Source organism: Plantactinospora soyae, assembly GCF_014874095.1.
Lineage (GTDB): Bacteria > Actinomycetota > Actinomycetes > Mycobacteriales > Micromonosporaceae > Plantactinospora > Plantactinospora soyae.
Map to the genome: position 1 here is coordinate 7346045 of NZ_JADBEB010000001.1, position 54969 is coordinate 7401013.

Consider the following 54969-nt stretch of genomic DNA (forward strand, 5'->3'; position numbering starts at 1 on the left):
CGCTCGCCAAGATCACGATCGACGACTACGTCGAACGCGTCGTGGACACGGTGCGCCGGGCCCGCCGCCACGGGCCCGTGATCCTGGCCGGCGCCAGCCAGGGCGGCGTCACCGTGAGCAGGGTCGGCAACGCCATCCCCGAGCTCCTGGATCGGGTCGTCTACATGGCGGCGTACTGCTGCGTCGACCTGCCGAACGTGGCCGCCTACCTCGCCACGCCGGAGAACAGCGACAGCCTGCTCCCCCTGGTGACCCAGGCGGTGGTCGCCGATCCGGCGGTCCTCGGGGTGGCCCGGATCAACTGGCGCTCGGCCGACCCCGCGGTGTTCGACGGCATCAGGCAGTGCCTCGCCGGCGACTTCACCGACGAGGCGGTGAGTCGGCTGCTCAACACGCTCGAACCCGACGAGCCCGCCAGCATCCCCTTGGCCGACGCGCGCGGCAAGGCGCACACCTGGGGCCGGATCCCCCGGACATACGTACGCTTCACCCAGGACCGGCTGATCCCACCCGCGCTACAGGACCGCTTCATCACCGAGGCCGACCGCCTCACCCCGGGTAACCCGACCGACGTACGAAGCGTCGCCGCCCCCCACGTCGGCCCGTTCGACCGGCCCGAGCTTGTGGAAATCTTCGCCGAACTCGCCGGCCGCTGACCGGCGCACCATGGCCGCCCCGCTGGGCCTCGACAGCCGGCCCGCGCCTGCGGGCTCGTGGGCGAAGTCCCAGCGGGTGCCGCCCATCACGTCGGCGGTGAAGACGCCGTCGTCGGATTCCACGACCGTCAGGCAGCCGGGTGTGGCTCGACGGAGCCACCCCGACCGCCCGGTGCGGCGTGAGCTGGGCATGGCGCGGCGCGGACTCCGGCGTCGCGACGAAGACGGATCAATCCCGGTGCCGATCACCGCGCACAGTGGCCTGTCCGCCGAGCAACGGCTGTTGACTTAAACAGAGCTTCAACTTCTAACGTCACCGGCAAGCGGGCCATTCGCCTGCGGCCACGAGACAGGGGAAGTTCTTGACTACGATCGCCGGGCCCCGCGCGGGCCGGAAAGAGTGGATCGGACTGGCCGTGCTGGCCATGCCCACGCTGCTCATCGCAATGGACATGACCGTTCTGCACCTGGCGGTTCCCTCGCTGACCACGGACTTACGGCCGAGTACCGGGCAACTGCTGTGGATCATGGACATCTACGGGTTCCTGGTCGCCGGCCTGCTCATCACCATGGGAACGCTCGGCGACCGGATCGGGCGGCGCAAGCTGTTGCTGACCGGTGCCGCCGCCTTCGGCGTCGCCTCGGTGCTCGCCGCGCTGTCCACCAGCGCCGAGATGCTGATCGTGACCCGCGCACTGCTCGGCGTCGCGGGTGCGACGCTGATGCCCTCCACGCTGTCCCTGATCCGCAACATGTTCCACGACGCGGCCCAGCGCACCGTCGCCATCAGTGTCTGGATGACCTGCTTCGCGGTCGGCGGCGCCCTCGGCCCGCTGCTCGGCGGGTTCCTGCTCAACTACTTCTGGTGGGGCTCGGCGTTCCTGATCGGCGTCCCCGTCATGCTGGTCCTGCTCGTGCTCGGCCCGGTGCTGCTGCCCGAGCACCGGAACACGAAGGCGGGCAAGCTGGATCTGGGCAGTGCCGTCCTGTCCCTGATCGCCGTACTGTCCGTGGTCTACGGCCTCAAGCTGGTCGCCGAGGACGGCTTCGGGCTGCCGCCGGTCACCTTCATGGCGCTGGGTCTGGCCGTCGGGGTCGCCTTCGTCCACCGGCAACGAACGCTCGCCGACCCGCTGCTCGACCTCAAGCTGTTCCGCGAGCGCACCTTCAGCGCCTCGGTGGCTCTGCTCACCCTCGGCATCCTGGTGATGGCCGGCTCGCAACTGTTCACCCTTCAGTACCTCCAACTCGTACACGGACTCTCCCCGCTGGTCGCCGGCCTCTGGTCGTTGCCCAACGCGGCCGGTCTGATGGTCGGTGCCATGACGGCCCCGGCCCTCGCCGCGAAGATCCGCCCCGGCTTCGTCATCGCGGGCGGCCTGGTCGTCGCGGCCATCGGGCTGGGAATGCTCACACTGGTCAGCGCCACAGCGGGCCTGGGCATCCTGGTGACGGCGTCCGCGATCATGGGTGCGGGTCTCGGGCCGATGGCGGCCCTCGGCACCGACCTGATCGTCGGCGCGGCTCCGCCCGAGCGGGCCGGTGCGGCGTCGGCCATCTCCGAGACGGGCACCGAACTGGGCGCCGGTCTGGGCATCGCGGTCCTCGGGAGCATCGGCTTCGGTGTCTACCGCAGCCAGATCGAGGACACCATGCCGGCGGGCGTCGACTCCGAGGCGGCGCACGAGTCGCTCGGCGGCGCGGTGGCGGTGGCCCAAGACCTCTCCGGCAAGGCCGGGGACGAACTGCTCACCGTCGCCCGTGAGGCGTTCACCCACGGGCTGCATGTCACGGCCGTCGTCGGCGTCGGCGTCGTGCTCGTCCTGGCCCTGCTGGCAACCGTGCTGCTGCGCGGCGTCACCCCGGGCGCCAACGGTCACGACGAGCCAGCGGAGGACGCCGCGCAGGCCGGGATCCCGGACAGCGCGGCCACCACGCAGACCCCGACGACCGCCGAAGCGGTCAGGACAGCGGCCACGCTCGGAAGCAACGTCTGAACCACCCGGAGCGGTGGCTGACCGCCCGACCACACGGGCCCGAGCACGGAGCGGGTGCGGGCAGCGGACTCCCCGCACCCTCGGCCAAACCACCTCGGCCACAAGAGACTGGAGGCACGCACCATGAAAGAGACGGAAGACAGCACCACCAGAGTCGAGATCGTGCTGGACGTCATCTGCGCGGCGTCCTACCTCGCGTACGTCCGGCTGGCGCGCGCGATCGAACGGGTACGGGCCGACGGAGGCAAGGTCGAGGTGACCTTCCGGCCCTTCCAGCTCGCCCCGAACGCCTCCTTCGACGGTGAACCCCTGCTGGAGGTGCTCACCAGGATGTTCGGCACGCACGTGGTGGCGGAGACCGAGCAGGCCGCCGCCGACGCGCTGCACGACGGCGTGACGCTGGACTACGGCCGGGCGGTAGCCGCTGACACCTTCGAAGCGCACCGTCTGATCGCCTCGGCGGCGGCACAGGGACTCGGCGAGGCCATGGTCGAGCGGCTGTTCCGGGCGCACTTCACCGACGGCCTGAACATCGCCAACCCGACGACGCTGGCGCAACTGGCGGACGAGGTCGGGATCGGGGCGAACGACGTCCCGGCCGACCGACTCCGCCGCGACCTCGCCCGTGTCCGCGCCCGCGGCATCCGCTCGGTGCCGCAGATCTCCTTCGACGGCGGGCCGGCCCTGGCCGGAACGCAGCCCGAGCAGACCTACGCCAGAGCACTCCGGAGGGCCGACGCCATGCGCTGATCCCCCCGCCCGAGAGGCCGGCTCGCGCGTTTCAGGTCAGTGATCTCGCCGCTCAGCCGGCGCTGCCGGGCCGGCCAGCTGAAGTGGCGTACGACGCGCGACGATCTTCGGCCACCTGGTTGCGGTGACCTGTCACCGAGGGAGCCAGCTCCCGCACCGCCGCAGTGGCGAAGGCGGGAACTGCGGGTCAGGTTCGACCGGCTGGCGGGGTGGGCGTGCCGGAGAAACTCAGACATGCAGGGTGGGTCGGTAGATGATCTCCTGGGTACGACCGTCGAGTGTCCGGCTCTCGATCAGCTCCAGGTCGAAGTCGGCCGCCCCCTGGAAGATCGGCTCCGTCCCGGTCCGACCGGTGATCACAGGAAAGAGCGTCACCTGGACGAGGTCGACCAGACCGGCGGCCATCAGCGCCCGGTTCAACGACAGGCTGCCGTGCGATCGCAGGGGCACCTCGGACTCCTTCTTGAGCCGGGCGACGATGTCGACGGCGTCACCGCTCACGACGGTCGCGTCCGGCCAGTCGAGGGGTCCCGCCAGCGTGCTCGACACCACCGTCGCCGGGAGGTTCCTCATCCGGGTGACCCAGGCGTCCCGGACCTCGGACTCCTCGGTGCTCGTGGCCAGCATCCGCGCGAACACCCGGTACGTCTCGGCCCCGAAGACCATCCGCTGCTCCTCGCTGTACGAGGCGAGGCGGTGCTCGAGCAACTCGGGACCCTGCTTACCCCAGTAGCCGCCCCAGTTGCCGCTGGTCGTGCCGAAGCCATCGAGGCTGGAGAAGACGTCGACGGTGTAGGTAACGGTCATGATGATCTCCTTGTGCGGGTGAGTTCGGTACGACGGGTCTGCAGGAAGGCACGCTCGGTCTCGTTGGTGGCCAGGGCCATGGCCTGGTCGTAGGCGGTTCGGGCCTCTGCGTCGCGTCCGAGTCGGGCCAGCAGTTCGGCCCGGGTGGCGGGCAGCCGGTGGTAGCCCGGGAGTTCGACGGCCTCCAACGCGGCGAGGGCCACCGCCGGTCCGTGCACCTCGGCGACGGCGACCGCACGGTTGAGCGCGATGACCGGGGTCGGCGCGAGCGCGAGAAGCTGGTCGTAGAGTGCCAGGACCTGCGGCCAGTCGGTGGCGGCGCCGTCGGTGTGCACCGCGCTGATCGCGGCCTGGATCTGGTACGGGCCGGGCCGGTTGCGCCGTAGGCAACGGCGGACCAGGTCGTGGCCCTCGGCGATGAGTGTCCGGTTCCACAACGACCGGTCCTGATCAGCCAGCAGCACCAGTTCGCCGCTCCGGTCGAGCCGGGCCGGGCGGCGCGCCTCGGTCAGCAGCAGCAGGGCGAGCAGACCGAGGACCTCGGGCTCGTCGGGCATCAACGCGGCGAGTTCGCGGGCGAGCCGGATCGCCTCGCTGCACAGGTCCGCATCGATCAGCGGTCCGGCGGTGGACGTGTAGCCCTCGTTGAACATCAGGTAGAGCACGGTGAGCACGGGCGGCAGCCGGTCTGGCAGCTCGTGTTCGGCGGGTACCCGGTACGGGATGCCGGCGTCGCGGATCTTCTTCTTGGCGCGCACGATCCGCTGGGCGACGGTCGCCTCCTGGATCAGGTACGCCCGGGCGATCTCCGGTACTTCGAGGCCGCCGAGCAGGCGGAGCGTGAGGGCGGTCCGCGCGTCAGGAGCGAGCGCCGGGTGGCAGCAGGTGAAGATGAGTCGCAGTTGGTCGTCTTTCACCGGTCCCACCTCCTGGGGGTCGTCCTGTTGGTGCAGCAGCAGCAGGGCCTGGGCGTGCCGGGCCTCGCGGGTCGACTCCCGGCGGAGCCGGTCGACGGCCCGGTTGCGTGCTGTGGTCACGATCCAGGCGCCCGGGTTCGGCGGCGGGGTCTGCCACTTCTGCAACGCCGTGGTGAAGGCGTCCTGGACCGCCTCCTCGGCGAGGTGGATGTCGCCGAGGAGTCGGGCCAGGGTGGCGACGCAGCGGCCGTACTCCGCGCGGTAGATGCTCGCCAGGTCCATTCGGATGACCGGCTTTCGTTCAGGCCTGGGACAGGTCGTCGAAGGGGCGCACCTCGACCGGGCCGCAGGCCGCCGCGCACTTCTCGGCCCAGGCCAGCGCCTGGTCCAGGTCCGCGCACTTGATGATCCAGAAGCCGGCGATGTGCTCCTTCGTCTCGGCGAACGGTCCATCGCTCATGGTGGTGGTGCCGTTCTCGATCCGGACGACGGTGGCGCTGTCCGGCGACACGAGTCCTCCGGCGAAGACCCAGGCGCCCGCGGCCTGCAGTTCGTCGTTGATCCGATCGGTCTCCCTGAACATGGTCTGCATCTCCTCGTCGGTCGGCGTCGGCGCGCCCTCGACGAAATGCACGGAGAGTAGGTACTGCTTCATGACGGTCCTCCGGTAGCTCGATGGTGAGATGACGAAAGGTCAGGCGGCCAGGCGGCGCGCGACAGCGGGGATCACGATCGCGGCCGCGACCAGGTGGGTGAGCATAAGCAGCGCCCTGGTGGCCGCCCCGGCGTCGGCGATCACGTCCGGTACCAGCGACAGGACGGTCAGCACCACCGTCGTGCGGACGAACGTGCGCCGTGGACGCTCGGCGAAGCGGGCAAGCAGCGCGGCGATGACCACGCCGATCAGCGAAAAGGCAGCGGTCAGCACGCCGAACCCGGTGACCGGAATCGGAGCGCCGCTCATATCGAGGCTGATCCCTGCCGCATGGCCGACGGCGGCGACGGCCATGGTGGCGGCGCTCGCGGCGACCGTGGCGATGGCACCGGTCCGGACCAGCGCACCGGTGGTCGAAGTGGTGGCGCGGACCGGGTTCACAGTAGTGGTCATCATGCGCTCCAGTAGATGTATGGACCGGCTCGGTGCCGGGCTCTCACCAGGGCTACGAAAAGGACCGACCCCGATCGACACGTCGGCCCAGATATTTTCGAAAGCATTCGACCCCGGTGTACGCCGAGGCAGATCCCGGACATAGCGGGCAGACCCGACGATACGGTGGTGACGCGGTGACCGGCCCCGATCGGACGAGGATTCCGCCAGCTCCGGACCGCGACCACCCGAGTCGTCCTCGGGCGGTCGCGACCGGGTCGGATCGCGAGATTCGGTGCCAATTCGACCCCGGTCTCCCACCTGGGGCGTCAGGCCCGCTGGTACGCCCACGCCGTCCGGTAGCGGACGAGGAAGCCGAGCAGGACGAGGGCGACGATCCCGCCACCGCCATCGGTCAGGATCGAGCCGGCGTTGCCGAGGTCACGCAGCCCCGCCTCGTGCCGGTCGACGGTCAGAAACCCGATGCCCTGAATGACGTTGAGGACGAGCATGAAGTAGAAGATCCAGGCCCGGTCCCACAAGGCCAGGATGCCGACCGCATTGGCGATGAGGAAGATGATGCCGACGGCCCGCCAGCCCAGCAGGAAGCCGTCGATGTCGGCAGGGCTCTTGTCCGGCCAGGCCGGCTGGATCGTCTCCGAAGTCACATAGCCGAGCACGATCGCGGTCCCGACCGTGGTGAGCACGGACGCGACTGCGGTGAACAGTTGGAGTCGTCGGGTCCAGACGGTGGGGGTCCGGCTGGGGACGGCGATGGTGGCGGTGGACAGTTTTTCGGACATGGCAAGGCTCCAGGGTGAGTACGGACGGGTACGACCGGAGTCGAGCGGCGTACGCCAGCTCGGCCGGGCTCAGTTCGGGTGGCGTCGGCCGGTGTCAGCTCGACCGCGCCGGCCGTGGCACGCTGGACCGGAACTCGACCACCGCCACGATCGCCAGCGCCTCGGCGACGGCGGCGACGGCCCAGAAGGTCAACGCGATCGCGGTTGGCAGGATCGGCTGGTGGGCCAGGTTGACGGGCCCCTGCACCTCGAAGAAGGCGCCGGGCAGCCAGACGATCGGGGCGAGTCGGGCCACCCGCTTCGCCGTTCCCGGCGGCCAGCCCTCCGCGACGAAGCGATAGACGAAGGCGTACGCGACCGCGAACCCGAGGTAGCTGGCGATGATGATGGCGGGGCTGCTCGTCAGCAGCGGAAGCCGCTCGATCTGCTTCCAGATCGCGATGAGTTTCGCGCTCTGCGTGGAGGGGTCGAAGAGCAGACCCGTCTTGCCGCGCTCCGAGCCGCCCCAGAGCGCGAAGGTGGCGTAGAGCGCGACGCATACCGCCGCCCCGCCGGCCAGGCCACTGGCCAGGGTACGTAGCAGTGTGGGTCTGATGGATTGTCCGGGCATGGCGGAACTCCGAATCCGTGGGAAGAGGGGATCACGGTCTGGCCGCCCCCTGGACGGCCGCTACCGACGGAATTCCGGCCTGGTTACCCTGGTACGCGCGCGAACGATTCAGAAGAACGCGTACCCGGGGTGCCCAGCACCGCTTCGCGGGAGGGAACTCGGGTTGGGGCCCCGGTGGCGGCGTGCGCCAACACCCGCTTCCGGGGCCTCGTTCGGCTACGTCATCGGACCACCCTCCGGCACTGGGCCGGGTGGCGCCGCCGTACCCGACCGGATGGCCTCCGCATCCCAGTTCAGGGTGCCGTCGGCGATGTCGGAACGCAGCGCGCGTACCCACTCCAGTTCGGTTCGGCGCAGCGCCAGCAGATACTCCAGCTCGACCAGGAGGACCCGGTGCAGGATGGGGCCCAGCCCGGCCAACTGTGCTGCCATCTCCGCGATCTGGCCGGAGAGCAGCACCGCGCGACTCTCCAGGGCCCGGATCGCCGACTCCGACGACAGGTGGGCCAGCAATGCCACCGCCGTGGTGAAGGTCGGCTGATCGGTGTCGGGCACCGCCAGCAGGTCGTCGAGCTGGTGCTGGAACTGCTCGAAGCCTTCGGCGGTGATCCGGTAGGTCGTACGCTCCGGCCGGTTGCCTGCCCTGCCGACCTCAGCCGACTCGATCAGGCCGCCGCGCTCCAGCCGCTGCACCGCACGGTAGAGCCCGCGGGGCGATCCGACCGCCTGCTCCTTGCGCCGCTGTCGGATCAACCGCTGCATTTCGTACGGATGGCAGGGACGCTCCGCCAACAGCGCCAGAACCGTCAACCCGACCAGATCCGCCACGACCGTCGCCACGCTCCACTATCGCCATCCGCACTAGTGTCATCCGCACTATAACGCGAAACAGGAGCGTCGTCGCGCCACATCAGGCTCGGCCGGACGGTCGAAGGGTCGATCGACGGATGCTGCTACGTCACGGCAAGCTAGGCTGACCGTCCGTGGCGACGATCGACGACCTGGTCCGACTTGTCCCACCGCCGCCGACGCCGGTGCACGGGCACGGCGACTGGTCGGCGGTGGAGAGAACGCTCGGCTTCACCCTGCCCGCCGACTACCGCGCACTGGTCGTCGCCTACGGCTTGGGCCAGTTCGGTGACATCAGCCTGCTCACGCCCTTCGCCGCGGCGGCGTCACAATACTCTGACCTGGTGTGGCAGGCCGGCGACCTCCTCGACAGATTTCGGGACGCGCGTACGGACTTTCCCGAGGACTTTCCCTACCCGCTGCATCCAGAGCCCGGCGGCCTGCTCCAATGGGCCGGTACCGGGAACGGCGTAATGCTGTGCTGGCTGACCGAGGGTGCCCCGGACACCTGGCCGGTCGTCGTGTTCGACTTCGGCTATCACCGCGACCGCTACGACACGAGCGCCGTCGACCTGCTCCACGGCCACCTGAGCGGGCGTCGCCCGGTCCCGGGACTCGATGGCACACACCCCATCCCCTGGTTCGACGCTTCCTGCGAACGCGACCAGGTCTACGTGCGTCTGTCCGACAGCAACCGTCCGTACCCGGAACGCCTGCACATCCTCCGCGCGATCCTGGCGCCCACGGCGGACCGCGGCGGTTCCACCAGCGAACACGGGCGCCAGGATCACTTCAAGGTCATCGACCGCGACTGGCTGCTGACCTACGAAACCGTATACGGCCACCAGATCCGCGTCGCGTTCCCGCCGGACGACGCTCGCACGGCCCGCTCCGTCATCACCGCCGCGGCACGCGAGATGGGCTGCACGGTTCTGGCGACAACCACCCGCAACGGCGTACCAACCTGGACCAGCCCCTGATCCTCAGTGGACACGCTCGCCGCGATCCGGGTGTCCCTCCGTCGACGACCGACAGGATCTCGATCGCGGTGGGCCCGGCCGGGTGATCCTGGTCCTGCCCCTGCTAGAGGCTGCGGGCGGTGATGTCGCCGTGCGAGGTGGTGGCACGGATGTCGAGTTCGGGGGTCCCATCGTTCTTCAGGGCGTTGTTGACGCGGCCGTAGCCGGTGCCGGCGTCCAGCGCGGCCGAGGCACCCGCAGCGGCGGTGACCGAGATGTCGCCGGACTCGGTGCGGAGCACCACCGTGCCGCGCACCGCCTCGGCGATCCGGATGTCACCCCGGGTGGTACTGATCTCCGCCGAACCGCCCAGCCGACCGACCTCAACGTCGCCGTCGATCGCGGTCAGCCGGACACTCGCGGCCTCGTCGAACCTGATCTCGCGGTACGCGCCCTCGAACGCGACATCACCGAGACGACCGACCCCACTGACCTCACAGCAGGCGGTCTTCGCCTCGACACCGGAGCCGGCCGGCAGACCGATGGTCACCTCGATCGAGCCCGAGGAACCCAGAAGCTGGTTCTTACCCCCCGGGGTCTCGATCCGCAGAACACCGTCGCCGTACGCCACCGTGGTCCGCGCCGCCGCCTTCACATCACGGCCCTTCGCCGCGTCCACGGGCAGAACCCGCACGGTCGTGTCGGACCGCTCGGCGGCGATGAACCGGACCCGTCCGGCCGGGATGTTCAGAACGGCGAAGATCGGGCTGGGGGTGTCGAACGTCCGCATGATGTTCTCCTGTGCCTGGCTGTTGTTCGTCATGCGACAACTATCGGCACCCGGCCTGCCACGCCCCTGCCACGCCACTGACACGACCACTGACACGCGTTCCACCCCCGTGGCCGCGCTCACCCAGGCAGGCCGAATCCGTCCCGATCACGACGAAGGCGTTCAACCAGATCAGCCCGGCCACTCCCCCGGACGGTGGGCCGGCGGGCGCGCCCCCGGATGAGAGTCACACCGCGATGCCGTGGACAGCCGCAGATATCCTCTGGCAATGACTTTCGCCGGGCGCGCATTGAGTCCTGCCGTCGTCGAGGCGTTGAGGTACCGGCCCGGCGTCGTCCACGCGGTCACGCCGGCACCCGTGGACCTCGCGGTACTGCCGTCCTTCTTCAACGAACTGCTTGGCGAGCTGCCGTGGTGGAACCGCGCGTGGCGAGTCACTCAAGTGGAGCCCGCCCACCCACGCGAGACTCCGTGGAACAGGGGCAGGAGCGGGGCTGTCGAGGTGTCCGTGCCTGGGACGGCAAGCTGCGGCGCCGGAGACGTCCTGCCGTTCTCGGGGCAGGTCCGGTTCAAGCGTGATCGGTTGATCCGATTTCAGGCGAAGCTCGGAGACGTGGTCATCGGTCCGGGCGCCGCACCTGCCGGAACACCGGAACCGCATCCCTTCGGAACTGTCTTCAGCAGGCTGATGGACCTGCGCGGGATCTCTGTCAGGGAGATGGCCATGGGAAGCGGCCGGTCAATGTCGACAATCAACGGGCTCCGCAGTGGATATCTCATTCCGCACCGGAAGGTACTCGCTCATGTCCCCGAGGTCTTGAAGATGTCCGCAGAAGACCTGGCCGCTATCGCCGGGCTCGATCCGGAAGACAACCGGTGAGGACGAGCAAAGCTGGGCCGGCACGCCGAGGCGCGGGCGGAGTTCGCGCGGACGACGCCGCTGACCCGCAACAAGCGGGAGCAGACCCTGCTGCTGGACCGCGCCGCCTCCTGCGATCAGCCGGTGCGAACGAACCGTTCCTAAACTCCGAGTCCAGTAACCTCCTCTGGCCGTCTTGGTATCTGGATCTACCGCTGACATCGCGGTCGAACGCCGCTCGAAAACCAGCTTCTCAGGTAGCCGGATGAGGCCCACACTGAATCCGGGCCGGTGGCAGAGCCGGGCTATTGCAGCACTCAGAGTCATAGGCCGGGCACGCACGGGCAACTCGACGGTGTGTGGGGCCGCTGGCGTGCCATGCCCCACCGGGGGTTCAAATCCCCTCCGGCCCGCCGGCATCCGGGGCGGTGGAGCGTACCCCCGCCTGCGGCAGGCCCCGCTCATAGCGCGCCGCCACCAGAACGAAACCGTCACCGAGCGCGTCGACGCTGTCCAGCCTTTCACCCGCTTCGGTCATCCGCACGATCACCGGTTACGCCGTCATGATTCTGGTGGCTTGGGTCCGAGCGTGGTGATGGCGACTACTGCCAAGGGCGCGCCCCGGGGCCTGTTCTCCTACAGGACCCAGCGCATGGCGGAGCTGGTTCGGCTGCGCACTGCCACCGAAACTCGGCGCCGCTGACGACACCGCCGCGACGTCACCACTGCTGCGACGGAAGCTTCTTTAGCAACTCGGGAAGCGCGGCGAGCTGCTCGATCACCACGTCGGCGTCAGCGAGCGCGTCGGGGTGGTGCGTGCTCACAAGGCCGACCACAAAAGCACCAGCGGCCCTACCGGCTGCCACGCCAGCGGGAGAATCCTCGACCACCACGCACGACAGCACGTCCACACCAAGCCGTCGAGCGGCAAGCAGATACCCTTCCGGATCCGGCTTGCCGACACTCACATCCTCCGCAGCCACCAGGATCGCGGGCACCGGTAACCCGGCCCCTTGCAATCGGGCCGTCATCAACGACCGCGACCCCGACGTCACGGCAGCCCAACGCCGCCCATCCAACCGATCCAGTACACCCACCGCACCGGGGATCGGCTCAACGAGATCCGCACAGCCCAGTTCCAGCTCGGCAATCTGCCCCACCACCGTGGCCACCGACTCATCGGGAAAGAACTCAGGCACGACATCCTCGTCACGCCTCCCATGACACACCCGCAGGATCGCGTCCGCATCGACCCCATGACGCAGCGCCGCCTCACGCCACACCGTCGTCACCGCCTCGGTGGAGTCGACCAACGTGCCGTCGATATCGAAGAGAACCGGCCGCTCCATACCCGAGTCACCAGACCCCGTTCGTCGTGTCACCACTACAGGAAACCGAGCCGACCAGGATCCGGCTCCCTACCTCCAGAGCGTCGAACCTGGCGCTGGCATGCTCGGCATACGCTTCTACCGGCACCCGTGCACGCCAGCCAGCCGGGAACCGTCACGCCCTGTCCCGACCTTCCGTACCGGCTGATGTCCAACATTGCCGAAGAGCGAGTGCCTGCCGCGTCGGACGGTCAGCCTCCGAAGCGGACCCGGTACTGGCCACCGGTGATCGCATGGACCGCGACGGGTAAATCGTGCCCCGGTACGACAGTCTCAAACTCGTACGCAAGCCCAAGCTTCTCCATCACCCGTGCGGATCTGGCGTTCTCGACCTGGCGAATGCTGATGATGCGGTCCAGGCCGCAGTCGAGGAACCCGAACCGCATGGCCGCCCTGGCCGCCTCAGTGGCGTATCCACAACCCCAGGACGCGCGATCGAGCCGCCAGCCGATCTCCACAGCCGGCATCACCTCCGGCAGGAAGTCGGGCACCGTGAGACCAGCCCACCCGATCAGTACGCCGGAATCGCGGATCTCGACAGCGAACAGACCGTATCCCCGTTCCTCCCACGTCGCGACCATCTTTCGCAAGCCTTCGGCGCTCTGCCGGCGATCGCGCACCGAGCCATCCATGATGTAGCGCATCACTTCCGGATCAGCATTCATGACCGCGAGGGCGTCGAGGTCGTCGTCTCGCCAGCCGCGCAGGGTCAGCCGGTCGGTCTTCAAAATGATCACCGGAGCATTCTCGATCCCGCACCTCCCCGCTCCAAGGCGGGCACGCCGGCACGAGACCACTCCCACCATCGGTGTCCCCAACAGGCGCCCGCGGTGCCGGATCGTGTGTGAGAGAGTGGTTCATGCCCTTGAGCACATATCACCTCAGAACCTCCATCGCCGTCTCCGACATACAGAAGGCGGTCGCGTTCTACGAAGGCAAACTGGGTCTACAGGTGCTGGAGTCCGGCCCCAGCGCCGACATCGCCGAGGGCAGCCGCGTCTATGGTTCTGGTGGCGGACCGGCGCTGAATGTGTACCAGTCGGTCACTGCCGGGAAGAGCCAGGCCACCCTGGCGACGTGGTACGTCGACGACATCGACCAGATCGTTGACGAACTCGTTTCAGCCGGCGTCACGTTCATCCGTTACGACCAGTTTGAACACGACGCCAAGGGGATCTGTGCTCGGGCCGGCGGTGGACGTATCGCGTGGTTCCAGGACCCGGATGGCAACACCTTCGCTCTCGAAGCCGACGTCTGACTCCCGGTCGGGGATGCGGTGCTTCAGGACCACGACCCCGCGTGCTTCCGGTTGCCTCGTAGGGCGTCTCAGCTTGACGTAGCGGATCGCGACGGCCCGAACGGCTCGAGCCGGTTGACGGCGCGCTCGACCTGATCGAAGTCCCTGTACCGCTTCGGCGCGGAGCTCGGGGCCGACCGCCCCGGGAGCGGCCCTGCAGCACGTCGAGCGGCACGCCAACAAACCGAAAGCCGACCAGAGCATGTTTCATCAGCGGTGCCATGCGACTCATACCTCGGGGAGGGATGGATCGGGTGTCCAGGGGTTGGGTGCGGTGATGGCCCAGCGTTCGTGATCCCGCCAGCCCCCGTCGATATAGAGGTAGGCGGGCGAGAGCCCTTCATATCGAAAGCCCAGCCGCTGGACCAAGGCCAGGGATGCTTTGTTCGCCGGCTGAATGTTGGCCTCCAGCCGGTGGAGCCGCAGGTCGGTGAAAGCGTGCTGCAGGGTGGCGACGAGCCCTTCGGTCATGTACCCGAACCCTGCGGACGGGGCGAAGGCCGCATAGCCGAGGGACGCGCCCTGGTAGCGGCCCCGGATGATCGAGTTGATGTTGACCATGCCGGCGGCTGCGCCAGTCTCCCGGACACGGACCAGAAAGCCCCGGGCGTCGCCGTCGTCGAAGCGGCGCATCCAGACCTGGAACTCCTCCCCGGTAGCGGGTAGCTGCATCCAAGGCAGGTGCAGCTCGGAGCTGGCCTGCACGAGCGCGCAGAACTCGTCCTGGTCGGCGAGGGTGAGCGGGCGTAGTTCGACGCGTGACGGCACCGTGAGCATGGGCCAACGTTAGCTTGATCTTCAACCTGCGGTCGGCTGCCCTCGGCCCGGCTGATGACCAGGACCGCCTTTGATCGACCGGCGCATTCTCGCCACCCAGAGGCGCGGTCCGGCACCCGGGAGTCCGGCATGGCCCGTCGACAGCCTAGCGACGAAGCGTCGTCACTCACATGCGTTCAGTAGTTTGGCCCATGGCGCGGCACTCCGCTGTCTCGTTTCGCCCTTCGCGTGGCGTGGATCCAGGTTCCGCGCACCGGCACCTGCTTGAGCTGAACCCGGGGAAGCGATGGGATCTGTCCGGCGACGACTGTCCGTGCGCCGTCGCCTACTCACCCGCACACGGATGCGCACACTCGGAAGCGGTCACCGCGCGTGATCGCTTGCAGTGAGTTATCGAGGCTGGAGCAGCCCACGTTCGGCCATATAGGCGCGCAATGTCTCGGCGTCCTCGGCGGACATCAAGCGGCGTGGGATCACGGTCGCCGGCATCCGGCCGACGTACACGATCCAGAACTCAGGGGTGTCCCGCACCTGGGATACCCCGTCCCAGGCGATGCCGCCGGACTCCGAGCCGCTGCGCATCATGATGTTGTCGTCGGTGATGTCGTAGGCGCCCTCGACCGCGTAGCGACTGGAGCGGCGTCGGGCGCGCAACCGCACCCACGGCGAGTACAGCATCGACAGCAGGCCACTCACGATCATCGCTACAAACAGCGGCGAGATCCGGTCGCCCCCCGCGAAGCCCTGCGAGACGGCGAGACCGATCGCCCCGACCGCCGCCAGAACCGCGCCGATATAGCCGTACCTGCGCAGCCGGGCACCGCTGAGCACACCGGCCACGCGGCCGGGGTAGGCGGGATCGGCTGGGACGTCGAAACGGATGTGCACGCCAGAACGATAGTGCCCCCACCCCGCGCCGGGCAGCGACTGACTCGCACCCCGCTCGCCGGATCGTCAGGGACGCCCGTTGTCAGCGGCAAGACCCTGCGCCACACGGACAGCGGTACAGGCGCGCGTGCGGCAGGTATCGAACCCGCTACAGGATCTTCCACGCCGTGCGGTACCTGCCGGTGGCGGGGATGCGGGACCATCGAACTATGGAGGTATTCCGATGAAGTGGGTACTCGCACCGACCGTCGTCACCGCCGTCCTCATGGCGCTCGTGCCTGCCACTGCCGGACAAGCCCAGCCCGAACGATCTGAGCCCAATCTCCGTTGGGGGGCGTGCGCCGACATCCCCGACTCCCGCCTGGAGTGCGCCGACCTGCCCGTGCCGCGTGACTACCGGGCCCCGCGAGGCGAGAAGATCACCATCGCCGTCTCCCGACTCAAGGCGGCCGATCCCGGTAAGCGTCGGGGAATCATGCTGCTCAATCCGGGCGGTCCGGGCGGCAGCGGCCTGGATCTGCCGCTGTACCTGGCCGAGACCTTGCCCGCCGAGGTCCTCGACCGCTACGACCTGATCGGGTTCGACCCACGGGGCGTCGGCCGCAGCACGCCGATCAGTTGCGGCATTCCGGAGACCACGCCGATCGACCTGGTCCTGCCGTACCCGGCGCCGGACGGCTCGATCGACCGGAACATCGCCTATGCCCGCGCCACCGCGCGCAGCTGCGTCGCGACCGCCGGTGACCTGCTGCCGCACATCACCACCGCCAACACCGCACGCGACATGGACCGGGTCCGCGCCGCCCTGGAGGAGTCGAAGATCTCCTATCTCGGGTACTCCTACGGCTCGTACCTGGGTGCGGTCTACATCTCGCTGTTCCCGGAGCGTACCGACCGGATCGTGCTGGACAGCGCGGTCGACCCGGCCCGGGTGTGGTACGGCGTCTGGAGCAGTTGGGGTGAGGCGGTCGCGCTGCGGTTGCCCGACTTCACCACGTGGGCCGCGGCCCGCGACGACATCTACCACCTCGGCGCCACGCCGGGCGAGGTCGAACGCACCTACTACCGAATCGCCGAACGGCTGGACCGCTCACCGGTTGAGCTGCCCGGGTTCACCTTCAACGGCAACGTCTTCCGCGAACAGACCCGCAGCGGGCTCTACGACGACCGGTCATTCGGTGACCTCGCGGAATTCTGGCAGGCGTTCTCCGACCCGGCCAACCCGCCGACCGCCGCGACCGTCAAGCCGACCGGGCTCGCCCAGCCGGCGGCGGACAACGGCCTCGCCGTGCTGTACGGCATCGCCTGCGGTGACGTGAGCTGGTCGCGCGACACGGGCAGGTACGCGCGCGACTCAGCCGCCAGCCGCCGCGCCTTTCCGGCGACGGCGGGCATGCCTGCCAACCTCTGGCCGTGTGCCTTCTGGACGCACCGGCCGGTCGAGCCGCCCGTCACGGTGACCGACCGGGGCCCGCGCAACGTGCTGATCCTGCAGAACCTGCGTGATCCAGCAACATCGTGGCGCAACGGGTACGGCCTGCGTCGGGCCCTCGGCGACCGGGCCGCGTTCATCACCGTCGACGCCGGCGGCCACGGAATCTACGGCATCCGGTCCGGCCCGTGCACCGATGCCATCACCACCGAGTTCCTGGTCGGCGGCCGACTTCCGGCCCGGGACCGGTTCTGTGCGGGCCCGTCGCCGGAGGACGTGCCGGCCGCCGGAGCCCGGTCCGCCACCCCCGGCTGGCGCCCCGGCCCCTGGCTGCAACACCCGCTTCTTACGACGGTGGATGATGGCGGCCAGACCGTCCCACCGGCGACATCATCGAGCCCAACAGACGCGGGCCGCGCGGGTCAGGTCCGCGTCGACGACGGTGGAGCCTCCGCCGGCCCTGCGACGTCGACGGGTTCCACCACGAAGACGGGGATCACCCGGTCGGTCTTCTCCTGGTACTGAGCGTAGGGCGGATACGCGGCGACGGCGCGCTCCCACCACTCGGCCTTCTCCTCCCCGGTGATCTCACGTGCCGTCATGTCCCGGCGCACGGACCCGTCCTGAAGCTCCACCTGAGGGTCGGACTTGATGTTGAAGTACCAGACCGGGTGACGCGGGGAGCCGCCCTGCGAGGCCACGACCGCATACCTCCCCTCGTGCTCCACCCGCATCAGCGGGATCTTGCGGATCTTGCCGCTCTTCGCGCCACGGGTCGTGAGAATGACGACGGGCAGGCCCGTGTCCCGTAGCGTCCCCCCTTGGGTGCCGCCCGAGCTCTCGTACAGCTCGACCTGTTCACGTACCCACTGCGCCGGACTCGGCTCGTACTCGCCCTCAAGAGGCACTGCGCCATCCCATCGTCGTACGGATCATGTTGCACTGTTCCACACAAGCCTCGCGCGACCGCACCGGTCAAGCAATCCGGCAGGAGATCCGCCTTGACCGGTTGCGCGAGCCCGCCTCAGCCGCGTCTCTCCCGCCGCCACATCGAAATCCTCGTCATATACTGGTCAGCTTCGATCTTTCCGGAGGTTGGGTTGACGGAGTACTCGCAGGAAGTCGTACAGCGCTTCCACGGCACGCCCGAGCAGGTCGCCGCCGGCCGGATAGAAGAGCCGCCGGCCAGATGGCAGTCCAACGTCATCGAGGACTACGACCCGGCGTGGCCTGATCGGTTCGCCGTGGCCGCTTCCTCGATGAAGGCGGCCCTGGGCGATCTGATCATCGATATCGAACACGTAGGGTCTACCTCGGTGCCGGGCCTGGCGGCCAAGCCCATCATCGACATCGACCTTCTCCTTGACGACACGACGGACGAGTCCCGTTACGTCCCCGTGCTGGAGGGGATCGGCTACCGGCTCCTTCTTCGGGAGCCGTGGTGGCACGGGCACCGGATGCTGGTCCACCCTGTCGGAGACGCCAATCTCCACGTATGGCCGCAGGCCGCGCCCGAGCCGACGAGACACCGGCTCTTCCGTGACTGGCTGCGCGCGCACCCGCAGGACCGGGACCTGTACGCCGCGACGAAGCGGCGCCTCGCGCGGGATACCGCTGATCGAGCCGGCGACTACAGCCTGGCGAAGAACGACGTCATCGATCAGATCCTGGCCCGCATCTTCGCGACGACCGAGGAGCGCCGTCGGCCCGGCCCCGACTGATAGGTGACCTAGCGGGTACGACGCCAATCAGCCGACCGTAGGGCACTGCGCGACTGTGGTCCCGTCAACCGGCGGCCACACCCACCGTTGAGCACCGGATGTCCGCGCATCAACGAGAGCTGGGCCGTGGCCCGCCAGGCCTTCTTGATCGCCGGCGGAGTCATGTCGCTGTTCACCAGCTGTGCGATGTGTGTGCCGAGACCGCCCATCGCGAACTGCACGAAGGTCTCGGCGCAGAACTCGGAGAAGCGGTCCGAACAGCACATCCCGTTCTGGGTTCAGGTGATTCCGGCGGTTGCCGAGCATGCCGCCGAGGGACTTGATCATTGTCTGGCAGCGTCAGCGACCAACCCTTGACTCTCCGGCGAGCCCTTCCCGGTCAGTGGAGGATGCGGTAGCGGATGTGCGTTGCCTCCGAAGTGTCGATCACTCGTACGATCTCCAGTTCGGTGCGCGCGGGCAGACCGTCGAACAGTCGACGACCAGCGCCGAGGAGCACCGGGATCTGGTGGATCTGGATCTCGTCCAGTACCCCGGCTTCGACCGCGCGTTGCGCCGTGTACGCGCCGTGCACCATCACGTCTCGGTCTCCTGCGGCGGCCTTCGCTTGTGCCACCGCACTGGCGATCCCGTCGGTCACATACGTCACCAGCGGATAGTTGGCCACCGACGGGTCTGCGGGCCGGTGGCTGGGCACGAAGATCGGCACGCCATGATGATCGCCTTTCCAGTGATCGACCTGCTCCACGGTTCGGCGCCCCGCAACCACCGCACCGGTCGCTTCCATCGCCTCGGCCATCTCGCCCGCCGGCCCGGACCGCCGGACGTCGCCGTCCACGGTGAAGCCCCAGGTGTGCAGCCGCTCGACCGCCGCTCCGTCACCGCCAGGATTGTCCGGGCCGTCGTTCGGTCCCGCGATGTAGCCATCGAGGGACACCGACATGTAGAGCACTGCTGAGGACATGAACCTGCTCCTTGTCGTCGCCGGGGGCCTGGCGGGCCCTGCTTCGTCGCCGACGCTACAGACCTTGAAAGGCTGGGGTCTGGGTGTCACGTCCCCTCAGGTTCGAAGGGCATTAGGGCCAGGACCGGTCGAGTGCTTGAACGCCTCGGCCAGATCGTGCTGGATACCATCGCCGGGTGAACGATCTCGGGTTCGCGGCACGGGACACGGCCAACCTGCATCTCCGTCGGCCGACGAGCGACGATCTGGACGCGGTGCTCGCGATCGAGACGGATCCCTCCACCAACCGCTATCGTCCGGGCGGTCCTCCTGCCGCCGCAGTTGTCATCGATGAGCTGCGGGCGTGGGATCAGATGTGGCGCGAACACGGCATCGGTTACTGGTTGGCCGAGCACGCGGGCAGCGAAGTCGGCATCGGTGGCATCCGCCCGGCTGTCATCGACAGTCGCTCATGCTGGAATCTCTACTATCGCTTCGCGCCGCAGGCCTGGGGCAAGGGATATGCCACCGAACTGGCGCGGGAGGCGCTCGCAGTCGCCGAGAGACTGAGTCCACGTCTCCCGGTCGCGGCCCGTGCCAGAGGGTACAACGCCGCATCCCTCAGAGTCGCGCGGAAAGCTGGGCTCGTTGAGCGTCCGGAGTTGGGCCACGGCGACGTCGTCGTGCTGACAAACTGGTGGTGAGCGCTTCGTGCTACCGGGTTGGAATCGCTCAGGTTAGGCGGTCATGTTCCTTCGGGGTCGAGGGTCATGCCGGTCTGGGCGAGGAAGCCGGCGAAGAGGTCGGGCCGTCGCTGGATGTGTCGTAGTCGCTGTTTCACGACCTGGCCGAGGTGGTCGATGCCTCGCACGGCGAAATTGCCCAGGCCGCGTTTCAGATGCGCCCAGGCTCCCTCAGCGGGGGTTGAGGTCGGGGGCGTAGGCAGGGAGCCGGATCACGGTCAGCCAGTCCCGAGCGGCGATCAGGGCGCGCATCGTGGCGCTGACGTGGGTGTTCAGGTTGTCCCAGACCAGAATGATCGGGGCTTGTAGACGCTGGTGTACCTGGTCGAGCAGGGCAGCGTAGTCGGTTTCGGAGAAGCTGCTCCGCTCGCCTTTGCGGCTACGGTGGATGATGGTCCGCCAGATGAACCTGCCCCGGTGACCGGGCTTGAGACACACCAGTCCCGCAATCGATACCCGGCCGGAGCCTTTCCCAGACGTCCCGACCACCGGTGTACGGCCACGGCGGGCCCATGTCCTGGCTCTCGGCGGCCGCAGGGTCTGACCCGCCTCGTCCTGGAAGCAGATCCACGCACCCTGCGCCGCCGCTAACCTTTTACCGCTGGCCACCGGCGTCGCTGCCAGCCGCTGATCTGCTCCTCGTCACGCTCGATCGCACGTCGAGCCGGAACCTGCACGGTGTAGCCGATGCGGTGCAGCAGGTAGGACACCCCGCGCAGGGTGTAGTCAACCCCGAACAACTGTTGGATCAGCTCGGTGATCCGGGCCAGAGTCCACCCAGCCCTGCACGGCTGGGCCGGCATCCAACACCGCAGTGAGCTGGCGGATCTGTTCGTCGGAGAGCTTGCACGTCGATCCGCCGGCACCGGTAGATGCGAGGGCCTCGACCCCGCCGGCGGTCCATCTACGCCGCCACTGCCGTACCGACTTCTCCGACACCCGCAACCGCTGCGCAACCTGCGCGGTCGTCCTACCCTGGGCAAACATCTCGGCCGCCTTCCGACGAACCACCTCCCGCCGCAACCGGGCCGCCGCGGACACACCTCCACCATCGGGATACCTCACCCCACTGGTCTAGTCGATCGAGCCGGCCAAGTCAGCACACCACGACGATCAGCCCAAGAAAGACCTCAACCTTTCAACCTCTGTAGCCGCGATCGCGCTGTTCACGATTGAGAACTCTGCCGGCGTGACGCAAGATTGTTGCGTGCCGAAGTTGACCATCGCCCTGGACGACGTTGACCATGAGCTGCTCGACCTTCTCCAGCACGATTCAGGTCGGACCCTGCGCGAACTTGGCGATCTGGTCGCCCTGTCACCCAGCGCCGTCAAACGGCGGATCGACCGATACCACAAGCACGGGGTGATCTCACGACAGGTCACGGTCCTCGACCCGAACCGTCTCCCCGCAGTGATGCTCGCCGTGTGCCTGGTGACCCTCGAACGCGAATCCAGCCGACACCACGAGACGTTCCGTAGGCGGCTGCTCGCCGCCAGCGAGGTGCAGCAGATCTACGACGTCTCCGGTGACTGGGACTACGTCGTGATGGTGGCGTGTAGCGGCATGGCCCACCACACCGAGGTCGCGGACCGGCTCTTCAACGAAGCACCCAACGTGCGGCGTTACACAACATTGTTCGTACTCGACCCCATACTCACCAGCGGCGTCCTACCCACCCGCCCCCCGCACACCTGAACCGTCGATAGTGTCACTTCCAACTGCCCCGCGCGGGGCGGCGATGCGGCTTGCGCGCGCTCCTGCGCCATGTCAGGTCCAGCAACTTCAATTTCCCTTGTCGGATGAGGATGTCTCGGTGAGCGACCCACCGCAGCTCGGTGCCGTGCCCCAGCGTATTGCCGTCGATCCGGAACAGGTCCGTCGGCTCATCGCCGACCAGTTCCCTCAGTGGGCGGACCTCCCGGTTCAGCCCGTGGTCAACGGTGGCTGGGACAACTGGACCTTCCACCTCGGCTCCCGAATGTCGGTGCGTCTGCCCAGCGCTTCCGAGTACGCCCTGGCGGTAGAGAAGGAACACAGGTGGCTTCCGGCGCTGGCTCCCCGACTCCCGCTGCCCGTCCCCGCCCCACTGGCAAAGGGCGAACCCGGGGCCGGCTACCCCTATTCGTGGTCGATCTACCAATGGCTCGACGGCGAAGCTGCCAGCACGGACCGCATCGCCGACCCCGTCCGATTCGCGGCCGACCTGGCCGGGTTTCTGGCTGCCCTGCAGAGCGTTGATACCACTGACGGTCCCCGCCCCGGACAGCACAACTGGTACCGGGGCGGCACGCTACGCACCTACGACGGGAAAGCCCAGCGCGCGCTCACAGCACTGGACGGTCGCGTCGACATCGATCTGGCACGCGAGATCTGGAAGGGTGCGCTGGACGCGAGTTGGGATGGTGCGGAGAGCTGGTTCCACGGTGACATCGCTTCGGGGAACCTCCTGCTCAACGACGGGCAGCTGGCAGCCGTCATCGACTTCGGGACATGCGGCGTCGGCGACCCGGCCTGCGACCTGGCAATCGCATGGACATTGCTGACCGCCGACGGCCGGCAGACGTTCCGGGAGCGCCTGTCCGTCGATGACGCGACATGGACGCGCGGGCGCGGCTGGGCCCTCTGGAAGACGCTCGTCACCTGCGCCTACAGCCTGGGCGACGCCGACGAGCCGGCCGGGGATGCGCCGCGCGTCCTTGGCGAGATCTTCGCCGAATACGCGGCCGGCGCCGCCACCAAGCCCACGCCATGAACCCCGCTCCGCCCGGCAAGGCCTCAGCGCCGTGTTACTGCTGCTCGCCGCGGGCCAGGAGCGGGGTGCGTTGGCCGGCCGTACTGGAACTGTCAGGGCGCCGTCCACCTGCTCGACCAGACGGGCGGCAGTGTCGGAACGACGAAGCCCCCGGCACCGAGCACGACGCTCGACGCCGGGGGGCGCGTGGTACCGCGGATCCGCGATCAGGTGGAGACGACCGTTGTACGGCCACCCCCAACCGTTGCTGGTTGGAGCCGATCTACAGGCCCCAGCCATACCGGACACGGTCGCGGCCGGAGGCGTTTCGGACAGTCAGGTTCAGATCGGTGCCGCTGCCGCTGAGGCCGAACATCGAGTAATGGTCGTAGCCCAGGCTTCCGGTGGGCTTGCCGCCGAGCGCGGGCCAGTAGGTGCCGCCCATCTGATTGTCCCGCATGACCTGTGCGACGGCGCGAATGTGACGTACGAAGTTGTCGGTGCTGCTCGCGTTGGCATAGTTGAGGCCGGTGGACATCGGCGCGCCGTACTCGGTCACGACGGCGCGGGAGGCGCAGTTCCCGAGCCGGGTCTGAATGTGGCTTCGGAAGGCGTCGTACGTCATCGCGCTGTAGAAGAAGGCGTAGTGGTGGAAGGAGAGCAACGTTCCACTGAAGCGGCTGTCGTTGCAGACGTCCCGCAGGTCCTGGCTGTAGCCGGTGCCGCCGATGAGCACCCGGCCGGGCACCGCCGAGTAGTGGTAGCTGAGCCAGTTCGCAGCGACGTTGCGCCAGTCCGCCGAACTGTAGCCGTGGGGCTCGTTCATCGGCTCGAAGTAGACGTTGGTGTTGGAGCCGTAGGTGCTGGTCACCCGGGACCACATCGTGTTCCACGCGGCGAGGTTCGTGATCCTGCCGCCGGAGGCGGCGCCGTCCTCCCAATAGGCGAGGATGACCTTGAATCCGCGGGCGGTGGCGGCGTCGATGGCGCCCCGGTAGTTGTTCCACCACGTCGTGCCGACGGTGTGGGTGTTGATCGGCAGCCGGACGGTGTTGACCCCCATGGCTGCCATGTCGTCGTACAGGGCGTTGGCCTTGGCCCGCACAGTCGCGTTGCTGTCGGACTGGTTCAGGCCCTGAACGACGAGCGGAGCTGTGCTGAAGTTGTCACCCAGCACGGCCCAGTTCATACCTCTGAACTGGTTGGTGGCCGCACTGGCCGGTGATGCGCCGCTGACAGCGGCGACCGGAATCAGCGTCACCGCGGCCAGGGCGCCGATGAGGACGCGACCGAGTGATCGCCGACGGGACGTCGATGGCTCATCATGTCGAGTGTTGTTCATGGTGCCGACCGATCTGAAGCCCTGTCGGGTCGTCAATGTCTCGTCCTTCCTCACGGGGATCCTGTTGCCAAGGACGGCGGATCCGTGCCGTATTGCCTGCGCGTGGCTGTCCGTTTGATATGCACCGATGCGCCGACTCGGACTGGAAACGCCCGTGCCGGCGGGCCGCAACGCGCCAGCAACATATTGTTGATCCCATCTGAACGGCCGCGCAATTTTCCGAACCGACTCGATCAGAAACGGACATAGACGAACACGCGAGGGACCAAGGATGGTATCCAGACCGGCCGTTCAGATGCCCGGGTCGTCCGCGCCTACTCGGAGGCCAGCAGCTGCGTCAGTCGATCCAGGCCGCCCTTGATCAGCTGCCCGTACTCGTCATCGCCAAGTGCGCCGATCCCCGCCTGCGCACGCTGGAGGTGCTCGCGGGCAAGGCCGAGATCGCCGAGCTTGCGGTAGCACTCGCCGAGGTTGAGGTGCAACGACGGATACAGTCCGGCCACCGGCAGCGTCACCCCGGCCTGCGTGACCCGGGTGTCGGTGAGCGAGTCGGCCGCAGCCAACGCTCGCTGATCCCAGATCAACTCCTGGTGGACGTCGTCCTGCACGTCGGCCATCGCGTGCGCGAGGACGCAAACGTGTAAAGGATCGCCCCGCTCGCCGCCGATCTCATCCCAGATCTGCGCGAACAAGTCGCGAGCAGCCTTCCGCTGGCCCTGGTGATGATGCAGCTGCACACCTTCGTTGATGCGGGCGAGCGTTGCATCGATGATCATGGGCTGCTCCTACCCGGCTCACTCCGCGACGATGGCCTTGATCGTACTTTGCGGACAAGCGGCCACCGATATGGGAGAAGCGATATGGCTTGACCAATGCGCATTGCCCTTTGCTCCGCTTATCCTGCGGATACCGGCATCCCCCGCTCATGAGGAGCACGACGTTGAGACCCACCTCGATCCTGCGTGTTCTCGTGACCATGTCCATGGCAGGCACCGCAGCGCTCGGCGTTCCCGCCGGGGCAAGCGCGGCACCGCCTGACATGTCCGTGGCAGCCGCGCCCGACGTGTCCCTGACCAACCAGCGCGCACACCTGCAGCAGTTCCAGAGCATCGCGAGCGCCAACGGTGGCAACCGCCGGTCGACCAGCCCCGGCTATACGGCGTCGGTGAACTACGTGTACGACCGGCTGGCCGCGGCCGGATACACCGTGGCGCGGCAGAACTGCACCTCCGGCTGCACCTCGGGCGCCGGCCCGAATGTCATCGCCGACTGGCCGGGCGGCGATCCCAACAGCGTTTACATGTTCGGGGCGCACCTCGACGGCGTGGCCGCCGGACCCGGTATCAACGACAACGCCTCCGGCTCCGCCACGCTGCTGGAGATCGCGCTCACCCTCGCCGCCACGAACCCGACGATGCGCAGCCGCGTCCGGTTCGCCTTCTGGACGGACGAGGAGCAGGGCCTCAACGGCTCGGAGTTCTACGCCAACACGCTACCGACGGCGGAGCGGGCGAAGATCAGGGCCTACTTCAACTTCGACATGGTCGCCTCCACCAATGGCGGCTACTTCGTCAACCGCATCACCTCTGCGGCAGGGCAGACGTTGAAGGCGTACTACGACGGCATCGGCGTGCCCACCGAGGAGAACACCGAGGGCGCGGGCCGGTCCGACGACGCCTCCTTCAACGCTATCGGGGTACAGACCTCCGGCGTGGCCGCCGGTGCGTCCCGGGTGAAGACGGCCGCCCAGGTCGCCAAGTGGGGCGGCACCCAGAGCGGATTCGACCCCTGCTACCACCGTGCCTGCGACACGTACCCGAGCAACATCTCCACCACCGTCCTGGACCGGGCCGGCGACGCCGCCGCGTACGCCTTGTGGACCCTCGCCACCGGCACGGCGCCCGCTGCCGTCTGGTCGGACACCTTCGAGACGGCCACCGGCTGGACGACCAACCCGGGTGGTAGCGACACCGCGACGGCCGGCGGGTGGGAACGCGGCGACCCGCAGGACACGAGTTCCAGCGGAGCCAAGCAGCTCGGCACCACCGTCTCCGGGATCAACGGCCTGGTCACGGGCCGGCTCGCCGGCACCGACGCGGGCGCGTACGACGTCGATGGTGGCCTCACCAGCGTCCGCTCGCCGGCCATCACGGTACCGTCCGGCGGCACCGTCAACCTCTCCCTGTCGTGGTACCTCGCCCATGGCAGCAACGCCTCTTCCGCCGACTACTTCCGAGTCTCGATCGTTCATCCGAGCGGAACGACGGCGTTGTTCACCCAGCCGGGGGCCGCGAGCAACCGCAACGGCGTCTGGGCGACCGGCACCTGGAACGTCAGCGCGTACGCCGGGCAGTCCGTACGGATTCTGATCGAGGTCACCGATGCCTCGGGGGCCAGCCTCGTCGAGGCGGGCGTGGACGACGTCACCATCTCACGTCAGTAGTCAGTGGCACGGCGACGCCAGCATCCTTGACCCTCAGTAGTCCGGTGGCCCAGCGGCATGCTCACGCACGTCTGCCCAGGTCGCCGGAGATACAGACCGGCCGGGTAAAGGAGTCGTCGCGACGGCGTCCGCCGAGCCTCGCCTGATCCCACTGTGGATGGGTGGTAGGCGCGTCCCTGTACCTACGACGATCCCTTGAAGTCTCCTGCCTCGACGGCAGAATTGCCGCCGTCCACAGCGGTGCGACCTGCGATGCTCTGGCGGTGAGCGCGCGGCGTCCGGGCGTCCGGACGCCGTCCAGGCCGTAAGGCCGGCCCCACCTTGCCAAACGCCCAAGGAGAGAGCATGCACCGGACCAACGCCTCGGCCCCCCGCCGCCTGCTGGGCGCCGCGACCAGCATCGGCATCGCCGTCGCCCTCACCCTGCTCGGCACCGCCCCTGCGCAGGCCGCCGTGGCGCCGGTGTTCTGCGATGGCGTACCCGCCACCATCATCGCTGACAGTATCGGCAACACCACCAACGGCACCCTGGGATCGGACGTCATCGTGACCTTCGACGGCGACGACGTGATCTGGGCCAAGGAGGGCAACGACCTGATCTGCTCGGGCGGCGGCAACGACGACATCAATCCCAGCTTCGGAAACGACACCGTCTACGGCGAGGCCGGCGACGACACACTCGGCGGCTCGGCCGGCGACGACATCCTGTACGGCGGACCCGGCAACGACACCCTGATGGCCGGCACCGGCGATGACTTCGCTGACGGCGGCCCCGGCACCGACCTGTGCAGGCTCTTCGATCTGGCGCTCAACTGCGAGAGAAATTAACCAGCCCTGACGAGGCGACCCACTGCAGCAGGTGGCAGAAGGCAGGCGGAGCCACCGAGTCGCCGCCGTCGGAATCACCCCACCGACCTGCCCGTCGCTACGGGGCTGTCTCGCCAACGCCTTTGTCTCACATCCGGTTTGCGTCGTGACGCGCTGTGGTTCGAGCGGAGCTGGAAGACCTGCGCCTTCGGCCCATCGCCGGCCACGGGTGGGCGGCTGACCGCGAGACAGTTCCGAGGCCGGGGATCCGGGTCATCTCACGGGTGGAGCACGGCCTTGATCACGCCGTCTTCGCGTCGGTCGAAGCGGCGGTACAGGTCGGGTGCGTCCGCGAGTGTGCTGTGGTGGGTGACGATGACGCCGGGTCTGGCCCGGCCGGACACCACCAGGTCGCGCAGCAGCCGGGTGTAGCGGCGGTCGTGGGTACGGCCGAACCGGACTGTGACGCCTTTGCTGAAGAGAGCTCCCCATGGTGCGACGAGGTCTTCGTGGGCGGTCGCACCGGGTCGTGGGTGCAGGTCCTTGTCCGGGTAGACACCGGCAACGGCGATCGCGCCGGTCGGGTTGACCAGCCGGGCCGCATCGGCGATCACCTGGCCGGGATGTTCCTGGTCGGGGTGCTCGCGATCGCGGGCCTGGAACCCGACCGCGTCGATCACCTTGTCCACCCCGCCCAGTTTCTCCTCGCCGAGGGGCAGACCCGTCCGAGCCCGATCTTGACGGATCTGTTCGACCGGGTCGCCGCGGCGGAAGTCGATGGGGACCGCGTCGAGCTCCCCGGCCTTGTCCAGCCGGGCGTCCACGGCGTCCACGCAGTACACGACCCGGGCGCCCCGGATCCGAGCCGAGTACGCGCTGAGCAAACCGATGGCGCCGGCGCCGAACACGGCCACCGTGTCGCCGGGCTCCACCCCGGCGAGGGTGGCGGCGGCGTGCCATCCGGTGACGAAGGCATCGGCGAGCAGGACGAAGTCATCCTCGTACTCGTCACCGGGCTGGACCGGGCAGGGGCAGGCAGTTCGCGTCGGCCCACGGCACGCGGAGCAGGTCGGCCAGGGCACCCCGGTACGGCCCCATCCCGGCGTAGCCGTACGCGGCGCCGGTCCCGTCGACCCGCGCCCGCAGGCAGGCCGCGGAGAGTCCCCGGGCGCACATCGCGCAGGTGCCGCAGAACAGGTGGGTGGGGATCACGACCCGCATGCCCGGCCGGACGGTCTGCACGGCACCACCCACCTGCTCGATCACGCCCAGGGGTTCGTGCCCGAGCACCAGGCCGGGGTTCGCACCGGTCCGCCCGTCGTACATGTGCAGGTCGCTGCCGCACAGAGCGCTGGCGGTGATCCGTACCACTGCGTCGGTATCCACCTCCAACCTCGCGTCGGGCACCTCCCGCACCCCAACAGTCCGGACGTCCTCGTAGACCACCGCTCTCATCCGTCCCGTACCTCTTCGCTCGTACCCAGCCAGCGCTCCCCGACCGCCCGGCCCGGTATGGCTGACTGCCCCTGTTGCCGGCGACCAGGGCAGGAGGATCCCCAACAGTGGCCGGATAACTCCCCGCTGACGGCCAGACATTTTTCTCATACGCGCGGCCCTGGTGCACCACGCTCGAGAAATCGGACACCGTCGCCGATCTGGTCCGGCGCCGTACCGGGTCAATGACTTTTATCGATAAGTCGGTCAGCCAGCTCGGTCCGGGCGTACAGCACCACCCGGCCGGCTCGGGCCCTGCTCACCAACCCGGTGGCGCGCAGCACCGCCAGGTGCTGGGAGACCGCGCTCGGCGTGACCCTTAACCGCCGGGCCAGATCGGTGGTCGAGGCGGGGCCGTCCAGCGCGGCCAGCAGCCGGGCCCGGGGACGGCCGATCAGATCCACGAGAGCGCCCGGCCCGGCCGGGCTCACGGACTCCCAGAGCGTGCCGATCCCTCGCGCGGGGTAGGCGACGACCGGGGGCTCGTCTGGGCCGACCGGACTGATGGTCTGTGGGGCGAACAGGGTCGGGATCAGCAGGAGGCCCCGCTTCGCCACCGGCACGTCATATTCCAGGCTTGCACCGGCATACAGCCGCAGCACGCCACCGGAGAAATGGGCCCGCCGGTCGAGGCTGAGCAGCAGGGTTGCGGCGCCCTCCCGGGCCAGCAACTGGCCCCGATGCAGCATGTCGGCCTCCAGCACGGCCCGCATCCGGGGCCAGTACGGCTCGATCGCGACCCGCCAGTAATCAGTCAGTGCGTCGGCGACGGCGTCGGGCAGGGCGGCGGGACGCCGGGCGAGGACCTCGGGCAGCGGGTGCTGGCCGTACACGGACCGCAGGTCCGCCAGGGCCTTGGTCGGCTCGGTGGCCCGAACCCGGTGCAGTTCGTCGGCGATGTCCGGCAACGGGGTGGTCGGGCGGGGCGCGATGAAGTCGGGCAGCCAGCCGCGCTCGGGCCCGACCAGGGCGGCCAGTGGGGAATCGGTGGCCAGCAGGTCCCGGTGCCGCCGGATCCAGGGCAGGTGCAGTACGTGCCGCTCGGGCCAGCGCAGTGCCCACAGGCTGGTGGTGGCCTCCAGCAGCGGCGAGTAGCCGAACCGCATGTCCGCCAGGTCGTCGACACCAAGCTGATAACTGATCATTTAGCTTGATGCTAAATCTGTGCCGTCGGGAAATCTGCTCGGGGAGGGTGTTCGACATGTCACTAGTTGTGCACCAGGTCGCCCGGCCGGCCGGGCGGGCCACCGCCGAACAGTTCACCATCGTCGAGGAGCCCATGCCGGTCCCCGGCCCCGGCGAGGCCCTGGTCGAGAACCTCTATCTCTCGGTGGATCCGTACATGCGGGAGTTGATGGACTTCCAGGAGTTGCACATTCCGTTCGGCGGCCGGGCCATCGGCCAGGTGCTGGAGTCCAATGACCCGGGCCTGGCGGTCGGCGACCTGGTCTTCCACGTCCAGGGCTGGCGGACCCACGCGGTGGTGTCGATGCCGGCGGCACGGGTGTTGCCGCGGCTGGAGGGTGTTGCGGCCAGCGCATTCCTGAGCGTGCTCGGTGGCACCGGGTTGAGCGCGTACGTCGGCCTCAAGGAGATCGCCCGAGTCCAGCCCGGGGACTCGGTCTTCATCTCTGCCGCCGCCGGCGGGGTGGGCAGCGCGGCCGGACAGATCGCCCGGTTGCTCGGCGCGACCCGGGTGGTCGGCAGTGCCGGCTCCGCCGGTAAGGTCCGGCACCTCATCGACGATCTTGGCTTCGACGCGGCGTTCAACTACCGCGACGGCGATCTGTCTGGCCAGTTGGCCGCCGCGGCCCCGGCCGGGATAGACGTCTATTTCGACAACGTGGGCGGCGAGCATTTGGCGGCGGCGATCGGCGCGCTCCGACCACACGGCCGGATCGCCTGGTGCGGCGCGGTCGCCCAGTACGACATTGCGGCCGAACCCCCGGCCGCGCCCTACAACCTCTTCGAGATCGTCGACAAGAGCCTGCGTCTGGAGGGCTTCCTGGTCCGGAACTACCGGCACCTCCAGCCCGAACTGGAGGAGTTCCTGATCCCACATCTGCGCACCGGCCGATTCCTGGTCGACGAGACGATCGTGGTCGGCTTCGAGAACGTGGTCGACGCCTTCCTGAGCATGCTCGCAGGCGCAAACACCGGAAAGATGCTGCTCCGAGTCCATCAGACCGGATAGGCCGGCAGCCACACCTTCTCGTCGGGGGTGTCCATCCGATTGGAGCCGAGATAGTCACGCAGTCTGCTGAGCGCGGGATGCCGGTTGTCGTCGCGCCAGATCAGTGACATCGGGTAGATCGGTGCCGGGTCGCGTACCGGTATGCGCCGCAGGTCGTAGCTGTCCGGCCACAGGTATCGGGTGCGTTCGCCGGCCAGCGTCGCCAGTTCCGCGGAGTCGGCGATCTCGGCCAACAGTGCCTCGTTCCCGAAGACCGGCCCGACGAGGTCGATGGTGAGGCCGAACGCGGTGGCGAGTTCGTCGTAGTAGGCGGCCCATTCGGTACCGGCGGCCATCCCGGGCATCCAGATGCGGTGTTCGGCGAGTTGTGCGGGCGTGACGGCGCGGGCGTTGGCGAGCGGATGGCGTGGCCCGACGAGGACCTCATGGTGCTCGTCGATCACCCGGGCGGTTCTGATCGCGGCTGGCAGTTGGCGCGCGGGGACGGGGACGGCGTGGAAGGTGGCGTCGATCGTCCCCGCCTCGACGGCGGCGGTCGCGGCATGGACGTCGGCGTCGAGGGTGACGACATCCAGCTCGATCTGCGGATACGTACGGTGGAAGTCCTGCAGCAGTACGGCGGGAGCAGTCCGTCGACTGTGGACGTCAATGCGGAGGGCGCGCCGTCCGGGGCGCACGGAAGCGTCGGCGCGCGCTTCCACCCGGAGCAGTTCCCGGGCGTGGGGCAGGAAGGCCTGGCCGTCGATCGTGAGTCGGGCGCCGCGAGCCGTACGGGTGAACAGCCGTACCTGCAGATCCTTCTCCAGTGCGGCGATGCGCTTGGACACGGCCTGCTGGGTGATCGACAGCGCGGCCGAGGCGTCCTGGAACTGGCCGGCATCGGCGGCGGCGACGAAGGTACGCACGGCGTCGAGATCCACAGACCAGATCCTACTCACACAACGATCGGTTGTGGCTCGCCGCCGGTTCGGTTGTTTGATCCGCTATCCCAGGCCTTGCTTTGATCACAGCGGTCAACAGCGAGTTGATCGAAGCGGGAGGTGTGGAACTTGGCGACGAGACGATCGCTGGGTCGGCAGTTCGGATGGCTGTGGGCGGCGTACGCGGTCAGCGCCTATGGCTCCGGGTTCGGGTTCGGCGCGTTGCCGCTGATCGCCGTGCTGGTGCTGGATGCCAGCCCCGCTCAGGTGTCCGTGTTGTCCGCGGTCGGGCCGGCAGTGGGCGCACTGATCGCGTTGCCGCTCGGACCGTGGGTGGAATTCCACCGCAAGCGGCCGGTGATGATCGCGATGGACCTGGCCCGGTTCGCGGTCATGCTGACAATCCCCATCGCGTACGCCCTCGGCCGGCTCAGTTTCGTCCAGTTGCTGGTCGTCTCGGCCGTGGTCGCCACCGCCAAAATCGCCTTCAACGCGGCCAGCGGCGCCTACCTCAAGGCCCTCGTCCGGCCGGACGACCTGCTCGTGGCCAACGCGAGGTTCGAGTCGACGACGTGGAGTTCCATCGCGGTCGGCCCGCCGCTGGGCGGCGCTGCGGTCGGCCTGTTCGGGCCGGTCGTCACCATCGTGGCCGACGCGCTCAGCTACCTGTTCTCCGCGCTGGGGATCACGGCCATTCGAGGCCGAGAAGAAGACCCGCCGCGAGCCGGCAAGCGCCGGGTCCGGGCCGGTGAGCTGCTCGACGGCTGGCGGCACCTCCTGACCCACCGCGGCCTGCGGGCGCTCTACCTCAACCAACTGCTCGTCAGCGGACTGATCATGGCCACCGAGCCGCTGCTGGCCGTACTCCTGCTTCGCGAGCTCGGATTCCCACCCTGGCAGTACGGCCTCGCCTTCGCCGCCCCCTGCGTCGGCGGACTCATCGGTTCACGCCTGGCTCCTCGTGTCGTGGCCCGGTACGGCCAACACCGGATCCTTCGTACCGTCGGCACACTGCGGGCGATCTGGCTGATCGGCCTCGCGTTCGTCCAGCCCGGCGCCACCGGCCTCGCGACGGTGATCGCGGTCGAACTCGCGATCATCATCAGCATGAGCCTGTACAACCCGGTGCTCGCCACCTATCGCCTGGAACACATACCCGGCGACCGCATCGCCCGTACCCTGTCCGCCTGGTCAATCAGCAGCAGCGCGGCCATCGCCATCCTCAGCGCACTCGGCGGACTGCTCGCCAACGCCACCAGCCCACGCACGGCGATCGCGGTCGCGGGAATGCTGATCCTCGCCAGCCCGCTGCTGCTACCCCGCCGTCCGGATCCCGGAGTTCCACCGGACGTGAGCTGGCAACAGCCCGTGCCCAACCGCAGGCAGCGGTCTCCGTGAAGCCGAGTGAGGGGGCCGCCAACAGCTGACAGACGCAAGCCACGCGACAACAGCACGTACCAACCCGAGCCACACGTGGGACATCGCGGCCGGGCCACCGATGCAGAAAGGCACACTTCATGACTGTCACCGCAGTTGACCCATCCAGCGCGCTGGTCATCATCGACCTGCAGAATGCCATCGTCGGCGCTCCCCTGGTCCCCTACACCGGCCCGCAGGTGGTGGCTCGGGCGGTCGAGTTGGCCCGCGCCTTCCACGAACACAGCGCCCCGGTCGTCCTCGTCCGGTTGACGGCCCGCGCGGACGGATCGGATGCCGTACCGGGCCGCAACGAGATCCCGACCCGGCCCGGCTCCTTGCCGGAAGACTGGGATGTCATCGTCGACGACCTCGCCGGCCACCCCGACGACATCACAGTGACCAAGCGCACCTGGGGTGCCTTCCACGGCACCGATCTCGACCTGCAACTGCGCCGCCGCGGTGTCACACAGATCGTGCTGGCCGGGCTCACCACCAGCATCGGCGTGGAGTCAACCGCCCGGGCCGCCTACGAACACGGCTACCACGTCACACTCGCGACGGACGCCATGGCCGACCTGGACCTGGAGGCCCACCGCAACAGCATTCAACGGATCTTCCCTCTTCTCGGCCAGACCGGCTCCACCACCGAGATCGTTGACCTGCTCACCGAGACCCGCGCCTCCTGACCTGACCAACGACCGGGAAGCCGTACAGTCGAACAGCTGGAATTCGGTAGGACGAGCGTTGGCACGGGGGCAGGGCCGCCGCGCAGCCGGTCAGCGCGGCGCTCCGGCAAGAAGCCGGCGTGCCTCGCCCGCTCCGATGTCCGTACCCGCGCCGCAGAGCGGGTTGGTGCAGTAGAGCCTGTGCTTCGTCCGGACCCGGAACAGCGGTACGAAGAAGAGGCTGAACCGGGTGATCTCGCGCACCAGCAGCATGCTGCCGGACTGCCCGCAGACCCGGCAGGCCATCGGGACCAGCCCCAGTCGCTCCGACTTGGTGCGCAGACCGAAGATCAGAAACATGCGGTACCCCTGTTCGCCTAGGTCGCGTCCGGAGGGAATTCGCCGGACTCCTCCACCGTGATACCCCGATGCCAGCCGTCCCAGCCCCGGACGGCGATCCAGGTGGCTCGGGCCCGAGCCAGCTCGATGCCGTCCGGGCCGTACAGGATGCTGTGCACGAGCGCCTTGCGCCCCCTCGGCCGAGGCGACGGCGCCGCGCACCACGTGCCGCTCGCCGAGGGCGGCCGGACCAGCCGGACGGCGGTCCGTCCCAGCACGTACGACGGGCCGGCCGGGCGGGGTGAAAGTTCAGCCAATCGCGCAGAGGATCTTTACTGTGCCTTGGGGCCGGGGGTGGTGTCCTGGTGCAGGATGAACCGGTTGGTCACATAGGTGGCGGCCCAGAGGACCACCCCGATGACGAGCAGCACGGTGGCCACCCGGTAGTCGTCGCTCGCCCGGCCGGACAGCGGGCTCGCAAGGTACGCGCACGCGATCGCACCGATCACGGGGATGGCGGTGGGTGCACGGAAGTGGGTGTGGTCCACGGGGTCGCGGCGCAGTACCAGTACGGCGATGTTTACGACAGTGAAGACACTGAGCAGGAGCAACGACGTCGTGCCGCCCAGCGCCGTCAGGTCGGCGAACCAGATCAGCCCGAAAGCGATCAGGGTGGTGAAGACGATGCCGACCCAGGGTGTGCGCCTGGTGGGGTGAACCCGTCCGAGGATTCGTGGCAGCACGCGCTCGTGGGCCATCCCGTACAGCAACCGGCTGGCCATCAGCATGTTGATCAGGGCAGAGTTCGCCACAGCGAACATGGTGATGAAGGCGAAGACGGTGATGGGAAATGCCGGCGCTCCAACCGCGACGACCTTCAGCAGCGGCGCGTCGCCCTCGCTGAGGTCCTGGGGGGAGACCAGGGCCACCGACGAGATCGACACCAGTACGTAGACCAGTCCGGTGATGCAGAGCCCGACCAGCATGACCTTCGGAAAGATTCGGACCGGCTCCTTGGTCTCCTCGGCCATGTTCACCGAGTCCTCGAAGCCGACCATCGCGAAGAACGCCAGCGCGGTGGCCGCGGTGACCGAGAAGAACGCAGTTTCGCCCGGCGGCGAGTCGAACTCCAGTAGACGGGACATGTCACCGTCGCCGCCGCCCAGCGCCCAGGCCCCGATGAAGATGACGATGAGCAAACCGGTCAGCTCAACGCAGGTCAGCACCACATTCAGCTTCACACTCTCGGACACGCCCCGGAAATTGACCAGAGCGATGAGCGTCATGAAGGCAACCGCCACCGCGGTGAGCCCGAGGCCCTCGCCGATCGATAGGTCGAAGGCCTCGGCGAAGTTGCTGGCGAACGCCTTCGACGCACTGGACGCTGAGGTGAGGCCCGAACACATCACCGCGAAGGTAACCATGAAGGTCAGAAAGTGAATTCCGAAAGCCTTGTGTACGTACAGCGCCGCACCCGCCGCCCGCGGATACTTCGTCACCAGTTCCAGATAGCTGAAGGCGGTCAGCATCGCCACCAGGAACGCGAGTAGGAACGGTAGCCACACCGCTCCGCCCACTTCGGCGGCGACCTTGCCGGTGAGCGCGTAGACGCCGGTGCCGAGAATGTCTCCGACCACGAACAGCAGTAGCAGGCCGGGGCCTATCACCCGCTTGAGAGTCGGCTCGCCGCGCTCGATGGTTCCCTCAGGTGCCCCTGCGTCCGCCACAGGCCCTCCCCTCGGCGTTCGCCTCCGAGGTGATGACCCGGCGCGAAGCGTGGTAAACATCATCGATGTCCAGAGCACACCCACCGTATTCGATCCACCGTGCAGGCGCGCTACGAGAACGGTCTGTTCGGGCGCACGGTGCGGTGCAGTCTCAACGCAGGCGCCGTCAGCAGGGCACGACCACTGCCGTACGCCGGCCCGTTGTCGGAGACCGGCATGCACATCGTGCTGGGCGCCAATCCTGAGGCCGATCAACCGTGGATCGCCGACGCCGTCGCGGATCTGGTCCGGCAGAGCGGCGGGTCGGTCGCCGTGGGCGCCGTCGACGAGGCGGACTCGAGTCTGGCGGCGGCGCCTCGCAGTGCCTTCGCCGAGCGGGCGCAACGGGCCGCTTCGGCGGCGGTTCAGAGGGTTGGCCGCAGTCGGGATCAACGCGAGCCAAACAGTACTTTCCAGTCGTTCCTTGCGACAATCATGTACATCCGATCACGAGCAGGAGGACCACGTGCGCGTCATACGCGTTATCGCCGACCTTCGAGTGGCTGACGTCGAGGCAGCGAGAAGCTTCTACACCGACTACCTCGGACTGGGTACCGAGGAGTTCAACCTTGGATGGGTGGCCCGCTACACCGCCCCGGACAGTGGGGCGAATCTCCAGCTCGTGACACGCGACGCGACCGCACCCGAGGATCCGGCCATTTCCGTTCAGGTGGATGACGTGGAGGGCGCATATGAGGATGCGCAGAAGCTGGGCTACGAGATCGTGCATCCGCTGACCACGGAGCCATGGGGTGTGCGCCGGTTCTTCGTCCGGGCACCGGACGGCAACGTGATCAACATCGCGCACCATCGGGGCTGAACCAGCGGCGCGGCGCGCGGATCGGGCGGTCCTCGAAGGTGCCGTGCGTTCTCAAGGAATGCCCAGCTCACTGGCGATGTCCGAGTTTCGGCATCCACAGGCGTCAGGCACGGTGCCGCCCCGGGCGCGCGGCCTGCGTACCGGACTGTGCCGGAGCCGCCACGGGCCACGCGGGATCCGGCGCATCGCCGGCCGGACCGCGTCCGCCGTTGTGTAGCGGCGGCGAGAACGGCTCTACGGCCGCCATCTGGGTCATCTCGTCCAGCGCCGGATCATCGGCCGGCGTTGGCTGCCGGGGCGCCGGGACAGGCGGACGGGAGGGTGACGGCAGGACGCCGACCGGGACGTACACCTGCGCCTCCACCGCCTCGGCCAGCAGCAGCGCCATCGCGACACTCGTCGGCCGGTCGACCGGATCGGCGCTCAGGCACCGCAGGCACAGCTCGGCCACGTCGGCGGGCAGGCCGGCGACCGGCGGCAGCGGATCCGGTGGCCAGTGGACGTGTGACAACGGCCGCTCCGGTTCCGTGCGTACCGGCCACGGCAACCGCCCGACCAGGCTGAGATAGAGCACCACGCCGACGGCGTACACGTCGGTGGCCGGGCTGGCGCCGAGCCCGTTGAGCCGCTCCGGGGCGACGAACGCGGGCGTGCCCACCACCTCGCCCCCGGCCACCGGATCACGCTCGCCGATCAGTGCCGCGATGCCGAAATCGAGGACCTTCACCCCGGTCGGGGTGAGCACGATGTTGGCCGGCTTGACGTCCCGGTGCACGATCCCGCCCAGGTGGGCCGCGGCCAACGCGGCGCCCACCTCCGCACAGACCCGGACCGCGATCCGCCAGTCCAGCGCCCCGGACCGCAGGTGCACGGCCAGCGTCTCACCCTCCACGAGCTCCATCACGATGTACGGCGCGGGCTGACCATCGGGCAGGGGCGCCAGGCCGAAGTCGTGCACGCTGGCGATGTTGGGATGAGCCAGCCGGGCCGCGGCGCGGGCCTCCGTCCGGGCCTGGTCCACGATCGCCCGAGCGGCCACCGGATCGGCGTGCGGCAGGGTGATGAGCTTGACCGCGACCGGCCGGTCGAGCACCTCGTCGTGGCCGTGCCAGACCTCCGACATGCCCCCTGCCCCGATCCGCTGATCGAGGCGGTACCGCCCGTCCAACACCGGCATTCCGCGCCCCCGACACCTCTCCCCCGCCGCAGTCCGGATCGACGACGGCCGGCAACAGCGCTACCCCCAGTCCGCCCGACACAAACCGCGATCTTCGACATAACGGCCGGTCAGCACCCCGACGTCGGCGTCCGCCCCGGGGTTCCTCATGTTGCTTCTCCCCGTGTCGCGCTGCCGTGTTGCTGATCGCCCCACTCCCAGATCAGGTGCCCTTCGGCCTCGAGCTTGTCGAGGGAGCCGACCAGGTCCTGCGGGTCCGCGCCGGGCGCGATGTCGAAAACGGTGAACCGGTCTCCCCAGTGCTCATGCGGTATGCCGTCGAACTCCGCGACCGCCACCAGCGCCTCGGTGAGTCCGGTCGGCGCCGTCGGCTTGAACAGGGCGCGGAGCACCCGGTGACCGGAACGTTCGTGCACCCGGATCGGCCCGCCGGCCGGGTCGAGCGCCACCACGTCGTGGCGGGCCAGGCCGTCGGTCCAGAACGGCACGCAGACGATCCGTGCCAGCCCCTCGCCGAGGTCGGAGAGCCACAGCTCCTCGACGTGGCCGGGCAGCTTGTGCGCAACGCCGACATACGCCTTACGCAGGGGTGCCGGCCACCCGGCCGACTCGGCGTGCACCACGTAGGTGGGTTCGGTCACCGAGCACTCCGTCTCATCCGCGTTTGTGGCTCATCCCGCGTACGCGAGGTACCACTCCTGGATCATCGACTTGGGCCACCAGGGCGGCGGCCACGTGCCGGTGTATCCCTTGGGCGGAGCCTTCGGCACGATCCTATTGTTCTTCGACGGGTTGCAATGCCCGCTCCGCCGAGCCGTCGTCAGCGTCTCCGGTCACCGGTGCCGACGCGGGTCGTTTGGCCAGCAGGACCTCGTACGAGCGTTGTCAGTCCGGTCGGGCTGGCCGCGTGACATCCGTAAAGACGGATAAAGAAATATGACGCATGGTGTCAGGTTTTAGGTCGATCATGGTTTCACCGGTCGGCGTCGACGGTGGATGTGGGCGTGGACCGGGCACTACGGACAGATAAGGACCTCCATGCGCGAAACTCCAGCAGAGCTCAAAGAGCTTCAGACGCTCCTTGACGCCTCCCTCTCCCGCTCCACCCCGCACCTCCGCTCGATCATCAGCATTGAAAGCACACTGACCGCGGAGCAGCTCATCCAGGTCCTCACCGGCATGTGCACCCTCGCCCTGTCCACCGTGACGGCGAAGGGCGAGCCGCGGATCAGCGGTGTGGACGGACATTTCCTGCACGGCAAGTGGTATTTCGGCACGGCGCGCGGCGCGGCCAAGGCGCGCCACCTCGCGGCGCGGCCCGCTGTCAGCGCCGCGCACATGCGCGGTGAGGACCTGGGCGTGTTCACGCACGGCAGGGTGGAGACCCTCAACCCCCAGGACGGCGAGCCGGCCGCGGACTGGCCGGACCTGCTCGCGTACTTCAAGGACTTCTACGGCGACGACCTCTTCGACTGGGACAACGACGTGGTCTACTACCGGCTGCATCCGCACTGGATGACCGCTTACGCCCCCGACATCGCAAAGCTCATGGCGACGTCCCAGTCCTGATCCGCAGCACGGGCCGGATCGGGACCGGCCACGTGAGAGATCTGGCGAAGCCGCCGCTCAGCGCCATCGAGGATGCCCTGGCGCGCAGCGGCGAGATCCGTTTGTTCGGCATGGGTGGAGGGCCTCTCCGCCGATGCCCTGCTGCGTTGCGAGAGGGTGGACGAAGGTTGACTGCATTCGTACGGGACGTCGCGAGTATGGGGCGCGAGACCATCGACGTGGTGGGGGCTCGGACCAACAATCTGCGGGACGTGTCCGTGAGCATCCCCAAGGGGCAGCTCGTCGTCTTCACCGGTGTGAGTGGCAGTGGTAAGACCTCGCTGGCCATCGACACCCTGCACAACGAAGCCCAGCTCCGGTATCTGGAGGGGCTTTCGCCGTTCGTACGGCAGTACATCACCCAGCGCAATCGGCCGAAGGTCGACCGCATCCTCGGGCTCGGCGCGACGCTCGCGGTCGACCAGCGCCGCCTGAACCGCAACCCTCGGTCCACGGTCGCGACGATCACCGGAATCGACGGGCACCTGGGGCTGCTGTACTCGCGCCTTCCGGGGATCGGCGCAGACCCGGCGGCGGGAAGTGGGGACGGGCATCTGACGACCGCTCACTTCGACCGCAATACGCCGGAAGGGAGCTGTGCGGACTGCCACGGGGTGGGCGGGCGTTGGCAGGCGCAGGAGGACCTGGTCATCACCCACCCGGAGCTTCCGCTGTTCGAGGGGGCCTCGCCCTGGTACGCGAAGTGGCGGTCGGGCGAGCACGCGTTCGTACCGGCGCTTGCCGAGCGGCGGGGCGTGGACCTCGGCCGGTCGTGGCAGTCGCTGCCTGAGGAGTTCCGTCACTGCGTGCTGTACGGCACGGGTGATGAGAAGGTCGAGGCGACCGTCGACATGACGAACAAGAATGAGACGGCCCTGTTGACCTACACCTCGAGTCAGCCGCTGCGGGGCGCGCTCGCCGAGGTGGAGCGGGTGTTCGTCAACGCCCAGACGTCCAGCGCCAAGCAGCGCTACCTGCCGTACATGCGCAAGCAGCCCTGCGGCACCTGCGGCGGCAGCGGGTACGACAAGGTGGCCCGGTCCGTACGGCTTGGCGGGCTGACGTACCCCGACCTGCTCGAGGTGGAGGTACGGGAGGTGCGTAGCTGGGCGAAGCGGGTGGCGGACGACCTGGCTGCCCGGCAGCGCGAGGTGGGTGAGCCACTGTTGCAGGACCTGGGCCGCAGGCTCGGAATCCTTGACCGGCTCGGCCTTGCCCATCTCCAGCTGTCCCGGAGCGCGGCGACGCTGTCCGGGGGTGAGTTGCAGCGGACCCGGCTCGCCGCGCAGCTCAGCACCGAGCTGAGCGGCATCATCTTCGTCCTGGACGAGCCCGGGACCGGGCTGCATCCGGCGGACAAGGCGCACCTGCTCGACATCGCCCTGGAGCTGCGCGAGGCTGGCAACACCGTGCTCCTCGTCGAGCACGACCCCGAGCTGATCGCCCGGGCCGACTGGGTGATCGATCTGGGCCCCGGCGCGGGCCGCCTCGGCGGTGAGATCCTGGTGTCGGGGCCTCCCGCAGACGTGGCCGCCCACCCGAAGTCGCTGACCGGGCGCTATCTGGCCGGTGAGGGGCCGCGGTTGCACCGGATCCGCCGCCCGGCCGGGGATGACACCGGCTGGGTGGAGCTGCACGGCCTGCGTGCACACAATGTGACCGCGGACCTGGTGCGTTTCCCCGCCGGTCGGCTCACCTGCCTGACCGGGGTGAGCGGCAGCGGCAAGAGCAGCCTACTCGGCGCGCTCGGGGCGAGCGTAGAGGCAGCGCTGAACGGGACGACGACCGACACGGTGCGGAAGGTGACCGGCCTCGAGCGGTTCAGCTGGGTCGCCGTCGTCGATCAGGAACCGCTCGGGCGGACGCCGCGATCCAATCCGGCCACGTACAGCAAAGCGTTCGACATTGTCCGCAAGCTGTTCGCCGAGACCGACGCAGCGCAAGGGCGTGGAGTCAACGCCTCCTGGTTCAGCTTCAACACCGCAGGTGGCGGCCGCTGCGAAACCTGCACCGGCTATGGCCGCAAGCTGGTCGACATGCACTTTCTGCCGGATGTGTGGGTGGTCTGCGACGCGTGCGAGGGTCGGCGCTACAAGCCGGAGGCTTTGGAGATCAGGTATCAGGGGTTGGCCATCGATCAGGTGCTGGAGCTGACCGTCGCCGAGGCCGTGGAGCAGTTCTCCCAACCCCGGCAGCTCGTGGAGACCCTGGGAGCCTTGAATCAGGTCGGACTTGGCTATCTCCAACTCGGCCAGAGCGCCACAGAGTTGTCCGGCGGCGAGGCGCAGCGGCTGAAGCTCGCGTCCGCGATCCAGCGCGGTGCCGCGAGCCGCAAGGCCGGCCTCGTCGTTCTCGACGAGCCCGTCTCGGGCCTGCACCCGTCTGACATCCAGCGTGTGATGGACGCGCTCGACGTGTTGCTCGACTCGGGCAACACCGTCGTTGTGGCCGAACATGACATCCCCGTCGCCGCGTCTGCGGACTGGGTGATCGACCTGGGGCCGGGGGCCGGTCCGGACGGGGGTGCGGTGGTCGCGGAGGGCACCCCGGACACCGTCGCAACAGCGGACACCCCGACCGCCAACTTCTTCCGGCGGTACGCGGCGGGCCTGCCGCTCCTGGAGGGGTCCACGCCGAGGATGACCTGAGGCATCGTGTCCTCCCTCGATCCGACAATGTTCATCGACGGGGACAGCGCTACCTTGGGCGATCGAGACGCCCCACGCGGTGGCCAGCGAGTGTCAGCCGTGGCTTCCAGCGTCATTGGCGTGGATGTCGAGGAGGGCGAGGAAGGCGTTCGCCGCGGGCGTGCTGCCGGACCGGCTCCAGATGACGTATTCGACGCGGGCTGGGGCGTCCGTGACCTGGATGGTGGTCACGCCGGTGAGCTGTGGCGCGTAGGCGGACGGGAGCATGGCCACGGCGAGCCCCTGTTCGACCAGTCGGGAGATGAGGTAGGCGGTGGTCACCTCGAAGGCGACGTCGCGGCTGAGACCGGCGGCTTCGAAAGCCTGATCGGACTGGGTACGCCCGGCGGTCTTGGCCGGTAGGTCCACGAACACCTCGCGGGAGAGCCGTCGCAGGCTGACCGCCGACTCCGTGGCGAGGGGATGGTCCGGGGCTACCACGGCGACGAGCCGGTCGCGGGCGAGTTCGCGGGCGTGGACGCCTTCAGGGCGCACGGTGGTGGGCAGGCCGAGGAAGGCCGCCTCGATGACGCCCTGCTTGACCTGCTCGACGAGTTCCTCGCTCGCGCCCACGCGGAGATTGATGCGTACGGACGGGTACCGCTGGCGGTAGTCCCGCAGGATGCCGGGGAGGTCGACCGCGGCGACGGTGGGGATCAGGCCGACCATGAGCCGTCCGCGCACCTCGCCGACGGCTGCGGCGACCTCGGCGGCGGCGCGCTCCGCGGCTCCCAGGCACTGGCGGGCGGCGGGTAGGAAGGCGGCGCCGGCCGGGGTCAGCCGGACACGCCGGCTGGTGCGTTCGAAGAGCTTCGCGCCCAGTTCCCGTTCCAGGCGCGCGATCTGGTGGCTGAGCGCGGACTGCACCACCAGGCAGCGCTCGGCGGCCCGGGTGAAGCTGTTCGTCTCGGCGACCGCGATGACGTAGCGCATCTGCTGAAGCTCCATTGATCCATCTTTGTTCACGATCGATGAGGTGACAAACATGTGTTGGACTCATTGATCCATTCCGGGTGAAGCTACGAGCAGGACCGGCGCGGCACAACCGTCGCCCGGCCCGAACCCCGCGTCGAACCACCGTTCGCGGGACCTCGCCGTCGATGACCGCGTGCAGCCGACGGCGCACCTCTCACTCGGAAGGACGACCTCACCATGAACGTCACTGCACCCGGGCGACCGGCGCAGACCGTCGCTGACGCCTGGATCGACCCCCGCTGCCCCTGGGCATGGGTCACCTCCCGTTGGCTGTTCGAGGTCGAACAGGTCAGATCCGTCGAGACGCGTTTCCACGTGATGAGCCTCTCGGTGCTCAACGAAGGCCGCGAGGTCCCGGAGAAGTACCGCACGGCGATGGTCGAAGGCTGGGGACCGGTACGTGTCTGTATCGCCGCCGAGCAGCAGCACGGTCCCGAGGCCCTGCGATCGCTCTACATCGCGATGGCCACCCGGATTCACCATCAGAAGGCCGGCCTGGGCCAGGACATGATCCTCGCCTCGCTCGCCGACGTCGACCTGCCGGCCGAACTCGCCGACGTCGCGCAGACGACCGACTGTGACAAGGCGCTGCGGGAAAGTCACCACGCCGGCATGGACCCGGTCGGCTCCGAGGTCGGCACTCCCGTCATCCACGTTCCCGGGCCCGGCGGCGAACTTATCGCGTTCTTCGGTCCGGTGTTGTCTCCCGCACCGCGCGGCGAGGCCGCCGGCCGACTCTGGGATGGCGTCCTCGCCCTGGCCAGCACCGACGGGTTCTTCGAGCTCAAGCGGACTCGCGACCGCGATGCCCTTTTCGACTAGCAGCAGATCGAACGTCAACCGCTGTGTGGCGCCTGATGTCGGCGCCCGCGATCTCGAAAAGGAAGGCGGTACGGCGTGAAGAGCGACCATCGACTCCTCATCGCAGGTGTCACAGCGCTGGCGCCGGCGATCTGGGGAAGCACATATCTGGTGACGACCGAATGGTTGCCACCTGATCGGCCGCTGCTGGCCACCACCGTTCGGGCGCTTCCCGGGGGCCTGATCCTGCTGGCTCTCACCCGCCTGCTGCCGACCGGGACGTGGTGGTGGCGGTCGTTGGTGCTCGGCACGCTCAACATCGGCGCGTTCAACTTCCTGCTGTTCGTCGCGGCCTACCGCCTGCCCGGCGGCATCGCAGCGATGATCATGGCCGTACAGCCGATGATCGTCCTGATCCTGGCGGCGCTGCTCATCGGCGACAGAGTTCGGGGCACACACGTGGTCGCCTGTCTCCTGGGCACGGCTGGTGTCGCGATGCTGATGTTCAGGGGGACGGCGGCCCTGGACACCGTGGGCGTGGTCGCGGCGCTCGCCGCAGCGGCCTGTATGGCCGTCGGCATCACGCTGACCAAACGGTGGGGACGCCCGGACCGGGTAGGACTGCTGCCTTTCACCGGATGGCAACTGATCGCCGGTGGACTCGTGACCCTGCCGTTCACGCTGATCTTCGAAGGTCTGCCGGCCACACTCACCGGGTCCAACCTCATCGGGTTCGCCTACCTCACCTCCCTCGGCGCCGTCCTCAGCTACGCACTGTGGTTCCGCGGAATCGCAAGTTTGCCCGCACTGGCAGTCTCCTTCCTCGCCCTGGGCAGCCCGATCGTCGCGACCCTCCTCGGATACCTCTTCCTGCGCCAGACGTTCTCGATCGTCCAGATGGTCGGCGTCATCGCGATCATCGTCGCCGTGCTGCTCGCGCAACCACGGCCACGACAACGTCCCGACGATCCCCCGGACAACGACAACCCCGCGGTACCCGGACCGGCGGCGCCGCCGGCCGTCAGCGGAAACCGCCGATGACACGCACGCCATCGCCGACCGCTCGCCGCTCCGACAAAGAGGAAGACATGGTCACAACAGATCCACACCCGTATTCGACCCTGAGGTCATGGCTGGGTGTCGCCGTCATCACCGCCAGCCTGTTCACCTTCGTCACCACCGAACTGATGCCCGTCGGCCTACTCACGCCGGTGAGCGCGAACCTGGATGTGTCCACGGGCGTCGCCGGACTGATGGTCACCCTGTACGGCATCTCCGCCGGCCTCGGCGTGCCGTTCATCGTCGCCTGGACCAGGCACATCAACCGGCGCATCCTGCTGTCCGCACTCCTGGCGATCCTCGCCCTGGGTAACCTTTTCACCGCCGTCTCGCCGAACTTCGCACTGATCCTCACGACCCGGCTCGTCATGGGATTCGCCAACGGCGTCTTCTGGGCCATCGGCGTGAGCATGGCGATACGCCTCGTACCCGGCCGCCTCGCCCCCCGAGCATCAGCGGTCGCGCTGTCCGGCATCTCGATCGCCGCGGTGCTGGGCATCCCGCTCGGCACGTTCCTAGAAAGCCTCACCAACTGGCGCACCACCTTCCTCATCTGGGCCGGCCTCAGCACACTGGTGTTCCTCGCCGTCACCATGGTCATCCCCTCACTACCCTCGGAGAACGCCATCCCCGTCCGGGACGTCTTCCGACTCCCCCTCCAACACCCACAACTACGCCTGGTGATGGTCGCCGTAACGCTGTACGTGCTGGGCCACTTCGCCGCGTACACCTTCATCCGCCCCTTCGCGGAGGAACACGCGGCGGCCTCCGCCGCCTTCACCGGCACGTTGCTCGTCATCTACGGCGTCGGCGGCGCGGCCGGCAACTTCATCGCCAGCCACACCGTGACCAAGAACCCCCGAGTCAGCTTCATCATCGCCTGCACCGGACTCGTAACTGCGATGCTGCTGCTACTCACAACTGGACACACACGGTCCGGGCTGATCCTCGCCGTAGCACTCTGGGGAGTGTCCTTCGGCGCCGCCAACCTGTGCCAGATCAACCTGATGCTCGGCGCCGCACCCGGTAAATTCGAGGCAGCCATGTCCATCAACACCATGGGCTACAACACATCCATCGCGCTGGGCGCACTGTTCGGCGGATGGTTCGCCGACAATCTCGGAGTCGACAGCGCAGTCTGGTTCGGTGTCGCCCTGACAGGCGCCGCGCTGCTCGTCACCATCACCACGAGCCGGAAAACCACAACGGCGATCCCCGACAACGAGTTGGCCACCACCGGGTACAGCCGCAGTGCAAGCTGACCGGCTGAACTTCTAGTGTGGGTACTTGCCGAAGGTACTGCTCAGGGCGATCCCCGCGGCGCAGGGCAACTCGCCCGGGGCCAGTTGGGTGTGCGACGGCCTCCAGATCTCCGCACCCGTCGAGGTCACGCGGGCCAGGATGCAGTCGTACTGCGCGGCCCGCAATGCCACGCCGACCCTGCCGTCCTTCGCGGCCACGTCCTGACGGATGGCCGGGTCGAGCTTCAAGGCGATGATCGCCGCGCGAACGGCGGGTTCGTCCGGACCTGCGGCCTCCAGCGCGCTCTTCAGGCGGGCGTCGACCCCGGTGAGCGACGGGTCCTTGGTGACAGGAACGGATTTGCCCGCCGGGCAATCGATGTCGTCATCGCGGCCGTCATCGTCCGGGCCGAGCTGAATGCGGAAGCAGACCGGCTCGTCGCGTTCGTCGATCACCGAGCCGTCCGCGCCGATCTCCACGCCGTGACCCGTCACCTGCAGCACCAAGGTCACGCCGGTCTCCCAGTGCGTCTCGCCGGTGACCGCGAGAACCTTGACGTCTGGGTGCTGACCGGCGGAGTGCGCATAATCGTCAGCCTTGAAGAGGTGGTCGTACTCGAACCGGTCCAGAACGCCGTCGACCTTCTTCGCTGCGTCGTCCACGGCGCTCTCGTGGATCGGGCTCTCCGGGTGGTCGAAATACCGCCACAGCCCGCCGCCCACCAGCGCCAGAACCAGCAGCACCGCCGCACCGAACGCCATTCGCCGTCTCCTCTTGCTCACGGGCGAAGTATGCCGTAGCCAGGGCGGCCCTGACGCCCCCTGGTTCGGCTTGAGCCAGGTCGGAAAGGACCGGCGACTCGCCAACCCCCGAGCACCTGGACCCCCGGCCCCGCCGAGCGCGTTCGTGACGTTCTGAAGAAATGAGGAAAACGCGATGACCGTACGTTGAATGCGGTCAGTGACTCGATGGTCGGCATCGCGGGCACCAAAAGGTGACCGCGCGGACGGCCAGCGTGGGCGCCGGCTGCTGGTCGGCCTACCCCTACATCTGCCGCACCTCCGGCGGATCCGGACCGCCAGGTCCGACCCGGACGAGCGTCGCTGGCTGGCGCTTCGCGACCGGCACTACCTGGGGTTCACCCTCGCATCATCGGTCGCTGCCGACTGCTCCCCGGCGCCATCCCACGATCCCCGGAAGTAGCCGGCTCGAGGCGCACTGACCTGGCCGATCTGCATGCCGCGTAACTCTTGCCCGTTCGACCCTCCGGCCATACGATCCACGGCGTGGTTGAACATGTTCAAGATGGTTCGTTGGGCGGGGTGGGCTCGTGAAGGTCGTCATTCCCGGCGGAACTGGGCAGGTTGGCGCGATTCTGGATCGGGCTTTGACCACACAGGGTCACGATGTCGTGCTGTTGACGCGCTCGCCGAAGAGTGCGCGTCAGGTTTACTGGGACGGCTCCATGCTTGGCCCGTGGGAGAACCAGATAAACGGCAGCGATGTGGTCATCAATCTGGCGGGGCGCAGTGTGAGCTGTCGGTACACCGCGGAGAACCTCGAAGCCATGATGAGCTCACGGGTGGAGTCGGCGCGGGTGGTCGGCGAGGCCATCGCCGGGGCGGCCCGGCCACCCAGATTGTGGATGCAGATGAGCACCGCAACGATTTATGCGCACCGCTTTGACGCTGCCAACGACGAGTACGGCGGACTGATCGGCGGCGACGAGCGCGGAGTGCCCGGGTACTGGGCCTACAGCGTAAACATCGCACGTAACTGGGAGGCTGCGCAGGAACAGGCAGCGACTCCCGATACCCGTAAGATCGCGCTGCGCTCGGCCATGGTGATGAGCCCCGACCGCGGTGGCGTGTTCGACGTGTTGAGCTGGTTGGCGCGGCTCGGACTCGGCGGACCGGTCGCGGGCGGTGGGCAGTACGTCTCATGGATCCACGACCGGGACTTCACCCGCGCCATCCAGTTCCTCATCGAGCGCGACACCCTCACCGGGCCCGTGAACCTGGCCGCACCCGGCCCGTTGCCACAGCGAGAATTCGCGCGGGAATTACGTTCGGCCTGGGGAATGCCGGTCGGCCTGCCGGCCACCAGATGGATGGCCGAGATCGGCGCGTTCGCCATCCAGTCGGACACCGAACTGCTGTTGAAGAGCCGACGAGTCGCCCCGGGACGGCTCGCTGATGCGGGCTTCGCCTTCGACTTTCCGGAGTGGCGGACCGCGGCCGCGGATCTGGTGGTGCGGCATCGCCGAGGCTAAGGGCTTCGCGCCATGGTACAGAGTGAAGCGACCCATTTCGTGACTGAGTGCCGTCCTCGCGGATGAGGTAGATGGCTCACTGATCTGCCACCGTGCCTGCGCGCAGGCAGAGTACGAACCGTCACGCTCGGCGGTTCGGCATCGCCCCGGGTGCCCGGCATCCTGAATTGCCGAGAACCATGCGTCGTACGGATATCAATCCGCGGCGGACGGTGAAGTGGCAGGGCTGGTGCCGTACGGACGGTGGGGTGGTCATTGGCGGCGATTGCCGACAGAAGGAGCTGCTACCGGGGTGCCATTCTCGGCATGATTCTCTGTTCACCGGTGGCGGCCATCGAGTGCATCGCGCCGCTGGCGAGCGGGATCAGCCGGGCCAGGCCCGGCTGTCCGTTACGTCGGGCCAAGTCGGGCCCGAGGCGAGTCATCAGCAGAGTGAGCGCCGGCAGGGGTCGGACGTAGAGGGTGATGTCGCTGATCAGGCCATCGGCGTCCAGGCGCAGCCGCTGGGCTTCGTAGAGACGCGTCGTGCCGATCTGCGCCTCGTAGAAGAGCGCCACGGTACGGCCCTCGGCGACCTGGTCGGTGTAGGTGATCTCATCGATCGCGGCCAGCGCCACTTCGAGCAAGGTGCGTACTTGCCGGTGGCCTTGGAAGGTGAACTGCTCGGTGATCGGCGAGACCAGAGTGACATCAGGGCTGAGGGCGGCGACCGCACCGGCGGCGTCACGGGCCTCGCCGGCGGCCCGCCATGCGGCGACGGCGTCATACGGCTGATCCACGGATACTCCCATCTGTGCTGTGGTTTTCGGAGGGGCTCTGGTATTACACGACCGCTGTCACGTCATGACCGCTGTCGGACTACCACGGTTGGCGGGAACCCAAACTCCACCATGGATGATGCTACGTCGGCCGTGCTGGAGCGGTTCCGCGTCCCTACGATGCTCTGACTCCGAGTGGGCCGGATGCACCCCGCTGATGTCCCAGGCTGTAGGCGATACCCTCGTTTCGACAGATCCCGACATCGGCCAGCGCGCGACACCAGTCACGGGCCCTGACAGTCGCGGCGCGCGCGGACGGCGGGGCAGAAGCGGACGTTGGCCGTAGACCAGGCGTCCCTAATGTTGACGGCACGAAGGAACTCATCGCCCTGATCGACGGCTACCGGGAGTCGACCGGGTCGTGGGCGGACCTGCTGCGTGACTGTGCCCGCCGCGGGATGCGCGCCCCGGTCCTGGCCGCCGGTGACGGCGCGCTGGGGTTCTGGACGGCGTTGCGGGAGGTGTTCCCCACCACCCGGGAGCAGCGCTGCTGGTTCCACAAGATCGGTAACGTGTTGTCGGCGCTGCCGAAGTCCGCCCACCCGGGCGCGAAGAAGGCCCTGGCCGAGATCTGGAACGTTGAGGACCGCGACCACGCCCGCCGTGCCGTGGCGGCGTTCAAGCTGGCCTACGGCGCCAAGTTCGTCAAGGCCGTCGCGAAGGTCACCGACGACCTCGACGAGCTGCTCGCGTTCTACGACTTCCCCGCCGAACACTGGGTGCATCTGCGCACCACCAACCCACCTTGTCGCCCTGGTCCGCTCCGGGGCCAAATTCGAGAACGGCTTCTTGGTCGAGCGCGACGAGACCGTCGCAGCCTGATCACACGTCACCGAACGACACCGATTGACAATTGCTCCCGCCGCTCGTCTACTTGACTCCCGGCTCCTCCAACGCGGGACATTGTCGCCGGCTTGGTATCGGCCACGCTCGCATTCAGCGGCTTCAACCAGATCCAGCGCCTGGCCGTCGCCGATGGCGGCCACCTGGTGATTCACCCCGCAATTGGCTAGGTTGCCCTCACCTCGACCGATTCTCACAGGGGGAGTGGCAGCCGTGCGGCAAGAGCACAAGATCTTCCAGGCGATCGAGGTCGGCGACGGCGGCGACGGGCGGTGGGCCGCCTACGCCCGGACCCTGTGGCAGGAGATGGAGGGCCTGCTGACCGAGGAGGGCCGGACTCCGCAGGGCGCGAACCGTGTTCGGGCGCTGTTCCGTACGCACATGCCGGAACTGGTCCCGGTTCTGGACCGCCTGGCCGGCCAACTCGACCGGCCCGGGGCGGAAGCCTTCCTCACCCACGCGGCACTGCGGCTGTTCACCCAGTCCTGCACCCAGATCGGCCAGAACGGCACTCTGCTGCGCAACTATGACCTACGGCCCGATCAGTGCGAGGGGACCATCGTCTACTCCTGCTTCCTGCGCCCCGTGATCGGGATGCAGGACATGCTGTGGGGCTTGCTGGACGGGATGAACGACGCCGGTCTCGCGGTCTCGCTCACCTGGGGCGGACGTTCCGCCTACGGACGGGGCTTCGCCATTTTCGTCGTGGTGCGCTACCTGCTGGAGACGTGCGACACCGTCGATGAGGCGGTCGGCAGGCTGCGGTCCCTTCCGGTCGCCGTCCCCCAGAACCTCACCCTTGTCGATCCCACCAAGGCGGTGACGGTGTTCGTGGGGCCGGATATGTCACCGACGGTGGCGCCGGATGCCTGCGCCGCCAACCACCAGCACCTGCCGGTGACCGACGAGCAGGAGCGTGCCCTGCGGACGCAGGAGCGGCTGCGCGCCATTCGCGCCGCGGGTGTGGACGACGTGGCGGCGATGCTGAAGCCGCCGCTATACCAATCCGTCGACGAGCAGGGGTTAAGAACGCTCTACACAGCCCACTACCGGCCCGTCGACGGCCGTGTGACGTACTACTGGCCCGGTGAGTCCTGGCAACAGTCCTTCGGCGACTTCACACCCGGATCCCGCACCGTGACCTTGGGCCGGACCAGCTGAGAGGCTTTCCGGACCCCTGCTCACCCTGCATGAAGATCCTGCAAGAACGTGATGTCACCCACCGCTGACAGGCCCTCCCTCGGCCCGCCCCGCCACGGCCACACGATGAACCGGCAGGGGCTCGGCATCGCTCCACCTGTCGGACGCGCGCCTCCCCCAATACGCCCCGACAAGGCGTCTCTCGCTACATAGTCACCAACCACAGGTCTTGACAATTGCTCATCAGCAGGATCAGGAGATGATCCGAGAGGTCGGTGCCGGCACCGAAGGATCGTTGTATCAGCGAGTGTCCGGCGATGCACATCATGAGGGCGACGATCAGTCCGGGTATGACCGCAGCGTAGACGGGTACTGGCCGGCCGCCGAGCAAGGGCAGCGAGCGTGGGAAGACCTCGCCACGGGGCCGGATCAGTCCGAGGGTCAGCCAGGTACCGCCCTCGCCGGCGGCCGCGAGGGCCAGTCCGAAGATGCGGAGACCGGGGTGTTCGGCGAGGGTCTCGGCGCTTTCACCGATAGGCCAGGGCGTTAGCCAGCTCAGCCGGGTCACGACGTACGGCAGTGGGCAGAGAGCGGCAGACCAGGTCAGGATGCGACCCCAGGAGGCTGCGGAGGCCGGTGTCGTCCATGGAGCGCCCGGCCGTCCGCAGGATTGGCAGTGGCCGCGATGGTGCCGCAGGAGGCGTACCAGCACCGCGGCCCAACAGGCGCCGGCCGCCAAGGATCCGAACACGACCAGCGGCCGGTATCCAGTTGGTTCAGCGTCGCGTGCGATGTAACTCAACCACAACAGCAGGGCGCCGAAGGCTATCCCGGTGGCGCCCGCGGCGCTGCCGTTGTGGGGCCTCGCGAGCCTGAACAGGCGGGTGGTCAGCGCGGCGACGATCGCGGCGGGTACTGCCAGCGTCATCAGGTACGCGGTGATGGTGAGCACCCCGCAAGCCGGAACCGGCGCTGTCCGGCCGCGAGACGGAAATCGTCTCCCTGGTCGCTGACGGCCTGACCAACCCCGAAATCGGCGCCGAACTGCACATCACCACCGGAACCGTCAAGACCCACCTCACCAGCATCCAGCGCAAGCTGAAGGTGCGAAACCGCGTCGGTATCGCTCACTGGGCGTGGCAAACACGCACCCGGACGCGGAGGCCAGGAGCACCGGGCGAGCAGCGCTAACTGCGGATCGGCAACCCCAGTCAAGTGAACAGGCTGATCATTCCCGGGTACAGCAACCGCACGGTCATACCAGAGATCATCAGCCCGAGCCGAGAACCCCAGCTCACAGCCGGTGCGACGAGTTACGGCAGGCACACGGCACGACGCCCAGGCCCGGTAGCCGACGCCGCACGCCGCACGCCGCACGCCGCACGCCGCACGCCGCACGAGGAGTTGTAGCTATCTTTCCTTCACGTCAATGGAGACGTAGGTTATTTACCTGCCGTTCAACGGTGGCAGATACCGTCCGGGACCTACCGCGTCCGGACCTGGGGAGGATCGACGTGAACATGAGGGGCCGAACCGCCACCATCCTGGTGATCACGAGCATCGCTGTCGCCGCAGTCGTACCGCCAACCGGCGCGGCTGGAGCGGCGGTCGACGATCCCGCAAAGGACGTCGCCCAGTACCACGCCGGGTTTCCGCTGTTCCGCAGTGCGAACATGTCCTCGCCGGACAAGCTCTCCAGTGGGGTGGGCTTCCACTCTTTCCGGATCCCGGCCGTCGTCCGGACCACCACCGGCCGGATCCTGGCCTTCGCCGAGGGCCGGCGGCACAACAACCGGGACCACGGCGACATCAACCTCGTCTACAAGCGCACAAAGACCACGACGGACCACGGAGCGGCGCCCGGCGACTGGGAGCCCCTCAAGGAGGTCGTGGGCTCGGGCAACGGGACCTGGGGAAACCCGACCGCGGTCGTGGACGGCGCCACCATCTATCTTTTCCTGTCCTGGAACGCGGGCGACCGCAGCCTGAAGGGCGGTGAGGAACTGCCGGACGGCTCCCTGACCAAGAAGATCGATTCCACCGAGGCCGGCCGGCGCCGTCTCTACCTGGTCACCAGCACGAATGACGGCGCGACCTGGTCCCAGCCTCAGGACATGACCTCGCAACTGACGCCGAACGGTTGGTCGTGGGATGCGGTCGGCCCCGGTATCGGTATCAAGCTCACTGCCGGACAGCTGGTGATCCCCGCGAAGGGTCGCAACATCGTCGGCCTGGGCAGTCCGGGCAACCGCAGCTGGTCGTACCAGCTCCTGACCGGCGCGGGAAACGAGGGCACGATCGCCCAGACCCCCGACGGCAACCTCTACCGCAACGATCGGCCAGACTCCGGCACGTACCGCTGGGTTGGCCGCGGCACGTTGAGCGGGTTCGGCACCCTCACCGCCGACGGCGGCCTGCCCGACCCACGGTGCGAAGGTTCGGTGCTGCTCTACAACACCGACTCGCCGGCCCGCACCGTCTTCCTCAACTCGGCGTCGACCACCAGCCGGCGCGAGATGCGGGTGCGAATCAGCTACGACGCCGACGCCCGCAAGTTCAACTACGGCCGCAAGCTGAGCGATGCACCCGTCTCCGGCGTCGGCTACGAGGGCGGCTACTCCAGCATGACAAAGACGGCCGACTTCCGGATCGGCGCACTGGTGGAAACCGACTTCTTCAACGACGGATCAGGAGCGAACTCCTACCGGGCGATCGTGTGGCGCCGGTTCAACCTGTCCTGGATCCTCAACGGCCCCAATAACTGACATTGAACTCGGCCGGGTCGGACGGCGTGCTGACCTGCCGCCGACCCCTCAGGCCACGGTGACCGGATGCCGCACGACAGCGCCGAACAGGTAGCCCTGGGTGTTGTGCGGCACCGTCTCGGGCTGAGTTGCTCCGGTGACGTCGGTGGCCCGCGCCCGCAGTGCGTACACCCCGGAGGCCGGCGGCTTCCAGGAGATCTTCCACCGCTGCCAGCCCTTTCCGACGGTAGAGCCGACCAGACGGGCGCGACGCCACGACGTACCGCCGTCGGTATTCACGACGACCTGCCGTACCGGTCCATTCGCCGACCAGGATCGGCCGCGCAGCACGTACCGCCGCCCCGCCGCGAGTTGGGCGTCCCAGGGCA

At 68.2% G+C, this 54969-nt stretch carries 62 protein-coding genes, 1 tRNA gene and 1 pseudogene (2 of these 64 only partly in view); 28 read left to right on the forward strand and 36 right to left on the reverse strand.

Translation table 11 applies throughout. The features are described from left to right. The 3 genes from H4W31_RS32245 to H4W31_RS32255 form a co-directional block, all read left to right on the forward strand. Positions 1-656: the 3' portion of an alpha/beta fold hydrolase gene (locus tag H4W31_RS32245; RefSeq protein ID WP_192770072.1), read on the forward strand. Its footprint begins 223 nt before the window's first position; the window shows 656 of its 879 coding nt (coding positions 224-879); the start codon falls outside the window, past its left edge; its stop codon occupies positions 654-656. Between the two features lie 425 nt (positions 657-1081). Continuing rightward, on the forward strand, positions 1082-2653 hold the full coding sequence (locus H4W31_RS32250; RefSeq protein ID WP_192772557.1) for an MFS transporter: 1572 nt from the start codon (positions 1082-1084) through the stop codon (positions 2651-2653). Between the two features lie 123 nt (positions 2654-2776). After that, entirely contained in the window at positions 2777-3403 is a 627-nt protein-coding gene (locus tag H4W31_RS32255; protein WP_192770073.1) for a DsbA family oxidoreductase, read from the forward strand. 228 nt (positions 3404-3631) lie between these two features. Here H4W31_RS32255 and H4W31_RS32260 read toward each other — a convergent pair whose 3' ends face one another. The 7 genes from H4W31_RS32260 to H4W31_RS32290 form a co-directional block, all read right to left on the reverse strand. Next, entirely contained in the window at positions 3632-4210 is a 579-nt protein-coding gene (locus H4W31_RS32260) for a dihydrofolate reductase family protein (protein ID WP_192770074.1), read from the reverse strand. After that, positions 4207-5409 carry an RNA polymerase sigma factor gene (locus H4W31_RS32265; RefSeq protein ID WP_192770075.1) on the reverse strand — a complete coding sequence of 401 codons (1203 nt, stop codon included), beginning with the start codon at positions 5407-5409 and terminating at the stop codon, positions 4207-4209. Before H4W31_RS32265 ends, H4W31_RS32260 begins: the two co-directional genes overlap by 4 nt. A gap of 19 nt (positions 5410-5428) precedes the next feature. Next, a complete protein-coding gene (locus H4W31_RS32270; protein ID WP_192770076.1) occupies positions 5429-5782 on the reverse strand; it encodes a YciI family protein in 354 nt (117 codons plus the stop codon). Between the two features lie 39 nt (positions 5783-5821). Then, complete coding sequence (locus tag H4W31_RS32275; protein WP_318783526.1) at positions 5822-6223, reverse strand: DUF6069 family protein; 402 nt, start codon at positions 6221-6223, stop codon at positions 5822-5824. Positions 6224-6543: 320 nt separating this feature from the next. Then, positions 6544-7017 (reverse strand): hypothetical protein, encoded by a 474-nt coding sequence (locus tag H4W31_RS32280; protein WP_192770077.1) that lies wholly within the window; start codon positions 7015-7017, stop codon positions 6544-6546. A 94-nt stretch (positions 7018-7111) separates the two neighbouring features. Further along, positions 7112-7627 (reverse strand): hypothetical protein, encoded by a 516-nt coding sequence (locus tag H4W31_RS32285; RefSeq protein ID WP_192770078.1) that lies wholly within the window; start codon positions 7625-7627, stop codon positions 7112-7114. Positions 7628-7843: 216 nt separating this feature from the next. Beyond that, entirely contained in the window at positions 7844-8467 is a 624-nt protein-coding gene (locus H4W31_RS32290) for a PadR family transcriptional regulator (RefSeq protein WP_192770079.1), read from the reverse strand. A gap of 143 nt (positions 8468-8610) precedes the next feature. Between H4W31_RS32290 and H4W31_RS32295 the strand changes: the two genes are divergently transcribed. Further along, entirely contained in the window at positions 8611-9456 is an 846-nt protein-coding gene (locus tag H4W31_RS32295; RefSeq protein WP_192770080.1) for an SMI1/KNR4 family protein, read from the forward strand. A 103-nt stretch (positions 9457-9559) separates the two neighbouring features. Here H4W31_RS32295 and H4W31_RS32300 read toward each other — a convergent pair whose 3' ends face one another. Further along, entirely contained in the window at positions 9560-10258 is a 699-nt protein-coding gene (locus H4W31_RS32300; RefSeq protein WP_318783527.1) for a DUF4097 family beta strand repeat-containing protein, read from the reverse strand. A 235-nt stretch (positions 10259-10493) separates the two neighbouring features. Here H4W31_RS32300 and H4W31_RS32305 point away from each other — a divergent pair, with 235 nt between their 5' ends. Together H4W31_RS32305 and H4W31_RS32310 are read left to right on the forward strand one after the other, a co-directional pair. Further along, positions 10494-11105 (forward strand): helix-turn-helix domain-containing protein, encoded by a 612-nt coding sequence (locus tag H4W31_RS32305; RefSeq protein WP_192770081.1) that lies wholly within the window; start codon positions 10494-10496, stop codon positions 11103-11105. 264 nt (positions 11106-11369) lie between these two features. Continuing rightward, a tRNA-OTHER gene (locus H4W31_RS32310) sits at positions 11370-11497 on the forward strand. On the opposite strand, the gene H4W31_RS32315 is transcribed toward H4W31_RS32310, so the two are convergent. The 3 genes from H4W31_RS32315 to H4W31_RS32325 form a co-directional block, all read right to left on the reverse strand. Continuing rightward, positions 11479-11634 carry a hypothetical protein gene (locus H4W31_RS32315; RefSeq protein WP_192770082.1) on the reverse strand — a complete coding sequence of 52 codons (156 nt, stop codon included), beginning with the start codon at positions 11632-11634 and terminating at the stop codon, positions 11479-11481. The genes H4W31_RS32310 and H4W31_RS32315 overlap by 19 nt on opposite strands. Before the next feature lie 169 nt (positions 11635-11803). Continuing rightward, entirely contained in the window at positions 11804-12433 is a 630-nt protein-coding gene (locus tag H4W31_RS32320) for an HAD-IA family hydrolase (protein WP_192770083.1), read from the reverse strand. A 230-nt stretch (positions 12434-12663) separates the two neighbouring features. Continuing rightward, the gene (locus tag H4W31_RS32325; protein ID WP_192770084.1) at positions 12664-13209 is read right to left on the reverse strand and encodes a GNAT family N-acetyltransferase; all 546 of its coding nucleotides are present in this window, start codon (positions 13207-13209) and stop codon (positions 12664-12666) included. Positions 13210-13331: 122 nt separating this feature from the next. Here H4W31_RS32325 and H4W31_RS32330 point away from each other — a divergent pair, with 122 nt between their 5' ends. Continuing rightward, on the forward strand, positions 13332-13730 hold the full coding sequence (locus tag H4W31_RS32330; protein WP_192770085.1) for a VOC family protein: 399 nt from the start codon (positions 13332-13334) through the stop codon (positions 13728-13730). 267 nt (positions 13731-13997) lie between these two features. On the opposite strand, the gene H4W31_RS32335 is transcribed toward H4W31_RS32330, so the two are convergent. Beyond that, the gene (locus H4W31_RS32335) at positions 13998-14546 is read right to left on the reverse strand and encodes a GNAT family N-acetyltransferase (protein ID WP_192770086.1); all 549 of its coding nucleotides are present in this window, start codon (positions 14544-14546) and stop codon (positions 13998-14000) included. 390 nt (positions 14547-14936) lie between these two features. Then, on the reverse strand, positions 14937-15434 hold the full coding sequence (locus tag H4W31_RS32340; protein WP_192770087.1) for a YcxB family protein: 498 nt from the start codon (positions 15432-15434) through the stop codon (positions 14937-14939). A gap of 223 nt (positions 15435-15657) precedes the next feature. On the opposite strand from H4W31_RS32340, the gene H4W31_RS32345 reads away from it, so the two are divergent. After that, the gene (locus H4W31_RS32345) at positions 15658-17391 is read left to right on the forward strand and encodes an alpha/beta hydrolase (RefSeq protein ID WP_192770088.1); all 1734 of its coding nucleotides are present in this window, start codon (positions 15658-15660) and stop codon (positions 17389-17391) included. Here the strand turns inward: H4W31_RS32345 and H4W31_RS32350 are convergent. Continuing rightward, a complete protein-coding gene (locus tag H4W31_RS32350) occupies positions 17289-17774 on the reverse strand; it encodes a nitroreductase family deazaflavin-dependent oxidoreductase (protein WP_192770089.1) in 486 nt (161 codons plus the stop codon). The two genes, H4W31_RS32345 and H4W31_RS32350, sit on opposite strands and share 103 nt — an antisense overlap. A gap of 192 nt (positions 17775-17966) precedes the next feature. Here H4W31_RS32350 and H4W31_RS32355 point away from each other — a divergent pair, with 192 nt between their 5' ends. Beyond that, positions 17967-18587 carry a GrpB family protein gene (locus tag H4W31_RS32355; protein WP_225945779.1) on the forward strand — a complete coding sequence of 207 codons (621 nt, stop codon included), beginning with the start codon at positions 17967-17969 and terminating at the stop codon, positions 18585-18587. Positions 18588-18595: 8 nt separating this feature from the next. On the opposite strand, the gene H4W31_RS32360 is transcribed toward H4W31_RS32355, so the two are convergent. Beyond that, the gene (locus H4W31_RS32360; RefSeq protein WP_192770090.1) at positions 18596-18853 is read right to left on the reverse strand and encodes a hypothetical protein; all 258 of its coding nucleotides are present in this window, start codon (positions 18851-18853) and stop codon (positions 18596-18598) included. 113 nt (positions 18854-18966) lie between these two features. Then, positions 18967-19530: a dihydrofolate reductase family protein gene (locus tag H4W31_RS32365; protein WP_225947388.1), complete on the reverse strand. Its 564-nt coding sequence runs from the start codon at positions 19528-19530 to the stop codon at positions 18967-18969. Positions 19531-19727: 197 nt separating this feature from the next. Between H4W31_RS32365 and H4W31_RS32370 the strand changes: the two genes are divergently transcribed. Next, complete coding sequence (locus H4W31_RS32370; protein WP_192770092.1) at positions 19728-20234, forward strand: GNAT family N-acetyltransferase; 507 nt, start codon at positions 19728-19730, stop codon at positions 20232-20234. A gap of 41 nt (positions 20235-20275) precedes the next feature. Here the strand turns inward: H4W31_RS32370 and H4W31_RS43945 are convergent, their stop codons facing one another. From H4W31_RS43945 to H4W31_RS43300, 4 genes are read right to left on the reverse strand one after another with little or no spacing between them, the layout of a single operon-like run. Further along, positions 20276-20401 carry a hypothetical protein gene (locus H4W31_RS43945; RefSeq protein WP_264084099.1) on the reverse strand — a complete coding sequence of 42 codons (126 nt, stop codon included), beginning with the start codon at positions 20399-20401 and terminating at the stop codon, positions 20276-20278. A gap of 43 nt (positions 20402-20444) precedes the next feature. Next, a complete protein-coding gene (locus H4W31_RS32375) occupies positions 20445-20882 on the reverse strand; it encodes a transposase (protein ID WP_318783528.1) in 438 nt (145 codons plus the stop codon). Next, a complete protein-coding gene (locus tag H4W31_RS43295) occupies positions 20861-21076 on the reverse strand; it encodes a helix-turn-helix domain-containing protein (RefSeq protein WP_225945780.1) in 216 nt (71 codons plus the stop codon). The genes H4W31_RS32375 and H4W31_RS43295 overlap by 22 nt, the downstream gene beginning before the upstream one ends. After that, a complete protein-coding gene (locus H4W31_RS43300; protein WP_450091427.1) occupies positions 21000-21338 on the reverse strand; it encodes a helix-turn-helix domain-containing protein in 339 nt (112 codons plus the stop codon). The genes H4W31_RS43295 and H4W31_RS43300 overlap by 77 nt, the downstream gene beginning before the upstream one ends. 142 nt (positions 21339-21480) lie before the next feature. Between H4W31_RS43300 and H4W31_RS32385 the strand changes: the two genes are divergently transcribed. Together H4W31_RS32385 and H4W31_RS32390 are read left to right on the forward strand one after the other, a co-directional pair. Continuing rightward, complete coding sequence (locus H4W31_RS32385; protein WP_318783529.1) at positions 21481-21969, forward strand: Lrp/AsnC family transcriptional regulator; 489 nt, start codon at positions 21481-21483, stop codon at positions 21967-21969. 118 nt (positions 21970-22087) lie between these two features. Then, complete coding sequence (locus H4W31_RS32390; protein WP_192770093.1) at positions 22088-23026, forward strand: aminoglycoside phosphotransferase family protein; 939 nt, start codon at positions 22088-22090, stop codon at positions 23024-23026. Between the two features lie 262 nt (positions 23027-23288). Here H4W31_RS32390 and H4W31_RS32395 read toward each other — a convergent pair whose 3' ends face one another. Both H4W31_RS32395 and H4W31_RS32400 read right to left on the reverse strand, forming a co-directional pair. Further along, positions 23289-24266 carry a cellulase family glycosylhydrolase gene (locus tag H4W31_RS32395; RefSeq protein WP_318783530.1) on the reverse strand — a complete coding sequence of 326 codons (978 nt, stop codon included), beginning with the start codon at positions 24264-24266 and terminating at the stop codon, positions 23289-23291. 395 nt (positions 24267-24661) lie between these two features. After that, complete coding sequence (locus tag H4W31_RS32400) at positions 24662-25123, reverse strand: tetratricopeptide repeat protein (protein ID WP_192770094.1); 462 nt, start codon at positions 25121-25123, stop codon at positions 24662-24664. 149 nt (positions 25124-25272) lie between these two features. Between H4W31_RS32400 and H4W31_RS32405 the strand changes: the two genes are divergently transcribed. Together H4W31_RS32405 and H4W31_RS32410 are read left to right on the forward strand one after the other, a co-directional pair. Beyond that, positions 25273-26790: a M20/M25/M40 family metallo-hydrolase gene (locus H4W31_RS32405; protein ID WP_192770095.1), complete on the forward strand. Its 1518-nt coding sequence runs from the start codon at positions 25273-25275 to the stop codon at positions 26788-26790. A gap of 345 nt (positions 26791-27135) precedes the next feature. Continuing rightward, entirely contained in the window at positions 27136-27618 is a 483-nt protein-coding gene (locus H4W31_RS32410) for a calcium-binding protein (protein ID WP_192770096.1), read from the forward strand. A gap of 257 nt (positions 27619-27875) precedes the next feature. Here H4W31_RS32410 and H4W31_RS32415 read toward each other — a convergent pair whose 3' ends face one another. From H4W31_RS32415 to H4W31_RS32420, 3 genes are all read right to left on the reverse strand, one after another. Beyond that, the gene (locus H4W31_RS32415) at positions 27876-28679 is read right to left on the reverse strand and encodes an MDR/zinc-dependent alcohol dehydrogenase-like family protein (protein WP_225945782.1); all 804 of its coding nucleotides are present in this window, start codon (positions 28677-28679) and stop codon (positions 27876-27878) included. Then, positions 28606-29052, reverse strand: a complete 447-nt coding sequence (locus H4W31_RS43305; RefSeq protein WP_225945783.1) for an alcohol dehydrogenase catalytic domain-containing protein — start codon at positions 29050-29052, stop codon at positions 28606-28608. Before H4W31_RS43305 ends, H4W31_RS32415 begins: the two co-directional genes overlap by 74 nt. Positions 29053-29273: 221 nt before the next feature. Next, positions 29274-30236, reverse strand: a complete 963-nt coding sequence (locus H4W31_RS32420) for an ArsR/SmtB family transcription factor (RefSeq protein ID WP_192770097.1) — start codon at positions 30234-30236, stop codon at positions 29274-29276. 56 nt (positions 30237-30292) lie between these two features. Between H4W31_RS32420 and H4W31_RS32425 the strand changes: the two genes are divergently transcribed. Beyond that, a complete protein-coding gene (locus H4W31_RS32425; RefSeq protein WP_192770098.1) occupies positions 30293-31285 on the forward strand; it encodes an NADP-dependent oxidoreductase in 993 nt (330 codons plus the stop codon). Here the strand turns inward: H4W31_RS32425 and H4W31_RS32430 are convergent. Beyond that, positions 31273-32205 (reverse strand): LysR family transcriptional regulator, encoded by a 933-nt coding sequence (locus tag H4W31_RS32430; protein ID WP_192770099.1) that lies wholly within the window; start codon positions 32203-32205, stop codon positions 31273-31275. The genes H4W31_RS32425 and H4W31_RS32430 overlap by 13 nt on opposite strands. A gap of 129 nt (positions 32206-32334) precedes the next feature. Here H4W31_RS32430 and H4W31_RS32435 point away from each other — a divergent pair, with 129 nt between their 5' ends. Continuing rightward, a complete protein-coding gene (locus H4W31_RS32435; RefSeq protein ID WP_192770100.1) occupies positions 32335-33603 on the forward strand; it encodes an MFS transporter in 1269 nt (422 codons plus the stop codon). A 119-nt stretch (positions 33604-33722) separates the two neighbouring features. Further along, on the forward strand, positions 33723-34310 hold the full coding sequence (locus H4W31_RS32440) for an isochorismatase family protein (protein ID WP_192770101.1): 588 nt from the start codon (positions 33723-33725) through the stop codon (positions 34308-34310). A 90-nt stretch (positions 34311-34400) separates the two neighbouring features. Here H4W31_RS32440 and H4W31_RS32445 read toward each other — a convergent pair whose 3' ends face one another. From H4W31_RS32445 to H4W31_RS32455, 3 genes are read right to left on the reverse strand one after another with little or no spacing between them, the layout of a single operon-like run. Beyond that, the gene (locus tag H4W31_RS32445; protein ID WP_192770102.1) at positions 34401-34649 is read right to left on the reverse strand and encodes a zinc ribbon domain-containing protein; all 249 of its coding nucleotides are present in this window, start codon (positions 34647-34649) and stop codon (positions 34401-34403) included. 17 nt (positions 34650-34666) lie between these two features. After that, a complete protein-coding gene (locus H4W31_RS32450) occupies positions 34667-34945 on the reverse strand; it encodes a hypothetical protein (protein ID WP_192770103.1) in 279 nt (92 codons plus the stop codon). Positions 34946-34960: 15 nt separating this feature from the next. After that, a complete protein-coding gene (locus H4W31_RS32455) occupies positions 34961-36439 on the reverse strand; it encodes an APC family permease (protein WP_318783531.1) in 1479 nt (492 codons plus the stop codon). Positions 36440-36860: 421 nt separating this feature from the next. Here H4W31_RS32455 and H4W31_RS44510 point away from each other — a divergent pair, with 421 nt between their 5' ends. Continuing rightward, positions 36861-37214 (forward strand): VOC family protein, encoded by a 354-nt coding sequence (locus H4W31_RS44510; protein ID WP_192770104.1) that lies wholly within the window; start codon positions 36861-36863, stop codon positions 37212-37214. Positions 37215-37317: 103 nt separating this feature from the next. Here the strand turns inward: H4W31_RS44510 and H4W31_RS32465 are convergent, their stop codons facing one another. Continuing rightward, the gene (locus H4W31_RS32465) at positions 37318-38337 is read right to left on the reverse strand and encodes a serine/threonine-protein kinase (RefSeq protein ID WP_318783532.1); all 1020 of its coding nucleotides are present in this window, start codon (positions 38335-38337) and stop codon (positions 37318-37320) included. Between the two features lie 200 nt (positions 38338-38537). Further along, on the reverse strand, positions 38538-39032 hold the full coding sequence (locus tag H4W31_RS32470) for a DUF4265 domain-containing protein (RefSeq protein WP_192770106.1): 495 nt from the start codon (positions 39030-39032) through the stop codon (positions 38538-38540). A gap of 397 nt (positions 39033-39429) precedes the next feature. Between H4W31_RS32470 and H4W31_RS32475 the strand changes: the two genes are divergently transcribed. Continuing rightward, positions 39430-39960 carry a pyridoxamine 5'-phosphate oxidase family protein gene (locus H4W31_RS32475; protein ID WP_192770107.1) on the forward strand — a complete coding sequence of 177 codons (531 nt, stop codon included), beginning with the start codon at positions 39430-39432 and terminating at the stop codon, positions 39958-39960. A 197-nt stretch (positions 39961-40157) separates the two neighbouring features. Beyond that, entirely contained in the window at positions 40158-42647 is a 2490-nt protein-coding gene (locus H4W31_RS32480) for an excinuclease ABC subunit UvrA (protein ID WP_192772563.1), read from the forward strand. A 93-nt stretch (positions 42648-42740) separates the two neighbouring features. Here H4W31_RS32480 and H4W31_RS32485 read toward each other — a convergent pair whose 3' ends face one another. Next, positions 42741-43634 carry a LysR family transcriptional regulator gene (locus tag H4W31_RS32485; protein WP_192770108.1) on the reverse strand — a complete coding sequence of 298 codons (894 nt, stop codon included), beginning with the start codon at positions 43632-43634 and terminating at the stop codon, positions 42741-42743. A gap of 204 nt (positions 43635-43838) precedes the next feature. Here H4W31_RS32485 and H4W31_RS32490 point away from each other — a divergent pair, with 204 nt between their 5' ends. From H4W31_RS32490 to H4W31_RS32500, 3 genes are all read left to right on the forward strand, one after another. Continuing rightward, entirely contained in the window at positions 43839-44483 is a 645-nt protein-coding gene (locus tag H4W31_RS32490; RefSeq protein WP_192770109.1) for a mycothiol-dependent nitroreductase Rv2466c family protein, read from the forward strand. A 75-nt stretch (positions 44484-44558) separates the two neighbouring features. Beyond that, a complete protein-coding gene (locus tag H4W31_RS32495) occupies positions 44559-45503 on the forward strand; it encodes an EamA family transporter (RefSeq protein ID WP_192770110.1) in 945 nt (314 codons plus the stop codon). Positions 45504-45550: 47 nt separating this feature from the next. After that, on the forward strand, positions 45551-46783 hold the full coding sequence (locus H4W31_RS32500) for an MFS transporter (protein ID WP_192770111.1): 1233 nt from the start codon (positions 45551-45553) through the stop codon (positions 46781-46783). A 12-nt stretch (positions 46784-46795) separates the two neighbouring features. On the opposite strand, the gene H4W31_RS32505 is transcribed toward H4W31_RS32500, so the two are convergent. Then, a complete protein-coding gene (locus H4W31_RS32505; RefSeq protein ID WP_192770112.1) occupies positions 46796-47524 on the reverse strand; it encodes a hypothetical protein in 729 nt (242 codons plus the stop codon). Positions 47525-48093: 569 nt separating this feature from the next. Between H4W31_RS32505 and H4W31_RS32510 the strand changes: the two genes are divergently transcribed. Beyond that, complete coding sequence (locus H4W31_RS32510; protein ID WP_192770113.1) at positions 48094-49035, forward strand: DUF1731 domain-containing protein; 942 nt, start codon at positions 48094-48096, stop codon at positions 49033-49035. A 284-nt stretch (positions 49036-49319) separates the two neighbouring features. On the opposite strand, the gene H4W31_RS32515 is transcribed toward H4W31_RS32510, so the two are convergent. Continuing rightward, a complete protein-coding gene (locus H4W31_RS32515) occupies positions 49320-49814 on the reverse strand; it encodes a nuclear transport factor 2 family protein (protein WP_192770114.1) in 495 nt (164 codons plus the stop codon). A gap of 344 nt (positions 49815-50158) precedes the next feature. Between H4W31_RS32515 and H4W31_RS32520 the strand changes: the two are divergent. Both H4W31_RS32520 and H4W31_RS32525 read left to right on the forward strand, forming a co-directional pair. Next, a pseudogene (locus H4W31_RS32520) lies at positions 50159-50596 on the forward strand (transposase); the annotation flags it as partial. A 313-nt stretch (positions 50597-50909) separates the two neighbouring features. Continuing rightward, positions 50910-51857 (forward strand): C45 family autoproteolytic acyltransferase/hydolase, encoded by a 948-nt coding sequence (locus tag H4W31_RS32525; RefSeq protein WP_192770115.1) that lies wholly within the window; start codon positions 50910-50912, stop codon positions 51855-51857. Positions 51858-52041: 184 nt separating this feature from the next. Here H4W31_RS32525 and H4W31_RS32530 read toward each other — a convergent pair whose 3' ends face one another. Beyond that, positions 52042-52788 carry a hypothetical protein gene (locus H4W31_RS32530; protein ID WP_192770116.1) on the reverse strand — a complete coding sequence of 249 codons (747 nt, stop codon included), beginning with the start codon at positions 52786-52788 and terminating at the stop codon, positions 52042-52044. A 20-nt stretch (positions 52789-52808) separates the two neighbouring features. On the opposite strand from H4W31_RS32530, the gene H4W31_RS32535 reads away from it, so the two are divergent. Further along, entirely contained in the window at positions 52809-53027 is a 219-nt protein-coding gene (locus H4W31_RS32535; protein WP_192772564.1) for a response regulator transcription factor, read from the forward strand. A gap of 329 nt (positions 53028-53356) precedes the next feature. Further along, positions 53357-54601, forward strand: a complete 1245-nt coding sequence (locus tag H4W31_RS32540; RefSeq protein WP_192770117.1) for an exo-alpha-sialidase — start codon at positions 53357-53359, stop codon at positions 54599-54601. Between the two features lie 48 nt (positions 54602-54649). On the opposite strand, the gene H4W31_RS32545 is transcribed toward H4W31_RS32540, so the two are convergent. Then, positions 54650-54969 carry the 3' end of a sulfite oxidase gene (locus H4W31_RS32545; protein ID WP_192770118.1) on the reverse strand. Its footprint extends 976 nt past the window's final position, so 320 of the gene's 1296 nt are visible here — the last part of the coding sequence; the start codon falls outside the window, past its right edge; the stop codon is at positions 54650-54652.

What these genes read in the sequence shown, in the direction of transcription:
- H4W31_RS32345 (WP_192770088.1), top strand. Translation starts at nt 15,658, where the DNA reads ATGAAGTGGGTACTCGCACCGACCGTCGTCACCGCCGTCCTCATGGCG.
- H4W31_RS32425 (WP_192770098.1), top strand. Translation starts at nt 30,293, where the DNA reads ATGTCACTAGTTGTGCACCAGGTCGCCCGGCCGGCCGGGCGGGCCACC.
- H4W31_RS32250 (WP_192772557.1), top strand. Translation starts at nt 1,082, where the DNA reads ATGCCCACGCTGCTCATCGCAATGGACATGACCGTTCTGCACCTGGCG.
- H4W31_RS32505 (WP_192770112.1), bottom strand. Translation starts at nt 47,524, where the DNA reads ATGGCGTTCGGTGCGGCGGTGCTGCTGGTTCTGGCGCTGGTGGGCGGC.
- H4W31_RS32320 (WP_192770083.1), bottom strand. Translation starts at nt 12,433, where the DNA reads ATGGAGCGGCCGGTTCTCTTCGATATCGACGGCACGTTGGTCGACTCC.
- H4W31_RS32255 (WP_192770073.1), top strand. Translation starts at nt 2,777, where the DNA reads ATGAAAGAGACGGAAGACAGCACCACCAGAGTCGAGATCGTGCTGGAC.
- H4W31_RS32440 (WP_192770101.1), top strand. Translation starts at nt 33,723, where the DNA reads ATGACTGTCACCGCAGTTGACCCATCCAGCGCGCTGGTCATCATCGAC.
- H4W31_RS32445 (WP_192770102.1), bottom strand. Translation starts at nt 34,649, where the DNA reads ATGTTTCTGATCTTCGGTCTGCGCACCAAGTCGGAGCGACTGGGGCTG.
- H4W31_RS32360 (WP_192770090.1), bottom strand. Translation starts at nt 18,853, where the DNA reads ATGTGCTGTTCGGACCGCTTCTCCGAGTTCTGCGCCGAGACCTTCGTG.
- H4W31_RS32365 (WP_225947388.1), bottom strand. Translation starts at nt 19,530, where the DNA reads ATGTCGGTGTCCCTCGATGGCTACATCGCGGGACCGAACGACGGCCCG.
- H4W31_RS32475 (WP_192770107.1), top strand. Translation starts at nt 39,430, where the DNA reads ATGCGCGAAACTCCAGCAGAGCTCAAAGAGCTTCAGACGCTCCTTGAC.
- H4W31_RS32540 (WP_192770117.1), top strand. Translation starts at nt 53,357, where the DNA reads ATGAGGGGCCGAACCGCCACCATCCTGGTGATCACGAGCATCGCTGTC.
- H4W31_RS32500 (WP_192770111.1), top strand. Translation starts at nt 45,551, where the DNA reads ATGGTCACAACAGATCCACACCCGTATTCGACCCTGAGGTCATGGCTG.
- H4W31_RS32270 (WP_192770076.1), bottom strand. Translation starts at nt 5,782, where the DNA reads ATGAAGCAGTACCTACTCTCCGTGCATTTCGTCGAGGGCGCGCCGACG.
- H4W31_RS32335 (WP_192770086.1), bottom strand. Translation starts at nt 14,546, where the DNA reads ATGCTCACGGTGCCGTCACGCGTCGAACTACGCCCGCTCACCCTCGCC.
- H4W31_RS32285 (WP_192770078.1), bottom strand. Translation starts at nt 7,627, where the DNA reads ATGCCCGGACAATCCATCAGACCCACACTGCTACGTACCCTGGCCAGT.
- H4W31_RS32300 (WP_318783527.1), bottom strand. Translation starts at nt 10,258, where the DNA reads ATGACGAACAACAGCCAGGCACAGGAGAACATCATGCGGACGTTCGAC.
- H4W31_RS32420 (WP_192770097.1), bottom strand. Translation starts at nt 30,236, where the DNA reads ATGATCAGTTATCAGCTTGGTGTCGACGACCTGGCGGACATGCGGTTC.
- H4W31_RS32410 (WP_192770096.1), top strand. Translation starts at nt 27,136, where the DNA reads ATGCACCGGACCAACGCCTCGGCCCCCCGCCGCCTGCTGGGCGCCGCG.
- H4W31_RS32485 (WP_192770108.1), bottom strand. Translation starts at nt 43,634, where the DNA reads ATGGAGCTTCAGCAGATGCGCTACGTCATCGCGGTCGCCGAGACGAAC.
- H4W31_RS32490 (WP_192770109.1), top strand. Translation starts at nt 43,839, where the DNA reads ATGAACGTCACTGCACCCGGGCGACCGGCGCAGACCGTCGCTGACGCC.
- H4W31_RS32480 (WP_192772563.1), top strand. Translation starts at nt 40,158, where the DNA reads ATGGGGCGCGAGACCATCGACGTGGTGGGGGCTCGGACCAACAATCTG.
- H4W31_RS32405 (WP_192770095.1), top strand. Translation starts at nt 25,273, where the DNA reads ATGAGGAGCACGACGTTGAGACCCACCTCGATCCTGCGTGTTCTCGTG.
- H4W31_RS32465 (WP_318783532.1), bottom strand. Translation starts at nt 38,337, where the DNA reads ATGTCGGAGGTCTGGCACGGCCACGACGAGGTGCTCGACCGGCCGGTC.
- H4W31_RS32260 (WP_192770074.1), bottom strand. Translation starts at nt 4,210, where the DNA reads ATGACCGTTACCTACACCGTCGACGTCTTCTCCAGCCTCGATGGCTTC.
- H4W31_RS32280 (WP_192770077.1), bottom strand. Translation starts at nt 7,017, where the DNA reads ATGTCCGAAAAACTGTCCACCGCCACCATCGCCGTCCCCAGCCGGACC.
- H4W31_RS32400 (WP_192770094.1), bottom strand. Translation starts at nt 25,123, where the DNA reads ATGATCATCGATGCAACGCTCGCCCGCATCAACGAAGGTGTGCAGCTG.
- H4W31_RS32305 (WP_192770081.1), top strand. Translation starts at nt 10,494, where the DNA reads ATGACTTTCGCCGGGCGCGCATTGAGTCCTGCCGTCGTCGAGGCGTTG.
- H4W31_RS43295 (WP_225945780.1), bottom strand. Translation starts at nt 21,076, where the DNA reads ATGCCGGCCCAGCCGTGCAGGGCTGGGTGGACTCTGGCCCGGATCACC.
- H4W31_RS32265 (WP_192770075.1), bottom strand. Translation starts at nt 5,409, where the DNA reads ATGGACCTGGCGAGCATCTACCGCGCGGAGTACGGCCGCTGCGTCGCC.
- H4W31_RS32330 (WP_192770085.1), top strand. Translation starts at nt 13,332, where the DNA reads ATGCCCTTGAGCACATATCACCTCAGAACCTCCATCGCCGTCTCCGAC.
- H4W31_RS43305 (WP_225945783.1), bottom strand. Translation starts at nt 29,052, where the DNA reads ATGAGAGCGGTGGTCTACGAGGACGTCCGGACTGTTGGGGTGCGGGAG.